Source organism: Streptomyces sp. UG1, from assembly GCF_049974585.1.
GTDB lineage: Bacteria > Actinomycetota > Actinomycetes > Streptomycetales > Streptomycetaceae > Streptomyces.
This window is the reverse complement of sequence record NZ_JBNGGG010000044.1, coordinates 57,672-114,008: the sequence shown is the minus strand read 5'-3', so window position 1 is coordinate 114,008 and position 56,337 is coordinate 57,672. Positions and strand designations below refer to the sequence as shown.

The window sequence follows — 56,337 nt, the reverse complement described above, 5'->3', positions numbered from 1 at the left end:
ACCACCGTCACCGGCCCCCAGGTACAGCCGCCGTCGAGGGACCGTCTGAGGACGACATCGATGTCACCGGAGTCGCCCGCGCCGTCGTGCCGGCCCTCGGCGAAGGCCAGCACCGTGCCACGCGGGGTCGTGATCGTCGCCGGGATGCGGTACGTGTCGTAGCCGCCCTCGCCCGAGACGTACGGGATGGAGGACATACAGGCGGCGGTGCCTGCCGAGGCGTCGCCCGCGGAAGCGATCGGTGTGGTGAGGAATGCTGCGGTGATGAGGAACGTATGGCTGAGTGTGCGGCTCAGGGTGGCCATCGGGCTCCCTTGACGGAGGGTCAGACGTTCACCTGTCCGTCACAGGTTCCCCGGTGTCACCATCCCCGACTCATACGCCACGATGACGAGCTGTGCCCGGTCCCGCGCCCCCAGCTTGCCCATGATGCGGCTGACGTGGGTCTTGGCCGTGAGCGGGCTGAGTCCCAACGACTCCGCCACTTCCGTGTTGTTGAGCCCGCGCGCGACCAGGGTCAGCACTTCGCGTTCACGTTCGGACAGGCATTCGGGCCCGCCGGCCATGGGCGCACAGGGACTGCGCAGGAACCGCTCGATCAGCCGTGCGGTCGGGCCCGGCGACAGCAGCGACTCGCCCGCGGCCACCGTGCGGATCGCGTCCAGCAGCTCGGCCGGGCGGGTGTCCTTGACCAGGAAGCCCGAGGCGCCGGCCCGCAGCGCGTCCACGATGTTCTCGTCGGTGTCGTAGGTGGTCAGGACCAGCACCCGCACCCCGGCCAGGTCCTCGTCCGCCGCGATCAGCCGGGTCGCCTCGATGCCGTCGAGGTCGGGCATGCGGATGTCCATCACGACGAGTTCGGCGCGGGCGCTGCGGGCCAGCTCCGCGGCTTCCCGGCCGGTGGCCGCCTGGCCGACGACCTCCATGTCGGGCGCCGACTCGACCAGCATGGCGAACGCCTCCCGGACGAGCGTCTGGTCGTCCGCGAGCAGCACGCGGATCATCGGTCCCCCTCCCGGTCCGTTCCGGTGGGCAGTACGGCCCGCACCTCGAAACCCCCCTCGCGTCGTGGCCCGGCGTCGAGTGTGCCACCCACGCTGCGGGCCCGCTCACGCATGCCGGCGAGGCCGTAGCCGGGGTTCGGCGAGACCTCGGCCCGGCAGGTGCCGTCGTTGGTCACCGACAGGTGCAGGGCGCCGCGCTCCTCGTGCAGCGCGACCCGTACGGCCGGTTCGGGGCCCGCGTGCCGTACGACGTTCGTCAGCGCCTCCTGCACGATCCGGTACGCGGCCGCGCCCACGGCGGGCGACGCCTGCCGCACCCGTACCGCCGACTCCACCCGCGCCCCGGCCAGTCGCGCCGCGGCCACCAGGTCCGGCACTCCGTCCAGCCCGGGCAGCGGGCCGCGCGCCTCGCCCACCGCGCCCTGTTCGCGCAGGACGTCCAGCGTCGTACGCAACTCGCCGCGCGCCGTACGGCAGGTCTCGGCGATGTCGTCGAGGGACTTGGCCATGGTCTCGCGATCCAGCCGCTCCGGGTCCGCGGCCAGTACGTGCGCGGCCACCGAGGTCTGCACGCCGATGAGGGTGATGCTGTGGGCGAGCAGGTCGTGCAGGTCGCGGGCGATGCGCAGGCGTTCCTCGGCGACCCGGCGGCGGGCCTCCTCCTCGCGGGTGCGTTCGGCGCGCTCGGCGCGTTCGACGATGGCGGCGACGTACTGGCGGTAGTAGCGGACGTCGATGCCGCAGAAGAGGACCGCGATGACCCAGCCGGAGATCCGCAGCACCTCGATGACCGTGTCGGGGTTGGTGAGGGCGTTGATGGTCAGCGTCACGCCGAGGACGGCGGCGCCGATGAGCAGCGTGCGGCGCACCGTGCCGGTCGCCGCGACCGTGTACAGGACCACCAGGGTGACCGGGATCGGCGCGACGTGGTTGTTGTCGAGGGCGTGGTACGGCGCGATACAGGCCAGCACGGCGAGCAGCACCAGCACGGGACGGCGGCGCCGCCAGCCGACGGGCACATGGGCGATGAGCAGCAGGGCCCAGCCGAGTGCGTCCGGCGGGAGGCCCTCGGTGTCGAGCAGCGCCATGGTGGTGGCGAGGGCGGCCAGCGCCACGGCCAGCAGCGCGTCGTTGCGGGTGCCGTGCGGGGCGGTGCGGGGGTCACGGTTGACCGCCGCCATCACCCGCTCGCCCACTCGGGGCCTGCCCGCCGCTCTCATCGTCTCCCGCACCGGCCCATCCTCCGCCACGCGGGCGCCCCTCCGGGAGGGGAGGGACGCCCTGACGGTGCGTGGGACGCTCACACCGGCTCCGGCTGGCGTTCCTGCGGTACCGGGGGCCGCGGCGCCCGGGACAGCCCGCCCGGCCACCACATCTTGCGCCCCAGCGCGACGCTCGCGCTGGTCACCAGGTAGGTGCGCACCAGGAAGGTGTCGAGCAGCACGCCCACCGCGATGACGAAGCCCAGCTCGACGAGGGGCACCAGCGGCATGCTGGTGAGCACCGCGAAGGTGGCGGCGAGGACCAGCCCGGCGGAGGCGATGACACCGCCGGTCGTGCGCAGCGCGGTGAGCGCGGCCGACTCCGGTTCTGCGCCGGCGAGGCACTCCTCGCGCATCCGGTGCATCAGGAAGATGCCGTAGTCGACGCCGAGGGCCACCAGGAACACGAAGGACAGCAGCCCGAGCCCGGGATCGGTGCCCTCGAAGCCGAAGAGCGACTCGAAGACGAGCCCGCCGATGCCGAGCGCCGCGCCCCACACCGCGACCACGGCCGCCACCAGGATCAGCGGCGCGACGATCGAGCGCAGCAGGGCGATCAGGATCAGCAGCACGGAGAGCAGCACGATCGGCACGACGACCATGCGGTCGCGGGCGTTGGTGTCCTTCAGGTCGATCTGCTGGGCGCTCGCCCCGCCGACGTAGGAGCCGTCGAGCTTGTCGCGCAGGGCCTCGATGGTGGCGGTCTCCCCGGCGGACTGGGGCGGTGCGGTGGCCAGGACGGAGATCTCGGTCCAGCCGTCCGCGGTACGGCCCTCCTGGGCGCTGTCGACGCCGCGGGTGGAGCGGATCGACGCGAGGGTCGCCTCGGCCCGCTCCTGCGGCGTGATGACGCTGATGGGCTGGGTGCCGCGCTCGGGGTAGGCCTCGGCGAGGGTCTCCATGGCGGCGACCGCGTCGGGCTTGCTGGTGAAGGAGTCCTCCTGCTTGAGGTTGCCGGGCAGGTTCAGGGCGCCGAGCGCGAGCGCGCCGAGCAGGACGGCGCCGCCCGCGAGGACGGTCAGGGGCCGGCGTCCGGCGGAGCTGCCCATCGCCGTGAACAGGGACCGGCGGGCCTTGGGCGTGCTGCCGTAGCGCGGCACCAGCGGCCAGAACACGCGCCGGCCGAGCAGCACGAGGATCGCCGGCAGCAGCGTCAGCATCGCGGCGAGCGCGCACAGCACGCCGACGGTGCCGAGCGGGCCCATGCCGCGGCTGGAGTTGAGGTCGGCGGCGAGCAGGCACAGCAGTCCGGCGGCGACGGTGCCCGAGGAGGCGAGCACGGCGGGCCCGCAGCCCCGGAGCGCGGCGACCATGGCGTCGTACGGCCGCTCGATGCGCCGCAGTTCCTCCCGGTACCGGGAGACGAGCAGCAGCGCGTAGTCGGTCCCCGCCCCGAACACCAGAATGGTCATGATCCCGGAGCTCTGGCCGGAGACGGACGTCCCGAACCCCTGGTTGAGCCCGTAGGCGACGCCCATCGACAGATAGTCGGCCATGCCCGCGACGGCGAGCGGCACCAGCCACAGGAACGGGCTGCGGTAGATGAGGATCAGCAGCAGCGCGACGACCGAGGCGGTGGTGTAGAGCAGCGGTCCGTCGAGGGAGTTGTAGACCTCGCTGGCATCGGTGGCGAGGGCGCCCGACCCGCCGACGTCGACGCTGAGCCCGTCGCCGCCGTGCGCGATGTCCCGCACGTCGTTGACGAGCGCGTCACGGGCCTTCTCGTCCTGCCCCGGCTCGGTGCTGGCGACCGGGTACATGAGGGTGGTCCCGTCCTGGGACGGGATGCCCTGCGGCCGGCCGGTGAGCCGGTGCGCGTCGGCGATCCGCTCGATCTGCTCGGCCGCCCTCGCCCTGTCCCCGGCGGTCAGCCCGCCGTCCCGGTGATAGACGACGACCATCTCGGTGGCCTCGCCGCCCGGCAGCCTGTCCTGGATCTTCGCGACCTGCGTGGAGTCGGCGCTGGCCGGCAGATAGTCGACGGCACGGTCGCGCTGGACGTCCCCGAGCTTCGCGGCGAACGGCGAGGCGAGCGCGAGCACGCCGATCCACAGCGCGAGCACCAGCCAGGGCACGGCCCGCCGTCGTCGCGTGCTTGTCCTTGCGGCCCCCATGAGACGGGCCTCCCTCCGCATCGGATGTCCGGGTCGGTTCCAGACTTCCGGCGCGCGGGGGCGGTTTCGTCGGACGGGAGGTCGAGTTGGCGACTACTGCCGGGGGCGGCGGAATGGCGCGATTACTCCCTGGGGAGTACTGAGGGGTAGCGGGGGCTGCGCGGAACGCCGATACGGCTGCCGCCCGGCGCCGGGACTACGACGGCGTCCGTGCCGCCGCGGCCAGCAGCCGTGTCACGTCCTCGGCGCAGATGGTGAGCGCGGCGCCGACCGTCGCCAGGGCGTCCCGTTCGGCGGGGGTGTAGGGGCCGTCGGCCAGGGCGATACGGGCTCCCTGGAGGAGGATCGACTCGCGGCCGGCGGGGGCCAGGTGCGGGGCGAGCGGGTCCAGGGCCTCGTGGAGCTCTATGGCCAGCCCGGCACCGCAGGGCTCGGAGAAGACCCGCCCGGTGTCGGCCGCCAGCGCCTCGACCAGGGCGCCGAGCTGTTCCTGAGTGCAGTCGTCGAAGCCGGCGGCGCGCACGGTGGCCGCGGCGGTCTCCAGGGACGTACGGGCACAGGTGCCGCCCGCCGCCAGCACCGCGAGGGCGACGGTGTGGACGGCGTCGCGGAGCATCGCGGAGAAGCGGGTGGTGGTCGGATGGTCGAGGACGTCGGTGCCGAAGTGACGCCGGCAGGCCGCGCACTCCACGACGGGCGCGCTCTCGCCGCGCGGCAGCACGGGCACGCCGAGCAGGGTGAAGCGGCGATGCCCGGTGAGCCGCTGGTAGTTGCGGTCGCCTCCGCAGCCGGGGCAGAAGAACTCCCCGTCACCCACGGCCGACCACGCGGTGCGGGTGCCCAGAATGCGCGCAAACCTGGCGGCACGGCCGTCTCGTCCCCGTCCTGGCAGCACGTCGCACCTCCGTAACGCCGCGGCAACATCGCCGCGCTTGCGTGATGTTAGCCACATCACGGACGCACAGTCAGCACCCCGGACGAGACCTTTCCGTGACCTGCACAGGTCGATGGCCGGAAATGGACGGCTCCGCCCGCCGCTGATACGGCAGACGGAGCCTCTGAACGCCGGGCGCGCGATCGCCCTAGAGGGGCGCGGGGAACTGCGCGAGCAACCACGATGGCGCCGCACCCACCCACTCCCCCGTGGACCCACGGCGAGAGCGAACCATCAACGAGCAGCCCTGTTGACGGCCGACACAACCGCCTTCAGCGACGCCCGCGTCGTGTTCGCGTCGATACCGATCCCCCACAGCACCTTGCCGTCGATCGCGCACTCGATGTACGACGCGGCCTGCGCGGACGCACCCTCGCTCATCGTGTGCTCCTGGTAGTCCAGCAGCCGCGCGTCCACGCCCACGGCGGCCAGCGCGTCGAAGAAGGCCGAGATCGGACCGTTGCCGGTACCGGCCAGCACGGTGTCGACGCCGTCGACGGTGGCCTCCACCTTGAGCGTGTCCACGCCGTCCGTGTCGGTCGTCGACTGGCCGTTCTTGACCTGGATCCGCCCCCACGGGTTCTCGGGGTTCGGCAGGTACTCGTCCTGGAAGACCGCCCAGATGTCGGAGCCGGTGACCTCGCCGCCCTCGGCGTCCGTCTTCGCCTGGATGATCTTCGAGAACTCGATCTGCATCCGGCGCGGCAGGTCCAGCTTGTGGTCGTTCTTCAGGACGTAGGCGATACCGCCCTTGCCGGACTGCGAGTTGACCCGGATGACCGCCTCGTAGGAGCGGCCGACGTCCTTGGGGTCGATCGGCAGGTACGGCACGGCCCATTCGATGTCGTCGACCGTGACCCCCTTCGCCGCCGCGTCGGTCTCCATCGCGTCGAAGCCCTTCTTGATGGCGTCCTGGTGGGAGCCGGAGAAGGACGTGTAGACCAGGTCGCCCACGTACGGGTGGCGCGGGTGGACCTCCATCTGGTTGCAGTACTCCCACACCCGGCGGATCTCGTCGATGTCGGAGAAGTCGATCTGCGGGTCGACGCCCTGGGAGAACAGGTTCATGCCCAGGGTGACCAGGTCGACGTTGCCGGTGCGCTCGCCCTGTCCGAACAGGCAGCCCTCGATGCGGTCGGCGCCGGCCATCAGCGCCAGCTCGGCCGCCGCGACGGCCGTACCGCGGTCGTTGTGCGGGTGGACCGACAGGCAGACGTGCTCGCGGCGGGACAGGTTGCGGCCCATCCACTCGAAGCGGTCCGCGTGCGTCGACGGCGTCGAACGCTCCACCGTGGCGGGCAGGTTGAGGATGATCTCGCGGCCGGGGCCCGGCTGCCAGACGTCCATGACCGCCTCGCAGACCTCCAGCGCGAAGTCCAGCTCGGTGTCGGTGAAGATCTCGGGGCTGTACTGGTAGCCGAACTCCGTCTCCGGGCCCAGCAGCTTCTCGGCGTACTCGACCACCAGGCGGGTGCCGTCCACGGCGATCTGCTTGATGTCGTCCTTGGAGCCGCGGAAGACCACGCGGCGGAAGACGGGCGCGGTGGCGTTGTACAGGTGGACGGTCGCCCGCTTGGCGCCCTTCAGGGACTCCACCGTGCGCTCGATCAGGTCCTCGCGGGCCTGGGTCAGTACGGAGATGGTGACGTCGTCGGGGATCGCGCCCGGCTCCTCGATGATGGAGCGCACGAAGTCGAAGTCCGTCTGGCCGGACGCCGGGAAGCCGACCTCGATCTCCTTGTAGCCCATCTTGACCAGCTGGTCGAACATCCGGCGCTTGCGCTCGGGCGACATGGGGTCGATCAGGGCCTGGTTGCCGTCGCGCAGGTCTGTGGAGAGCCAGCGGGGGGCGACGGTGACCCGGTTGTCCGGCCAGGTCCGGTCGGGGATGTCGACCTGCTCGTAGCGGCCGTACTTATGGATCGGCATGGTGCTGGGCTGCTGGCGGTTCGCCATGATTGCGGGGCTCCTCAAGGTGTCCGAAAGGACGGCCGACGACGCAACGCGAAGCTCCGCGGGGAGGGAGTCGACCTGGACTACAGGCCCTCGCCGCGGCAGCTAAGAAGAAGCAGCCCGAAACGCATGATGCGAAGCATGCTAGCCGAGGCTCTTCGGATGCGGGGCGCCGTATCAGTATGCGGGACCCGGAGGACGTATGGGGCAAAACGTGCGCCATACCACTTCGTCACGGAGCGTGCGGCTCGCTGTCCGCATATTTCACCAATCATGGTTGCGACTAGTGACAGCCATCTAACGCAGTGCGATGGTGCCGCACATGACGACAAACGGGGGCTTCGAGCCCGTCTTCTGCACCGTCGTTCCGCCACACGTCCTCGACAAACTGGCCCGCAACGACGACCCCGCACTCTCCGGCCCGGCTCGCCGGACCCTCATGCGCGACAGCGAGCTGCGCGGCAAACGCCGCGTGACCACCGAGTTCGCCCTCGCGGCCGCCCCGACGGCGAAGGCACCGTCGGACCAGCCGCTGCGCACCATCCACGACGCCGAGCACAAGACCGCCCTGCCCGGGAAGAAGGTCCGCGGCGAGGGCGACGAGCCCGGCCCGGACGCCACGGTCAACCGCGCCTACGCCGGCCTCGGCGCCACCTTCGAGCTGTTCCTCAAGGCCTACTCCCGCCACTCCATCGACGGCGACGGCCTGCCCCTGGACGCCACCGTCCACTACGACGAGAACTACAACAACGCCTTCTGGAACGGCGAGCAGATGGTGTTCGGCGACGGTGACGGCGAGATCTTCCTCGACTTCACCATCCCGATCGACGTCATCGGCCACGAGCTCACCCACGGCGTCACCCAGTACACGGCCAACCTCACCTACTACGGCCAGCCCGGCGCGCTGAACGAGTCCATGTCGGATGTCTTCGGCGCCCTCATCAAGCAGTACACGCTCGGCCAGACCGCCGCCGAGGCCGACTGGCTGATCGGGGCGGGACTCCTCGCCCCCAGCGTCTCGGGCAAGGCGCTGCGCTCGATGAAGGAGCCGGGCAGCGCGTACGACGACGACGTCCTCGGCAAGGACCCGCAGCCCGCGACGATGGACGAGTACGTCCGCACCGGCCGCGACAACGGCGGCGTCCACATCAACTCCGGCATCCCCAACCACGCCTTCTACCTCGCCGCGACCGCACTCGGCGGCCACGCCTGGGAGAAGGCCGGCCAGATCTGGTACGACGTCCTGACCGGCGGCGAGCTGTCGGACCGGGCGATGTTCACCGACTTCGCCAAGCTGACGGTCAAGTGCGCGCGCGAGCGCTTCGGGGACGGCGGCGAGGAGCTGCAGGCCGTGGAGAAGGCGTGGGAGCAAGTCGGGGTGCGGATCCCGTAAGTCCGTACTAGACAGGGACCCATGCGTATTTTGGTACGTCGCACGGGAGGATTCGCGGGCATCGAGCGGCACGCCGAGGTGGACACCTCGGGGCGGCCCGACGCCCAGGACTGGCACGCCCTGGCCGAGCGCGCGGTCGCGTCCGGCCGGGGCACGCCCCCGATCGGGGTTCCGGACGGCTTCAGCTACCAGATCACCGTGGACGAGAAGACGGTGTACTGCTCGGATCCCCGGCTCACCGACGAGCAGCGCAAGCTGATCTCCAGGGTGCTCAAGGAAGGAGCGTAACCGGTTCTTCACGCCCGGCCGTTGACTTCTGTTACCGCCGGTACGGATGATCCGGCGCATGGCGACTGATGCGCGCGGCGCGACGAACCCGATACCGCGGTTCCCGGACGGCTTCCTGTGGGGCGTCTCGACCTCGGCCCACCAGATCGAGGGAGCGGCTCACGAGCGTGAGCCGTCCGTGTGGGACACCTTCACGGCCGAGCCGGGAAGGGTGAAGGACGGCTCCACGGCGGCGGTGGCCTGCGACCACTACCACCGCTACCGCGAGGACGTCGCGCTCCTGGCCGACCTGGGCGTGGGCGCGTACCGCTTCTCGATCTCCTGGCCCCGGGTGAACGCGCCGAAGGGCCTGGACTTCTACGACCGGCTGGTGGACGAGCTGTGCGCGGCGGGCGTACGGCCGGTGCCGACCCTCTTCCACTGGGACCTGCCGGTCGCGCTGGACTGGCTGGACCGGGACACGGCGTCCCGTTTCGCCGAGTACGTCTCCGCGGTCGCCGAGCGCCTGGGCGACCGCGTGCAGAAGTGGATCACGATCAACGAGCCCGCCGAGCACACCCTGCTGGGCCACGCCCTCGGCACCCACGCGCCTGGCAAGCGCCTGCTGTTCGACGCCCTCCCCGTCGCCCACCACCAGCTCCTGGCCCACGGCCTGGCCGTACGGGCGCTGCGCGCGGCCGGCGCGACGGACATCGGCATCGCCAACTCGCACGGCCCGACCTGGCCGGCGTCGCGGGAGCAGGCGGATGTGGAGGCGGCGGACTTCTACGACCTCCTCCTCAACCGCCTGTTCGCCGACCCGCTGCTGCTCGGCCAGTACCCGGAGGGCATCGGCGAGTTGATGCCGGGGGATGTTCAGTCGGACCTCGAGGTCATGGCGGAACCCCTCGACTTCTACGGCGTCAACTACTACGCCCCGACCCGCGTGGGCGCCCCGCAGGGCACCGAGATCGAGTTCGGCGGGGTGCGCATGCCGGCCGAACTGCCCTTCTCGGTCAGGGAGATCGAGGGCGTGCCGACGACCGACTTCGGCTGGCCGGTGGTCCCCGAAGGCCTGACGGAACTCCTCACCGGCTTCCGGGAGCGCTACGGCGACCGGCTCCCGCCGATCGTCATCACCGAGAACGGCTGCTCGTACGAGGGCGTCGACGACCAGCGGCGGATCGCCTACCTGGACGGCCACCTGCGCGCGCTGCACCGGGCGGTTCAGGCGGGGGTGGACGTACGGGGCTACTTCGTCTGGTCGCTGCTGGACAACTTCGAGTGGGCGGAGGGGTACGCGCGCCGGTTCGGACTCGTCCACGTGGACTTCGAGGATTCGGCGGCGCTGACGCGGACGCCCAAGGCGTCCTACCGCTGGCTGCGGGACGTGCTGCGGACGCAGGGATGACGGCCAAGGCCCTCGCCGAGCCCACGGTCCGGGTCGGCGGGGGCTGGACCGCCACGCTGTCGCTGGCCAACGTGGCGATCTGGGTGGGCTGGTACGGCCCGCTGCAGATCCTGCTGGCCCAGCAGGCGGAGGACTTCACGCCCGGCACCGGGATGTCGAAGGAGACGCTGCTGGCCTGGGTGACGGGCGTGGGCGCGGCCGTGTCGCTGCTGGCCAACCCGTTCTTCGGCGCGCTGTCGGACCGCACCGCGGCCCGCTGGGGCCGGCGTACGCCCTGGATCGTGGCCGGGGCGGCGGGCGGTGCGCTGTCGCTGCTGCTGCTCGCCGGGGCCGACGGGCTGTGGGTGATGGCGGTCGGCTGGTGCCTGGTCCAGCTCACCCTGAACGCGGCGTTCGCGGCGGTGACGGCGGCGGTGCCGGACCGGGTGCCGCGGCTCCAGCGGGGCGCGGTGGGCGGCTGGCTGGGGGCGGCGCAGATACTCGGGGCGGTCGCCGGGACGGGGCTGGCGACGGCGGCGGGCGGGATCGCGGCGGGGTATGCGGCGTGCGCGGTGTTCGTGGTGGCGGGGGTGCTGCCGTATGTGCTCCGGTACCGGGATCTGCGGCTGGGGGCCGCGGACCGGCCGGCGTGGTCCTGGCAGTCCTTCGTCCGCGGCTTCTGGCTGAGCCCGCGCCGCTACCCGGACTTCGGCTGGGCCTGGCTGACCCGCTTCCTGATCAACCTCAGCAACGCGCTGGTGCTTCTCTACCTGCTCTACTACCTGCGCGACCGCCTGCACCACGACGACCCCGAGCAGGGCGTGCTGATCCTCACCGCGGTCGACAGCGTGGCGCTGCTGGCCACGGTCGTGGTGGGCGGCATCTGGTCGGACCGGGTGGGGCGCCGCAAGCCCTTCGTGAAGTGGTCCGGGGTGCTGATGGCGGCGGCCACCGCCCTGCTGGCCGCCTGGCAGACCTGGGCGGGTGCGCTCGTCGTGGCAGCGTTGCTGGGCGTGGCCCTCGGGGTGTTCATGTCGGTCGACTTCGCGCTGATGACCGACGTCCTGCCGAAGGCCATGGACCGGGGCAAGGACCTCGGGGTGATCAACGTCGCCAACGCCCTGCCCCAGGTGGCGGCGCCCGCCCTCGCCGCGCCGATCGTGACGCATCTGGGCGGCTACCGGATGCTGTACGCCGTGGCTGCCGTGATCGGGTTGGCGGGGGCGGTGCTGGTGGGGCGTATTCGAGGGGTGGACTAGGCCGAGAGGTGGGCTAGAGCGCCCCGGCGTCCCGGGCCGTGTAGACCGACGGGTACACCGGCCGGTACCCCAGCTCCCGGCGGATCCGCTCGGTGGACGTGATCTGGACCCACGGGTCGGGGTCGGTGCGGGTGTACAGCTCCTCGGGGATCTCGACCCCGTTGAGCTGGTGCAGCTCGACCGCCGTGACGGGGGCGTCGTCGGCGATGTTGTAGATCCGGCCCGCGATGCCCGGTGCGTGCAGGATGCGCAGCAGGCCCTGGGCGACGTCCACGTGGTGGCCCATGTGCAGGCGCTGGGTCGCCGCCCAGTCGCGGGCCCACATCAGGGACTGGGCGAGGTGCGGGTCGCCCTCGCCATAGACGAAGGGGAGCCGGGCCACGCGTACGTCCATGCCGTCCAGGGCGAGCAGTTCCCGCTCGGCCTGCGCCTTGGACTCGGGGTAGGCGCCCCACATCGCCCCGCCGGGCCGGCTCTCGTCGTCCTCGGTGAGCGGGCGGCCGCGTCCGGTGCCGTACACCAGCCCCGTGCTGACCTGCACGAACCTCCGCACACCGGCCGTCTGCGCGGCCCGGCCCAGCGCCACGGCCGCGTCCCGGTTGACGGCCCACGCCTCCTCGTCGGGCACCCCGCGGAAGGAGGCCGCGACGTTCACGACCGCGTCCACCCCGGCGACCGCCTTGCCGAGCACCTCGGCGTCCCGCAGATCGCCGACCACGACCTCGGCGCCCAGCTCCGCGAACGGCTCGCCCCGCGCCGAGTCCCGCACCAGCACCCGCACCCGCTCGTCCGCCCGGGCCTGCGCCAGCAGCCTCGGTGCGAAGCGCCGGCCGACCTGTCCCGTCGTACCCGTCACCAACGTCAGCATGATCTGCTCCTCTCGTCACCGACCAGCCTCGGACGGGGCCGCCGCGGACGGGAGAGACCCGTCGATCAGGGGATCGGCAGTCCCTGGATAAGCCGGGCGGGCTCCCGCAGTCTGGAGAGGTGAACCGAGCCGAACTCGCCGACTTCCTGCGCCGCGGCCGCGCCCGGCTGACCCCGTCGGACGTGGGCCTGACGCCCGGCTCCCGGCGCCGCACGCCGGGCCTGCGCCGCGAGGAGGTGGCGCAGCTCGCGGGCATGTCGGTGGACTACTACATCCGCCTCGAACAGTCCCGCGGCCCGCGCCCGTCCCGCCAGATGCTGACCGCGCTGGGCCGGGCGCTGCGCCTGAGCGCCGACGAGCGTGACCATCTGTTCCACCTGGTCGGCGAGGAGCCGCCGCGCCGCGAGACGGCGTCGAGGCATGTCCCGCCCGGCCTGATGCTGGTCCTGGACCGGCTGCACGACACACCGGCGCAGGTGGTGACGGACTGCGGCGAGGTGCTGGCGCAGAACGCGATGGCGAGGGCGCTGACCCACGATGTGCTGTCCCGCCCGCCGGGCGAGCGCAACCTCCTGCGCCTCTACTTCCTGGACCCCGAGGCGCGCGCCCTGTTCCCGGAGGAGGACCGGCAGGAGCACGCCCGCGCTCACGTCGCCAGTCTGCGCGCGGTGGCCACGGCCCGCCCCGACGACCCGGAACCGGCCGCCCTGGTGGCGGAACTCCGCTCATCGAGCGAGGAGTTCGCTCGTCTCTGGGACGAACACGAGGTGGCCCTGCGCCACCGGGCCACCAAACGCTTCCAGCACCCCCTGGTCGGCCTGCTCGACCTCGACTGCGAGGTCCTGCTCAGCCACGAACACCATCAGATGCTGGTCATCCACACCGCCCGCCCGGGCACTCAGACTCACGAACGCCTCCAACTCCTGCGCGTGGTGGGCCTGCAGGACATGTCGGCGAGCGGACTATGACGCTCCAGGTCCCGGATCGGCCGCACCGACCCAGCGGCGATAGGCGTCCATGTCGACGTTGCCGCCGCACACGATGGTGACCACGTGCCGGCCGGCGAAGCGGTCGCGGTCCTCGAGGATCGCGGCGATGCCGAGAGCGGCCGACGGTTCCACGACGAGGCCGGCGTGGTCGAGGAGCATCCGCATACCGGCGACGATCGACGCCTCCTGGACCAGGACGGCGTCGTCGGCGACCAGGAGGAGGTCGTCCAGGACGGCCGGGATGGGACGCCGGCCGGCGACACCGTCGGCGATGGTGTCGGTCGAGTCGGTGGTGACGACACGTCGCCTGCGCCACGAGTGTGTCATCGCCGGTGCGCCCAGCGGCTGGACGCAGATCACCTGGGCTGCGGGCGCCATGGTCTTCACCACATGCCCCACACCGGTGGCCAGCGCCCCACCGCCGAGCGCGATCAGGACGGCGTCGAACGACGGAGCCTTGTCCGCCAGTTCCAGGCCGATGGTCGCCGCGCCCTCGCAGGTCTCGATGTCCAGGCTGTCCTCGACCAGCCGGATGCCGTCGCGGCGCGCGATGGCCGCGGCCCGCTCGCGCGCCATCTCGTGGTCGCCGTCGACCAGTTCCAGCCTGGCGTCCAGTGCGCGGATGCGGTCGAGCTTGGCCGCGGTCGCGAAGCGGGACGCCACGACGGTGACGTCCAGCCCCCGGCCGCGGCCGGACCAGGCGAGGGCCTGGCCGAGGTTGCCCGCGCTGGCGCACACCACGGACCGCGGGCCATGGGCGGCGAGCCGGCTCGCGACGACCTCGGTGCCGCGGGCCTTGAAGCTGCGCACCGGGTTCGCCGTTTCGAGCTTGATGCTCACCGCGCACCCGAGAACGGGCTCCAGCGCCTCGCAGCGGTACAGCGGAGTGTCGAGAAAGACCGGGTCGATCACCCGGCGAGCGGCCCGGATCCGAGCGGTGTCGAGGCGCGTCTGCTGCATGACACCGCAGCGTAGAGCCCGGCCTGTGGAGCGGGTCGCCTGTGGGGCGGGTCGCTCAGAAACCCAGCCTCCGCAGCTGCTTCGGGTCGCGTTGCCAGTCCTTCGCGACCTTCACGTGCAGGTCCAGGAAGACCGGCGTCCCCAGCAGCGCCTCGATGTGCTTGCGGCTCTTGATACCGACCTCTTTCAGGCGCTTGCCCTTGGGGCCGATGATGATGCCCTTCTGGCTGGGGCGTTCGATGTAGACGTTGGCATGGATGTCCAGCAGGGGCTTGTCCGCGGGGCGGTCCTCGCGCGGGAGCATCTCCTCCACCACGACCGCGATGGAGTGGGGCAGCTCGTCCCGGACGCCCTCCAGCGCCGCCTCGCGGATCAGCTCGGCCACCATGACCTGCTCGGGCTCGTCCGTCAGGTCGCCCTCGGGGTAGAGGGCCGGGCCCTCGGGGAGGAGCGGGATCAGCAGGTCGGCCAGGAGCGCCACCTGCTTGTCGCCCACCGCCGACACCGGCACGATCTCGGCCCACTCGATGCCGAGCTCCTTGCCCAGCCGGTCGATCGCGATGAGCTGCTCGGCCAGTGCCTTGGAGTCCACCAGGTCGGTCTTGGTGACGATCGCGACCTTGGGGGTCTTGCGGATCCCCGCCAGCTCCTTGGCGATGAAGCGGTCTCCGGGGCCGATCTTCTGGTCCGCGGGCAGGCAGAAGCCGATCACGTCGACCTCGGCCCAGGTGGTCCGTACGACGTCGTTCAGCCGCTCACCCAGCAGCGTGCGCGGCTTGTGCAGCCCGGGGGTGTCGACCAGGATCAACTGGGCGTCCTCCCGGTGCACGATCCCGCGCACCGTGTGCCGCGTCGTCTGCGGCCGGTTCGAGGTGATCGCCACCTTCTGCCCGACCAGCGCGTTCGTCAGGGTGGACTTGCCCGCGTTGGGGCGGCCCACGAAGCAGGCGAAGCCGGCGCGGTGGACGGCCTCGGCCGACTGCTCGGATGACTGGGTGCGAACGCTCATGGCGCCCATTCTCCCTGATCGCCGAAGCCCCGCCGCACACGCGTAGGCCTGGACCTTACGGAGGGCGCCGAGAGCGCCTACGATCACGGGGTCCTGGGGCCCGGCGCCCCGGCCGGCTCGTCCCTCTCCCCCCGTCTCCTCCGTCCCCCCGCCCAGAAGGTCAAGAAGCAGGCATGAAGCTCATCACCGCGATCGTCAAGCCGTACCGGCTCGACGAGGTCAAGACCGCTCTCCAGGAGATCGGCGTGCACGGCCTGACCGTGACCGAGTCCGGCGGCTACGGCCGTCAGCGCGGCCACACCGAGGTGTACCGGGGCGCGGAGTACCAGGTCGACCTGGTGCCGAAGGTCCGCATCGAGGTCGTCGTCGAGGACGCGGCCGCCGACGAGGTCATGGACGCCGTGGTGAAGGCCGCCCGGACCGGCAAGATCGGCGACGGCAAGGTCTGGGCGCTGCCGGTCGAGACGGTCGTACGGGTGCGTACGGGCGAGCGCGGCCCCGACGCGCTGTAGCAGCGCCGGGTGCCGGGACCGCGCCCCGTCAGCGCGTCACGCGCCTCAGTCGAACACGAACGGGCCCGGCGACTGCGGCCCTGTCGCCGTGCAGGTGATGGTGATGCCGAAGACGGTCATCTCCAGCGAGCCGCCGAAGGCCTCCAGGCTGTCCCCGGAGGCGACGGTGCCGCTGAGCGGGCCGACCTGGACGGGGTCACCGGCGGCCATCGCCGGGTTCTCGGTGCCGGAGAAGGAGGCGGTGCCGCCACTCGCCTTCACCATGGTGAGCGTCGAGGAGATCGAGTCCTCCGAGAGCGCGATCGGCGCGGTGATCGCGGAGGAGTTGACGGTGATGGTGGCGGACGTGCCGTCCTGGGTGGCGGTGAGCGTGGCCTCGCCGCCACCGAAGCTGCCGCAGTCGGCGGTGATCGTCGCGGTGGCGGGGGTGACGGCGAGGGCGGCCGGCGCGAATGCCAGACCGGTGACCGCGAGGGCCCCGGCCATCAGGGCCGCACCTGCTCCGATGCGCGTACGTCTCATGGGGAATCGCTCCCTTTCGGGGTGGGGGAATTCGGTGTGTGTGGGGGGTGGCCCGGCAGGTGGGTGCGAACACGCTGCGCGGAGACCGAATCTGACGGTCCGTCGGAAACCGTCGGGTTCCATTGATGCGCGTGGGGCGAAGGTCGGCAAGGGTGATTTCCGGCCTCAACTACCGGCGAGTCAACTACCCGGCGCGACGCGGCGCAGCGTCACGTGATCGGCACTGGCCGTGAGCGGCCACGTCCACGCCGAACCGCGCCGTTGAAAAGCCCTACGGCGTTGTCAGTCCCCCGGCGTACCCTGGAAATCGCCAGGCCGCCCTTGAGGCGGGCGAGTCGTATCGAGGAGGACGAGCAAGGCCTACGAGCCGGCCCATGACTCAGACACCCACAGCTCACACACCCGCGCAGGGGCAGGCGAGAGCACAGTTCACCGTCCCCGCCCAGCACCCCATGGTGACCGTGCTGGGGTCCGGCGACTCCCTTCTGCGCGTGATCGAGACGGCCTTCCCGGCGACCGACATCCACGTCCGGGGCAATGAGATCAGCGCCGTGGGCGACCCAGCGGAAGTCGCCCTCATACAGCGCCTGTTCGACGAGATGATGCTGGTGCTCCGCACCGGGCAACCGATGACGGAGGACGCGGTGGAACGCTCGATCGCCATGCTCAGAGCGAGTGAGAACGGGGAGGGGCCGGAGGAGACCCCGGCCGAGGTGCTCACCCAGAACATCCTCTCCTCCCGCGGTCGCACGATCCGCCCCAAGACCCTCAACCAGAAGCGCTACGTCGACGCCATCGACAAGCACACGGTCGTCTTCGGCATCGGCCCCGCCGGTACCGGCAAGACCTACCTGGCCATGGCCAAGGCGGTGCAGGCCCTGCAGTCCAAGCAGGTCAACCGCATCATCCTGACCCGGCCGGCGGTGGAGGCGGGCGAGCGGCTGGGGTTCCTGCCGGGGACGCTGTACGAGAAGATCGACCCGTACCTGCGGCCGCTGTACGACGCGCTGCACGACATGCTGGACCCGGACTCGATTCCGCGATTGATGGCGGCAGGGACTATCGAGGTGGCCCCCCTAGCATATATGCGGGGTCGTGCGCAACCTGTGTTCACTAACGTCCTGACGCCCGACGGCTGGCGCCCCATCGGCGACCTCCAGGTCGGTGACCTGGTCATCGGCTCCAATGGTGAGCCGACCCCGGTCCTCGGTGTCTACCCGCAGGGCGAGAAGGACATCTACCGCGTCACCGCCCAGGATGGCTCCTGGACACTGTGCTGCGGCGAGCACTTGTGGATCGTCCGCACAGCCGCCGACAAACGTCGCAACAAGCCGTGGCGGGTCCTGGAGACGCAGGAGATGATCGGCAACCTGCGAGCGGCTCATGCTCGCCGGTACGAGCTGCCGCTGCTCACCGCGCCGGTGTGCCTCGCGGAGCGTGAGGTCCCGATGGATCCGTATGCACTGGGCCTGCTTCTGGGCGATGGTTGCCTCACAGGTTCGACCACTCCGTCCTTCGCCACAGAGGATCAAGAGCTGGCCGTGGCGTTGGAAGCCGCGCTGCCCAGCATCGAACTGCGGCACAAGGGCGGTCCCGACCACGTCCTCAACCGGATCAAGTCACCTGGCGACGTGGTCACCCTTGAGAACCCGGTAACGAGGGTTCTTCGAGAACTGGACCTGCTGCGCACACGCTCGCACACCAAGTTCATCCCGGACGACTACCTGTACAACTCCGCCGACGTACGGCTGGCAGTCCTGCAGGGCCTGCTCGACTCCGACGGAGGGCCGGTCACCCAGGCGGATCGCACCTGCCGGATTCAGTACACGACAACGTCGATCCTCCTTCGGGACAACGTGATGTCGTTGGTTCAGTCGCTGGGAGGCGTCGCCTACACCCGGCGTCGCATGGCCGAGGGGCGTAATCAGAGCACCGCAAGGGCAGCCCACCGACGCGACGCCCACGTCATCGACATCCGCCTCCCCGAGGGCATAGAGCCCTTCCGCCTTCCCCGCAAGCGAGACAAGTACCACGCGGCCGGAGGCGGCGGACGCCCGATGCGGTTCATCGACTCGATCGAACCCGCAGGCAGGGAGGAGACTGTCTGCATCCAGGTGGCCGCCGAGGACTCCCTCTACGTCACCCAGGACTACCTGCTGACGCACAACACGCTCAACGACGCCTTCATCATCCTGGACGAGGCCCAGAACACCAGCCCCGAACAGATGAAGATGTTCCTCACCCGCCTCGGCTTCGACTCGAAGATAGTCATCACCGGTGACGTGACCCAGGTCGACCTCCCGGACGGCACCAAGTCCGGTCTGCGGCAGGTGCGGGAGATCCTGGAGGGCGTGGACGACGTCCACTTCTCCCTGCTGTCCTCCCACGATGTCGTACGGCACAAGCTGGTCGGCCGTATCGTCGACGCCTACGAGAAGTACGACAGCAAGCACGGCACCCAGAACGGCACCCACAAGGGCCGGGGCGGCAAGGCCGGGCACAAGGGGAAGTAGAGAACCGGCACCACCATGTCGATCGACGTCAACAACGAGTCCGGCACCGATGTCGATGAGCAGGCGATCCTCGACATCGCCCGCTACGCGCTCGCGCGGATGCGCATCCACCCGCTCTCCGAGCTCTCGGTGATCGTCGTGGACGCCGACGCCATGGAGCAGCTTCACATCCAGTGGATGGACCTGCCGGGGCCGACCGATGTCATGTCCTTCCCGATGGACGAGCTGCGGCCGCCGTCGAAGGACGACGACGAGCCGCCGCAGGGGCTGCTCGGCGACATCGTGCTCTGCCCCGAGGTCGCCGCCAAGCAGGGGGCCGAGGCGCCCACGCAGCACACCATGGACGAGGAGCTCCAGCTCCTGACCGTCCACGGTGTGCTGCACCTTCTCGGGTACGACCACGAGGAGCCCGACGAGAAGGCCGAGATGTTCGGTCTGCAGGCCGCCATCGTGGACGGCTGGCGTGCGGAGAAGGGCCTGACGGGTCCGTCGCCGGCCCCGACCGTGTCATGAGCCTCCCCCTGGTCGCCGGCGCCATCGCCCTCGTGGTCGTGGCCTGGCTCGCGGCCTGCGCGGAGGCGGGCCTGGCGCGCGTCTCCAGCTTCCGCGCCGAGGAGGCCGTACGCGGCGGGCGGCGCGGCAGCCAGAAGCTCGCGCTGGTCGCCGCCGACCCGACGCGCTATCTGAACGTGGCGCTGCTGGTGCGCGTGGCCTGCGAGATGGCGGCGGCCTCGCTGGTCACCTACGCCTGCCTGCGGGAGTTCGACAGCACCACCGAGGCCCTGCTGGTCGCCATAGCGGTCATGGTGCTGGTGTCGTACGTCGCCGTCGGGGTCTCCCCGCGCACCATCGGCCGCCAGCATCCGCTGAACACGGCCACGGCGGCGGCGTACATCCTGCTGCCGCTCGCGCGGATCATGGGCCCGGTCCCGTATCTGCTGATCCTCATCGGCAACGCCCTCACGCCCGGCAAGGGCTTCCGCCGCGGCCCCTTCGCCTCCGAGGCGGAGCTGCGGGCGCTGGTCGACCTCGCCGAGAAGGAGCAACTGATCGAGGACGAGGAGCGCCGTATGGTGCACTCGGTCTTCGAGCTGGGCGACACGCTGGTGCGGGAGGTGATGGTGCCGAGGACCGACCTCGTCGTCATCGAGCGGTACAAGACCATCCGCCAGGCCCTCACCCTCGCCCTGCGCTCGGGTTTCTCGCGCATCCCGGTGGTCGGGGAGAGCGAGGACGACGTGGTGGGGATGGTGTATCTGAAGGACCTGGCCCGCAAGACGCACATTTCCCGGGACGCGGAGAGCGAGCTGGTGTCGACCGCGATGCGGCCCGCGGTGTTCGTGCCCGACACCAAGAACGCCGGTGATCTGCTGCGCGAGATGCAGAAGGAGCGCAACCACGTCGCCGTCGTGATCGACGAGTACGGCGGCACCGCCGGCATCGTCACCATCGAGGACATCCTCGAGGAGATCGTCGGCGAGATCACCGACGAGTACGACCGTGAGCTGCCGCCGGTGGAGGACCTGGGCGAGGACCGCTATCGCGTCACCGCCCGCCTGGACATCACCGACCTGGGCGAGCTGTACGGCCTCGACGAGTACGACGACGAGGACGTGGAGACCGTCGGCGGGCTGCTGGCGAAGGCGCTGGGCCGGGTCCCGATCGCCGGGGCGTCCTCGCGGGTCGAGCTGCCCGACGGCCGTGAACTGCGGCTGACGGCGGAGGCGGCGGCCGGCCGCCGGAACAAGATCGTGACCGTGCTCGTGGAGCCGATGGGCCCCGCCGTGCCCTCGGTGGGGGACAAGGAGTCCGCGTGACACCACAGGAACTGCGCACCTTCTGCCTCTCCTTCAACGAGGCCGTCGAGGACTTCCCCTTCAGTCCCGAGATCTCCGTCTTCAAGGTCCTCGGCAAGATGTTCGCGCTGAGCTGGCTGGACCAGCGCCCCCTGACGGTCAACCTCAAGTGCGACCCGGAGGACGCGGTACGGCTGCGCGCCGATCACCCCGGCCTGATCGTCCCCGGCTATCACATGAACAAGCGGCACTGGAACACGGTCACCGTGGACGGCGAGCTTCCGGACCGCCTCGTCCGGGAGCTCGTCGAGGACTCCTACGACCTGGTCGTGGCCGGTCTGCCGAGGGCCGAGCGGCTGCGGCTCGACCGGCCCTGAGGGGCGTGGGGCGCGTCATCGTGGTTCCAGGGCGCCCAGCTCGCGCAGGCGCGCGTGGACGGCGAGGACCGCTTCCGGTTCCAGCTCGGTCAGTGCCGGCAGGGCGTCGCTCCAGCAGGTGCCGGCGAGGGCCGTCCTGGCGCAGCGGCGGGCGAGCGGGCGCAGGGCGGGGTCACCGGGGCGTCTCGGGTCACCGAGAAGCGCCTCGGCCAGTTCGTCCATGAGCCAGGACAAGGAGTCGTCCTCAAGCATGTGCCGCGCCGCTTCGGCGGCCAGGGCGGGCGCGGTCACGGCCAGTACGGCGACCCGGTCGGGCGACTGGAACTCCTCGCGGTGCGCGGGCGGCACCGGGCCTCGGGGCTGTCGGCGTTGCAGCGCACCCGCAGCGCCGCCGCCGCGGCGATCACGTGGGCGGCGGTCAGCACGGTGCCGCCGGTGACCCGGTAGCCGGAGCCCCGGCGGCCGGGGCCTTCGGCGGACTCGACGATGATCTCCACCGCCCGGGTGGCGTCCGGCCCTTCGGCGGTTCTGGTCACCGGCCTGCCCGGGCGTCTCGGGGCGACGGGATGTGGACGCCGTCCTCGGTTCCCGGGCCGCCCGGGTCGGCTCGATCAGTCACACGGGGACTTTAGGGCTTCTCACGGCCGTCGACCCATGGGTCGGCCGGATCCGGCCGGGATGCGGCGGTTCGCCGTCCCGCCCGCAGCCCGATCCCCACCAGTACGGCGGCGGCCAGCACGATGGCGGCGTCGAGCGCCATCACCAGGCGGGTGCCGGACATCAGGTCGCCGGAGGTCGTGGCGAGGACGCCGAGCAGCGGAATGCCGATCGTGATGCCGACCTGCTGGGTGGAGGTGACCAGGCCGGTGGCCAGGCCCTGTTCCCCGTCGGGGACGCCGGAGGTGACCGTCAGGCCGTAGGAGATGATCGCGCCGAGGTGGAACATGCTCGACAGCGACACGGCGGCCGTGGCGAGCCAGACGGACCAGCCGTCGGTGCCGAGGAACAGCAGGGCCGCGATGAAGGCGCCCTGGCCCGTGAGCGAGACCACCAGGGTGCGGCGGGCGCCGAGGCGGCTGACGAACCTCGGGGTGAGCGAGCCCGCGATCACCGACAGCACGCCCTGGACGCCGAAGACCAGGCCCGTCTCCCAGGCCGACAGGCGCAGGACCTCCTGGAGGTACAGGGTGAGGACGAAGACCACCGTCGACATCATCGAGAAGGTGACCAGACCGCCCAGGTTGCCCCAGGCCACCGTGCGGCGGCGCAGCATCGGCAGGGAGACCAGGGGTGCCGCGGTGCGGGACTCGACGATCACGAAGGCCGTGAGCAGCGCGAGGCCGGCGATCAGGGTCGCGATGACGTCGGCGCGGGCGAAGCCGTGGTCGGCGGCCGTCGTCAGGGCGTAGATCAGGGACAGCAGGCCGCCGGTGACGGTGATCGCGCCGGGCACGTCCAGGTGGGGGCGGTCCGGGGTGCGGGACTCGGGCAGCAGGCCGGGGGCGAGCGGCAGTACGACCAGGGCGAAGACCGTGAGCAGGCCCATGGTGGAGCGCCAGCCGAACGCGTCGGTCAGGACGCCGCCCGCGACCATGCCGATGGTGAAGCCGAGGGACATCAGCGTCCCGGAGATGCCGAGGGCGCGGTCGCGGGCGGGCCCCTCGTGGAAGGTGGTCGTCAGCAGGGACATGCCCGTCGGGACGATGACCGCGGCGCCGAGGCCCTGCAGGGCGCGTCCGGCGAGGAAGGACGCCGGGTCCCAGGCGAACGTCGCGAGCGCCGAGGCCGCGGCGAACACGGCGAGGCCGGTCAGGAACAGCTTGCGGCGGCCGTACAGGTCGCCGATACGGCCGAACAGGAGCAGGAAGCCGCCGGACGGCAGCGCGAACGCCGTGACCGCCCACTGCAGCGCCGACTGGCTCATGCCGAGATCGGCGCCGAGGACGGGGAGCGCGACGTTCAGGACGGAGAAGTCGAGCGCGACCATGAACTGGGCGGCGCACAGGACGAACAGGACGAGCTTGTCGCGCGTCGACAGGCGGGGGGTGTCGAGCGGTGGGGACGAAGGGTGGGTGAGGTCGGTGTCGATCGCCATGGGCAAGAGACTGCTGGCGTCGGAATAGCCGTGGGGAGCGGGGAGTTGTGCTGGTGGTGGCACCACCAGGCAACGGAATGAGGGGGATCCGTACGTGTCCGAGGGCGCGCTGAAGAGCCATCGGCGGCGCGAGCTGCGCGAGTTCCTGATGAGCAGGCGGGCCCGGGTGACGCCGGGCGAGGCGGGGTTGCCGGACGGTGGGGCGCGGCGCCGTACGCCGGGGTTGCGGCGCGAGGAGGTCGCGGTGCTCGCCGGGGTGGGTGCCTCCTGGTACCAGTGGCTGGAGCAGGGGCGGGACATCTCCGTATCGCCCCAGGTGCTGGACTCCGTCGCCCGGGTGCTGCGGCTGAGCAACGCCGAGCGCCGGCATCTGTATCTGCTGGCCGGGCTGAATCCGCCGGTGGCCGAAGTGGCGCCCGAGAAGCAGCAGATGTGCGACGGGCTGCGGCGGCTGATCGACGCGTGGATGCCGTTTCCGGCGCACATCATGGACCGGTACTACAACGGCGTGATGCACAACGACGCCGCCGCGACGGTGCTGGGCATGCGGGCCGGCGAGCGGTGGAACTGCCTGATCGACTTCTTCACCGACCCGATGTACCGGTCGCGGTCGAGGAACTGGGAGGCGAACGCGGCCACGGTCGTGGCGCAGTTCCGGGCGCTGTGCTCGGCCTCGCCCGACGACGAGGGGTTCCAGGCGGTGCTGGCCGAGGCGAAGGCGTCGAGTGCGGAGTTCAACGAGCTGTGGGAGCGGCGGGACATCGAGGACGCCGGGCAGATCCGCAAGGAGCTGGAGCATCCGCTGGTCGGGGTGTTGTGCCTGGAGTCGAGCGTGATGCAGATGCCGGTGCGGCCCGATCTGTCGATCGTGCTGCACACTCCGCTGGACGAGGCGAACACGGCGGCGAAGCTTCAGTGGCTGGCGTCGCCGGAGGGGCGCCGCGGGGCGATGTACCCCGTGGCCGGGTAGGCCGCGCGGCGCTACGTATGCTCAGGTCATGACCGACAACAGCGCGCTTGACCCCGAGGACCGCAAGATCGTCACCCTGGCCCGTTCGGCCCGGGCCCGCAACGGGGTGCCCGAGGGGGCGGCCGTACGGGACGAGACGGGCCGTACGTATGTCGCCGGGACCGTCGCCCTGGACTCGCTGAAGCTGAGTGCGCTGCGGACGGCGGTGGCGATGGCGGTGGCGTCGGGGGCGACGTCGTTGGAGGCGGCGGCGGTGGTGACGGAGGCGGAGGGTGCCTCGGCGGAGGACCGGGCCGCGGTGCGGGATCTCGGCGGGCCGGGGACGCCGGTTCTGGTGGCGGGGCCGGACGGGGCGGTGCGGGCGACGGTCACGGCGGGCTGAGGCTCGGGGCGAGGCAGCCCACGGCGGTCCGACGGGCGATTGTCAGTGCCCGGTGTCAGGCTGAGGGGACAGCGGATCGGCGGAAGGGAATCCTCATGATCACCACTGACCAGGCTCCCGGCTCCCCCTGTTGGCTCGACCTCGGCGCTCCCGATGTGCGGGCCGCCGCGGCCTTCTACGGCGCGGTGCTCGGCTGGGAGTTCGAGTCCATGGGCGAGGCGGAGGACTTCGAAGGCGGGATGTTCAAGAAGGACGGCAAGACCGTCGCCGGGCTCGGCAAGCTCACCGAGGAGGGGGCGCGCTCGGCCTGGATGATCTACTTCGCCGTCACCGACGCGGACGCCACGACGCAGGCGGTGCGCGGCGCGGGCGGCACCGTGCGGGTCGAGCCGATGGACCTCGACGACTGGGGTCGGATGGCGCAGTTCAGCGACCCGCTGGGCGGCCAGTTCGCCGTCTGGCAGCCGGGGAAGCAGGCCGGCTTCGAGCAGGCGGACGAGCCGGGCTCGCTGTCGTGGACCGAGCTGTACACGAGCGACGCCGCGGGCGCGAAGGAGTTCTACGGCGGGGTCTTCGGCTGGCAGTACGGCGACATGGAACTGCCGGGCGGCGGGGGCACCTACACGCTCATCACGCCCGCCGGGCTGCCCGAGGAGCGCATGCAGGGCGGGCTGATGGAGCTGCCGGAGGAGAACCTCGCGCTGGCGAACGGGCGGCCGTACTGGCATCCGGTCTTCAACGTCGACGACTGTGACGCGGCGGTCGCCAAGGTCACCGAGAACGGCGGCAGTGTGCAGATGGGGCCGGAGGACGCGGAGGGCGTCGGGCGGCTGGCCGTGTGCCTCGACCCGGCGAACGCGGACTTCGTGGTGCTGAAGCCGGCGCCGCCGAGCTGAACCCCGCCGGCCGGCGCTGTCACGCGGACCGTCGGAATCCGATCGTCGGCACCGCCCGCCGCAGCGGCCAGGGGCTCGCCGCCTCCTTGGGCACCAGGTCCGCCAGGAACGCGTACCGGCGCAGCGCCTCGGGGTCCTGCCGGTCGAGGGACTGGACCTGGCGCCACCAGGCGCCGATCTCCGCCCAGCCGGGTGCGGACAGGGACCCCCCGAACTCCTGGACGGAGAGCGCGGCGGTCAGGCCCGCGAAGGCCAGCCGGTCGGCCAGCGGCCAGTCGGCCAGGGTGCCGGTGACGAAGCCGGCGACGAAGACGTCACCGGCACCGGTGGGGTCGAGGGCCTCGACGGCGATGGCGGGGACGACCGCCGTCTCCCCCGTTCTGCCGTCCACCGCGTACGCGCCTTCCGCGCCGAGGGTGACGACCGCCAGCGGGACGTACTCGGTCAGGGCGTGGGCCGCCTCGCGCGGGCACTCGGTGCCGGTGTACCGCATCGCCTCCTGCGCGTTCGGCAGGAAGGCCTCGCAGTGCTCCAGGTCCGCCAGCCCCGCCAGGTCCCACGCCCCGGTGTCGTCCCAGCCGACGTCGCCGAAGATCCGGGCGCCCTTGCTCGCGGCCTGCGCGATCCACGGCGCCCGGGTGCCCGGCACCAGGGAGGCCACGGCGGCACGCGCGCGCGGCGGGCAGTCCGGCGCGGGCTCCTCCGGGGGCGGCTCATGGCCGTGGGAGACCATCGTGCGCTCCCCCTCGTACGCCATGGAGACCGTCACCGGCGAGTGCCAGCCCGGCACCGTGCGCGACGGCGACAGGTCGATGCCCTCGCCCTTCTCCAGCGCGTCCCAGCAGTAGTCGCCGTAGTGGTCGTCGCCGAAGGCCGCCGCGAGGGAGGTCTTCAGGCCGAGGCGGGCCAGGGCGGTGGCCATGTTGGCGACGCCGCCGGGGCTGGAGCCCATCCCGCGCGCCCAGGACTCCGTGCCGCGCACCGGCGCCGAGTCGAGGCCGGTGAAGATGATGTCCAGGAACACCGTGCCCGTGAGGTACACGTCCCAGGGCGGGTCGGCGGGCCCGCGCAGGCCGGCGAGCGGGTCGACCTGGGTCCGGCGGTACGGCCCCGCCGCCATGGCCGACGGCCGCTGCGGCGGGGATCCCTTTCCGATGGGCCCGGTGGGCGCGGTGGGCGTGGTCACGGTGCGCTCCCTGACGTGGTGCTGATCTGGCCAGTGTGCACCACGCCACTGACAACGCCACCGCGATCTTCCTCGATCCCCCTGCGAGGGCTACCAGCGAGGCACCGAAGGCGTGACCCACGCCGGTTCGGCGACCCGCATCGCCGCCGCGTCGTCGCGGTCCCGCAGCGCGCCGTCGTCATCCAGCCACCGCTGGTGCAGCAGCCGTAGCCGATCGTGGTCGAGTGCCACGCCGAGGCCGGGCGCGTCCGGCACGGCGACCTTGCCGCCGTCGAAGGCGAGGCGCTCGGTGAGGACATCCTCGGACTGCCAGGGGTAGTGGGAGTCGCAGGCGTGGTGGAGGTCGGGCACGGTCGACGCCACGTGGGTCATCGCGGCCAGGGAGATGCCGAGGTGGGTGTTGGAGTGCATGGACACCCCGACGCCGAAGGTGCGGCAGATCGCGGCCAGTTGCCGGGTGTTGCGCAGCCCGCCCCAGTAGTGGTGGTCGGAGAGGACCACCTGGACGGCGTCCGACGTGAACGCCTCCTTGATCTCGGCGAACGTCGTCACGCACATGTTGGTCGCCAGCGGCACCCCGGCCCGCGCGGCGACCTGCGCCATGCCGGCCGTGCCGAGGGTCGGGTCCTCCAGGTACTCCAGGACGTCCCCGAGTTCCCGCGCCACCCTCAGCGAGGTCTGAACGGACCAGGCGCCGTTGGGGTCGAGTCGCAGCGGGTGCCCGGGGAAGGCCTCCGCGAGCGCCCGTACGGCCGCGATCTCCTCGTCCGGCGGAAAGACCCCGCCCTTGAGCTTGAAGGACGTGAACCCGTACCGCTCCTTGAACCGCCGCGCCTGCTCGACGACCCCGGCCGGGTCGACGGCGGCCCCCCACTCGTCCTTCTCCGCCCGCACGCCCTCCGGGTGGCCGGCCCACTTGTAGAACAGGTAGGCGCTGTACTCGACCGCGTCGCGCACCTTGCCGCCGAGCAGCGCGTGCACCGGCAGCCCGAGCGCCTTGCCGAGGGCGTCGAGGCAGGCGACCTCGAAGCCGGAGACGACGGACAGCCGCAGCTTGTCGGCGGTCTGGACGCCGCGCAGTCCGCCGACGTCGACCTGGCCGGAGACCTGGGCCTGGTCGACGGCCACGTCGTCGGCGAGGGCGAACAGCCCGTTCAGGTCGCCCACCTGACGCCCGACCAGTTTCCGCGCGAACGGCCGTGCCAGCTCCAGGTACTTGGTGTCGCCGTAGGTCTCACCGACGCCGACGATCCCGCCCGCCGTCTCGACCTCCACGATCAGCCGGGGTGTGTACGGCTGGTGGACGCCCTGGGTGTTCAGCAGGGGCGGGTCGGCGACCAGGATGGGGGTCAGGCGTACGTCCGTGATGGTGGGGTTCACCAGGAACCTCCCAGGGTGACCGGCCCTTCGGGGCGGGCGGGAATCGGATTTCTGCGGGACAGGACAGGGAACGGGATGCGGCCTTCGGGGCGAAAGGCCGCCTGACCATCTCCTGATGTAGACAGCATCCACGCATGAGAATGCAGATTAGATACCCGAATCAGGACCGTCAACGGCGCTGTCGGTCCCCATTTACGATCGGCCCATGTCGGAGACAGGCGGCGTCCGCGAGGTGAAGTCGGCGGCGCGCACGGTGGAGCTGCTGGAGCTGCTCGCCGCGCGCGGCGACCGTCCCGCACGCCTGCAGGAGCTGGCGGACGAGCTCGAGGTGCCGCGCAGCTCGATGTACGCGCTGCTGCAGACCCTGATCTCGCGCGGCTGGGTCCGCACCGATGTCACCGGCTCCCTCTACGGCATCGGCATCCACGCCCTGCTCACCGGCACCGGCTACCTCGACTCCGACCCGCGGGTGCGCCTGGTGCGCCCGTATCTCGACGAGGCCTCCGAGGCGCTGGGCGAGACGATCCACATGGCGCGGCTGGACGGCCGGGACGTGGCGTATCTGGCGACGCGCGAGTCGCACGAGTACCTGAGGACGATCAGCCGCGTCGGCCGGCGCCTGCCCGCGCACGTCGGCGCCCTGGGCAAGGCGCTGCTCGCCGAACGCACCGACGGCGAGCTTCCCGAGGGCCCGTACCAGGCCCTCACCCCCAACTCCCACACCACCCGCGCCGCCCTCGCCGCGGACCTCGCCGGGGTGCGGGCGCGCGGCTGGTCGGTCGACCGCGAGGAGGGCGTCCTCGGCATCGTCGGCTTCGGCTTCGCGCTGCGCTACGACTCCCCGGCCCAGGACGCGATCAGTTGCTCGGTGCCGGTGGCCCGGCTGTCGGCGGAGCACGAGAAGCGGATCGTCGCGGTGATGCGGGAGATCAGGTCGAAGATCGAGGCGACGGTTCCGGGCGGGGCCGGGGCGGTGCACTGGCGCAGGTGAAGACACCTGCGGGGGCCGACGCGGCGATCTCTGGTACCCCCCTTTCCTCATCCCAAACAGAACGTGCCTTAGATCACACCATCTCCACTTCTTCACGCCTCCCCTCACTTGATACAAATTGCCCGCGCGTTCCTGTCCATCGACGGCCTGCGCCCCACCCCCTTTTTCTGTGCCGCTCCTTTCGCATGCCCTGGGAACGCCCGTGTTCGCCCCCCGCACCACCCCCTGGCCCCTCGTCGCCCTTTTCACGGCCGGGTACCTCGCCCCGTATCTGCTGCCGACCGTCGTCGGCAGGCTCGATTCCGGACTTCCGCTCTCCCCCACCCAGGCCGGCGCCGTCGGCAGCACGCTGCTGCTCGGCTCGGCGGCCGCCGGCTTCCTGCTGGCATCGCGCGTCGAGCGCGTCGGCGCCCGCAGGCTGGCCCGCACCGGCCTCGCCCTGGCCCTCCTCGGCTACGGCGGCGCGGCCCTGACGCACGCCGTACCGGCCGTCGTCCTCGGCGTGCTGATCGGCGGCCTCGGATCCGGTACGGCCACCGCGGTCGCCGCCACCCGCATCGCCGCGCAGCCCGACCCGCACCGGGTCACCACGGTCGGCCTGCTCAGCGTCTCCGCCCTCGCGGGCACCGCCTACCTGACCGTGCCGCACCTCGGGGCGGGCCACGGCCAACCGCTGGCCGCGATCGCCCTCACCGCACTCGCCGTATGGCCGACGACGAGCCGGCTGCCGTCGGACGCCGCGCCGCATCCACAGACCACCCGCGCCGCCACCCCGCTCCCCCATCGCCGCGCCGGCCTGACCCTCGCCGCCTGCATGCTGTGCTGGTCCCTCGCCCAGAACTCCCTGTGGGGCGTCAGCGGCCGGATCGGCCTGACGCAGGCGCATCTGCCCGAGGCCACCGTCGGCGCGGTGTTCGCGGTGGGGCTCGGCGCCGGGCTGCTCGGCGTGACCGGGGCCGGTGCGCTCGGCCCGCGCCTGGGTCGCGCGCTGCCCATCGGCGGCGGGACGGTCCTGATAGCGGCCTGCATCGTGCTCAGCGCCTCCGCGACCGACCTGCCGACCTTCGCGACCGGCGAGATCGCCTGGAACACCCTCTACCCGGTCGTCCTGTTGTACGTCATCGGCCTGGCCGCCTCCCTCGACCCGCGCGGCCGCTGGGCGGTGCTGGTCGGCTCGGCGTCGGCGCTGGGCACGGCGGCGGGCCCGCTGGTCGGGAGCTTGCTGTCGGCGCGGGCGGGGTTCGAAGTCATGGGCGCGGTGCTGGCGGTCGGGCTGCTTCTGCTCGCCCTGCCGATGACGGCGGTGGCACGGGGCGGGCGGACGCGCAAGCCCGTGGAACCGGTCGAGATGGCCGAGGTCGTCGAGGTCGTCGAGATCCCCCTGGACACCGCGACCGCGACCGACCGCCTCGCCCCGGCTACCTGAACTCGTACGCCTCCACCTCGGCCAGATACCGCGCCCGCAGCTCCTCGTCGTCCTCCAGGAAGGAGGCGAGGAAGGAGTTGCGGGCGAGCTCCCGCAGCCGTTCCCGGTCAAGGCCCAGCGCCGAGCGCACCGCGTCGAAGTTGTCGCCGGCGTACCCGCCGAAGTAGGCCGGGTCGTCGGAGTTGACCGTGCACATCAGCCCGGCGTCGAGCATCGCGGGCAGGGGATGCCCGGCGAGGGTGTCGACGGTCCGCAGCCGCACGTTCGACAGCGGGCACAGCGTCAGCGGCACCCGCTCCCGCGCCAGCCGCGCCACCAGGTCGGCGTCCTCCATGCAGCGCAGCCCGTGGTCGACCCGCTCGACGCCCAGGACGTCCAGGGCCTCGGTGATGTAGGCGGCCGGCCCCTCCTCGCCGGCGTGCGCGACGCGCCGCAGCCCGAGCGCGGCGGCGGCCTCGTACACCTCGCGGAACTTCACCGGCGGGTGCCCGACCTCGGCCGAGTCGAGGCCGATGCCGGTGATCCGGTCGAGGTACGGCTCGGCGGCGCGCAGCGTCTCCATGGCCGACTCGGCGGAGTCGTCGCGCAGGAAGCACATGATGAGCCGGGTCGAGACCCCGTGCTCGGCCTCGCTCCGCTCCAGCGCCCGCCACAGCCCCTCGACGACCGTGCCCAGTTCGAGTCCCCGCTTGGTGTGCGCCTGCGGGTCGAAGAAGATCTCCGCGTGCCGCACGCCCTGGGCGGCGGCGCGGGCGAGATAGGCGTGCGCGAGATCCGCGAAGTCCCGCTCGGTGCGCAGGACGGCCATCAGCTCGTAGTACAGGTTCAGGAATGACTGCAGATCCTCGAACCGGTAGGCCTCGCGCAGCTCTTCGGTGTCGCCGTAAGGCAGTGTGACGCCGTTGCGGGCGGCCAGTTCGAAGGCCAGCTCGGGTTCCAGGGTGCCTTCGATATGGAGGTGCAGTTCTGCTTTCGGGAGGGGCATCAAAGAATCGTACGGCCGTATCACCGACGTTTCGGAACCGGTACCCGCAGCAGGTCGTGCGCCACCGTCAGCTCCCCCGCGAAGCCGGCGTCCCGCGCCTGCCGCTCGAACTCGTCGGGGTCGGTGTAGCGCTGGCTGAAGTGGGTGAGCACGAGATGCCGTACGCCGCAGTCGCGGGCGACGCGGGCGGCCTGACCGGCGGTCAGATGACCGTGCTCGGCGGCGAGTCCGGCGTCCTCGTCCAGGAAGGTGGACTCGATGACGAGCATGTCGCAGCCGTCGGCGAGGGTGTACACCCCGTCGCACAGCCGGGTGTCCATGACGAACGCGAACCGCTGGCCGCGCCGGACCTCGCTCACGTCGTCGAGCGAGACCCCGCCGAGCGTCCCCTCCCGCTGGAGCCGCCCCACGTCGGGCCCCTGGATGCCGTGCGCGGCGAGCCGTTCGGGCAGCATGCGGCGGCCGTCGGGCTCGACGAGGCGATAGCCGTAGGACTCGACGGGGTGCGAGAGCCGGGCGGCGTGGAGGGTGTAGCCACCGGTGTCGGCGATGACGCCGTCGATGTTGATCGGGTCCTGCGCGAGGTCGACGGTCTCGCGGTAGGCGGTGGCGTACCGCAGCCGGTCGAAGAAGCGCTGCCCGGAGCGCGGGTAGTGCGCGGTGACGGGGTGCGGGACCTTGTCGAGGTTGATCCGCTGGATCACCCCGGCGAGTCCGAGGGAGTGGTCGCCGTGGAAGTGGGTGACACAGATCCGGTTCAGGTCGTGGGCGGCGACCCCGGCCCGCAGCATCTGCCGCTGGGTGCCCTCGCCCGGGTCGAAGAGGATGCCCTCCCCGTCCCACCGCAGCAGGTACCCGTTGTGGTTCCGGTGCCGGGTGGGAACCTGGCTCGCCGTCCCCAGGACGACCAACTCACGTACGGACACGACGACTTCGGCCTAGCCGGGGGGCCACTGCATGCCACGGCCGCCGAGGATGTGGGCGTGCGCGTGGAAGACGGTCTGGCCGGCGCCGGGGCCGGTGTTGAAGACGATGCGGTAGCTCTCCAGCTTGTCCTCGTCGGCGACGCCTTGCGCCTCCCGCAGGACGTCCGCGGCGAGGGTGGGATCACCGGCGGCGAGGGCGGCGGCGTCCCGGTAGTGCGCCTTGGGGATCACCAGGACATGAGTGGGCGCCTGGGGGTTTATATCCCGGAACGCGACGGTCGTCTCCGTCTCCCGCACGATCGTCGCCGGCACGTGCCCTTCGACGATCTTGCAGAACAGGCAGTCGTCCTGCGGCTCCCCTGCCATGCGTGTGCCTCCTCACGCCGTGTGATCCCATTCCGAGGCATGCTATCCCCGCCCCCCACTTTCCTCGCCCCCGCCGCCCCTACCCATTCCCGTCCCCTGGGGGCTGCCGCCCCCAGACCCCCGCTTCGGCCCCGAAAGGGCCTCGTCCTCAAACGCCGGACGGGCTGGAAAATCCAGCCCCTCCGGCGTTTGAGGAGCGGGGGTCCAGGGGGCAGAGCCCCCTGGGATGGGACGGGTAGGGGCGGCGGGGGCGAAACAAACCGCTCAGTGATCCGGCAGGGTCGGTGGTGACTTCGCCGGGTGTTCCTCCAGACCCGCCAGTGCCAGCCGCACCGCCTCGTCCAGCTGTGCGTCCCGCCCCGCCGCCCAGTCCTGCGGGCGCTGGACCACCTCCACGTCCGGGTCGACGCCGTGGTTCTCGACGTCCCACCCGTACCCCTCCAGCCAGATCGCGTACTTCGGCTGGGTGATCAGCGTCCCGTCGACCAGCCGGTACCGGCTGTCGATCCCGATCACGCCGCCCCATGTCCGGGTGCCCACCACCGGCCCCAGCCCCAGCGCCTTGATCGCGGCGTTCACGATGTCCCCGTCCGAGCCGGAGAACTCGTCCGCCACCGCGACCACAGGGCCCCGCGGAGCGTCCTGCGGATAGCTGAACGGCCGCATCCCGCGCGGCAGTTCCCAGCCCACGATCCGCCGCGCCAGCTTCTCCACGACCAGTTGGGAGGTGTGCCCGCCGCCGTTCTCCCGCACGTCCACGACGAGCCCTTCCCGCGCCACCTCCACCCGCAGGTCGCGATGGATCTGGGCCCACCCCGGCGCCTGCATGTCCGGGACGTGCAGATAGCCGAGCCGCCCGCCGGACTTCTCGTGGACGTACGCCCGCCGGTCCGCGACCCACGCGTGGTAGCGCAGCGGCTGCTCGTCCGCGATGGGCACGACCACCGCGTGCCGTACGTCCCCGCCGCCGGCCGGCGAGATCGTCAGCTCCACCGCCTTGCCCGCCGTGCCGACGAGCAGCGGTCCGGGCCCGGCCACCGGGTCCACCGGCACCCCGGCCACCGCCACGATCGCGTCCCCGGCCCGCACCGCGACGCCGGGCGCGGCCAGCGGCGCCCGGGCCTCGGGGTCGGAGGTCTCCGACGGCAGGATGCGGTCGATGCGCCAGCTGCCGTCCGGGTGCCGGGAGATGTCGGCGCCGAGCAGACCCTGCCGGGCACCGCTGCCGTATCCGCCGCGCGGGGTGACGTAGGCGTGCGAGGTGCCCAGCTCGCCCTGGACCTCCCACAGCAGGTCGATCAGGTCGTCATGGGTGGCCACCCGCTCGAGCAGGGGACGGTAGCGGTCCAGTACGGCCGTCCAGTCCACGCCGCTCATGTCCGGCCGCCAGAAGTGGTCGCGCATGATGCGGCCTGCCTCGTCGAACATCTGCCGCCACTCGGCCGCGGGGTCGACGGTCTGCCGTACGCGCGTCAGATCGACGGTGATGTTCGAGTCGCCGTCCTCCTCGCCCGAGGCCCGCCGGTCGCTCGGCACCACCTTGAGCCGGCCGTCGGTCCACAGCAGCACCCGCTTGCCGTCGCCGCTGACCTCGAAGTCGTCGGCGTCGTCGGCGAGATGTTCCACGCGCCGCTGGGCGAGGTCGTAGCGCTCGAGCTCGTTCTTGGGCTCGGGGTCCTCGGGCGTGGCCCGGGAGGAGCCGAGGGCGCCGCGCACGGGGTGCCGCAGCCACAGCACGCCGTCCTTGGCGGCCCGCAGGTTGGTGTAGCGGGCGGCCTCGACCGGGAACGGCACGATCCGGTCGGCGAGCCCTTCGAGGTCGATACGGGTGGCCGGGGCGCCCTCGCTGTCGGGCGTCTCGTCCTTGTCGGGCGCGTCGAAGGGGCGGCCGTGGCGCTGCGGGCCGAAGGGGGACGGGGTGGTGGCGGCGAGGGTGATCAGGTGCGGGCGGGAGCCGACCACGAAGGCGAGGTCGAAGACGTGCTCGTCGTAGACCGGGTCGAAGGCCCGCGTCGAGAGGAACACCAGGTGCTTGCCGTCCTGGGTGAAGGCGGGCGCGTAGTCCTGGAAGCGCAGCGGGGTCGCCTCGGAGACGGACAGGTCGGTGGTGTTGGCGAGCTTGAGCTGGCTGAGCGGGCGCGGGCCGGGGTGCGACCAGGCGAGCCAGGCCGAGTCGGGCGAGAAGACCAGCCCGGAGACGTCCCCGTCCGCGCTGCGGTCGACCTCGCGCACCTCGCCGCTCTCCCGTTCGACGAGCAGCAGCCGCCCGTCGTGCGCGGCGACCGCGGCCCGGCTTCCGTCGGGCGCCATGGCGAGCTCCAGCACCCGCCCGAGCTGCCCGGCGGCCAGCCTGCGCGGGGTGGCCCCGGGCGCGAGGCCGGTCGCGGGGGCGAACTCCAGCGCGTCGTCGCCCTCGGCGTCCGTGACCCATACGACCCACTCCTCGCCCTCCGCCCGGAAGGTGCGCGGCAGCCGGGCCCGTACGCCGGGCTCGGCGGCGAGCGCGCGGGCGGGACCGGAGCGGTGGGTGACCCAGTGCACGGCGCCCCGGACGCAGACGGCGCTGCCGCGCGCGGTGTGGTCGGGCGCGGCCTCCCCGAAGGCGCGGGCGGCGTTCAGCGGGTACGGCTGCCGGTCGGTGCGCTGCCCGCCGAGCCGGATGTCGAGCCTGCGCGGCTCGGTGCCGTCGAGGTCGTCCAGGAGCCAGAGTTCACCGGCGCAGGCGTGGACGACGCGGGTGCCGTCGCTCGCGGCGTGCCGGGCGTAGAAGCCGTCGACGGGCGTGTGGCGCCGCAGGTCGGACCCGTCGGCGAGGGAGGAGTACACCGCCCCCACGCCCTCGTGGTCGGAGAGGAACGCCAGCCGCTCCCCCACCCACACGGGGTCCTCCAGGTTGCCGTCCAGCTCCGCATGCAGCCGTACGAACTCGCCGTCCCCCTCACGGTCGATCCACAACTTGCCCGCGGTACCGCCCCGGTACCGCTTCCACCGCGCGGCCTCAAGACCCATCGGCGCGGAGGCGAGGACCAGGTGCGGGCCGTGCACGACGTCGCCGACGGGGCCGTACGGCAGGGTGGTGGCGGGTCCGCCGTCGAGCGGGACCGTGTGGGCCCAGGTGCGGCGGTTGCCCGCCTGGCCCCGGGTGCTGATCGCCAGGACCTGGCCGTCCGGGGTCCAGCCGCGCACCCGGGTCTGCCAACTGCCCCAGTGTGTCAGGCGCTTGGAGGGTCCGCCCGCGACCGGGGCGATGTGCACCTCGGGGGCGCCGTCACGCGTGGAGGTCCACGCCACGGTCGTGCCGTCGGGCGAGATGCGCGGCCGGGAGACCGGCACGTTGTCGGCGCTGACCCGCCAGGCCCGGCCGCCGTCGAGGGGGGCGAGCCATACGTCGTCCTCGGCGGTGAAGGCGACCAGGTCGCCGTGGAGATGCGGATACCGGAGATACGAAGACGATCCGGGCGTCGCTGACTGAGTCACCCGATCACCATAGGCAGGGGCGGCGTCCGGGGACAGGCCTTTGGATCACTTGCCCGAACTCCCGCCGGAAAGCGCTCACTTGCCCTCCGGCCAGCAGTTCGGGTGCTCCTTGCAGTAGACGGTCTTGGTGACGGTCACCGTGACGGTGGGGCCGGGCTGCTGTCCGTTGCCGGGCGGGTTGACCGGCGAGGGCGTGGCGTTGCAGTTGCCCAGCCCGTTCACGTGGAACCACTCCTTGCCGTCGATCTTGGCGACGAGGTCCCCCCGCACACAGGCACCGCTGACCGCGCGGGTGATCCGGCCGGTGACGGTGATGTCCTTGCCGTCGGAGGTCTCGCCCTCGCAGTCGACCTTGACGACGGTGTTCTCAGTGGCCGTCGCCGAGCTGTTGCCGCCGCCGTTGCCGTTGCCGTCGTTGTCGTACGAGCCGGTGCAGTTGAGCCACTGCACGTCGGCCTTCTGCCGCTCCAGCTCGGCGGTCACGGTCTGGTCGGTCGTGAACGCCACGGTCGCGGTGTTCAGCCCACCGGGATCGCAGGCCGCCACCCCGCCGACGGCGAGCACCGCCACGCCCGCCGCACCGGCCACCCGCACCCCACGCGCGCGCCGCCCCGAGCGGCCCCAAACCCTCCTGAAAGCCCCCATGAGAGGGCAGCCTGCCACTGTCCCGGCCACCGCGGTAGAGCACATACGGCCACACCCGGCGCTCGCACGTCACAGGTGCCCCAGGACCCGGCCCCGGCTCAGGTGCGCAGCAGCAGCCACTCCTGCAGCTCCACCAGGTTGCCCTCCGGGTCCTTGAGGTGGGCGACGCGCATGCGGTCGGTCATGGGGGCGGGGCCGTGCAGGAGGGTGGCGCCGCGTTCGGTGATCTGCGCGCAGTAGGCGTCCAGGTCGTCCACCCGCAGCACGACCAGTGAGCGGTGGCCGCTGGCGTCGTCGCCGAGTTCGCCCAGCACCTCGGCCATCATCGCCCGGTCCTGCAGGGCGATGCCCGCCGAGCCGGTGGCGGGGCTGAACTTCTCGTACGGCCCTTCGGTCGCGCCGGACTGCGGCTTGAGGCCGAGGACGTCGGCGTAGAAGCGGTAACAGGCGGCGAAGTCACTGACCAGCAGTCTCACTTGGGCGAGTTCCACGGCGGACGTCCCTCCCCGGATCAGGACCAGCGGCCGGTGCGGCCGAGGAGCAGTGCCGTCGCCGCGGTTCCGGCGGTGGAGGTGCGCAGGACGGTACGGCCCAGACGGTACGCCTTCGCCCCCGCCTCCTCGAAGAGGGCCAGCTCCTCGGGGGACACCCCGCCCTCGGGGCCGACGACGAGTACGATCTCGCCCTCGGCGGGCAGCTCGGCCGTCGCCAGCGGCTCGCTGCCGTAGTCGCGTTCCTCGTGCAGTACGGCGGCGAAGTCGGCCCGCGCGAGCAGCGCCGCGACCTGCTTGGTCGTCGCCGCCTCCGCGACCTCGGGGAAGCGCACCCGGCGCGACTGCTTGCCGGCCTCGCGCGCGGTGGCCCGCCACTTGCCGAGGGCCTTGGCGCCCCGCTCGCCCTTCCACTGCGTGATGCACCGGGCGGCCGCCCACGGCACGATCGCGTCGACGCCGGTCTCGGTCATGGTCTCGACGGCGAGCTCGCCGCGGTCGCCCTTGGGAAGCGCTTGGACGACGGTGATACGGGGCCGCTCCTCCGGTTCCTCGGCCACGGCGCCGAGCTCCACCACGAGCCGGTCCTTGCCCTCGGCCGCCTTGACGACACCCTCGGCCCAGCGCCCGTGCCCGTCGGTCAGGACGACGTCCTCGCCGGGCCGCAGCCGCTTCACCGAGACGGCGTGCCGCCCCTCGGGCCCGTCGAGCACGTACTCGCCGCCGGCGGAACCGATGGTCCCGTCCAGCGACTCGACGACGAAGACCGGCGCGGTCATCGGCCGGCACCGCCTCGCGGGAACGCCGACAACGCTGTCAGGGCCGCGTCCAGTTCGGCGGCCAGCACCTCCACCAGTTGCCCGGCGGGCAGCTCGCGGGCCATGCGGTGCCCCTGCCCCGCCCACAGGGCCATGCCCTGCGGGTCGCCGGAGGCGGCGGCCTTCTTGCGCAGCGGCGAGGTGAGGTGGTGGATCTCGGGGTAGGCGGCGGGGGCGTACGGCCCGTGCTCGCGCATGAAGCGGTTGACGAGGCCGCGCGCGGGGCGACCGGAGAAGGCGCGGGTCAGCTCGGTCCGTACGAACAGGGGGTTGGTCAGCGCCTGCTTGTGCAGGGCGTTGGCGCCGGACTCCTGGGTGGCGAGGAAGGCGGTGCCGAGCTGGGCGGCGCTGGCACCGGCCGCGAGGGCGGCGGCGATCTGGCTGCCGCGCATGATGCCGCCGGCGGCGACGAGCGGCAGGCTCACGGTCTCGCGGACCTGGGCGACGAGGGAGAGCAGTCCGATGCCGGCGCCCTCGTTCTCGGGGTTGTCACGATGGGTGCCCTGGTGGCCGCCGGCCTCGACGCCCTGCACGATCACCGCGTCGGCGCCGGCCCGCTGCACGGCGAGGGCCTCGTCCGGGGTGGTGGCGGTGACGAGGGTGACGGTGCCGGCGCGGCGCAGGGACTCCAGGACGTCGCCGCTGGGCACGCCGAAGTGGAAGGAGACCACCGGCACCGGGTTGTCGAGCAGTACGGCGAGCTTGGCGTCGTAGCCGTCGTCGCGTCCGCTGTCGGGGTCCCCCAGCTCGACCTCGTACCAGGCGGCCTCACCGGCCAGTTGGTGTGAGTAGACATCGACGGCGGCGGCGTCGGCGTGCTCGGGCTGCGGCATGAACAGGTTGACGCCGAAGGGACGCTGGGTCAGCCCTCGCAACTGCTTGATCTCCTGGTACATCCCGTCGGCGGTCTTGTACCCGGCAGCGAGAAACCCCAGCCCACCGGAGTCGGACACCGCGGCGGCGAGCTGCGGCACGGAGACGCCGCCTGCCATGGGGGCCTGCACGATCGGATGGGGGAAGAGATCGGTCAGTGCGGAGGACATGACGGCATGTTGTCACGTCCTCCGAACAAGTCCGAATCGGGTGCACCGCTTGGTATGTGCCAGCAACAATCAGCCCGTCCGGCGTTTGAGGACGAGGCCCGTTCAGGGCCGAAGCGGGGGTCCGGGGGCGCAGCCCCCGGCTACGGCGAGCGACCCCCACCCACGGTCAGCGCCCGTTGAACGCGTCCTTCAGCCTGGAGAACAACCCTTGCTGCCCCGGCTGGAACTGCCCCTGCGGACGCTCCTCGCCGCGCAGCTTGGCCAGCTCGCGCAGCAGGCGCTCCTGCTCGGGGTCCAGCTTGGTCGGGGTCGTGACCTCGACGTGGACGACGAGATCGCCCCGGCCGCCGCCGCGCAGGTGGGTGACGCCCCGGCCGTGCAGCGGGATCGACTGGCCGGACTGGGTGCCCGGGCGGATGTCGACCTCCTCCAGGCCGTCCAGGGTCTCCAGCGGGACCTTCGTGCCGAGCGCCGCCGCCGTCATCGGGATCGTCACCGTGCAGTGCAGATCGTCGCCACGCCGCTGGAAGGTCGGGTGGGGCAGCTCATGGATCTCTACGTACAGGTCACCGGCGGGACCGCCACCGGGCCCGACCTCGCCCTCACCGGCGAGCTGGATCCGCGTGCCGTTGTCGACACCGGCCGGGATCTTGACGGTCAGGGTGCGACGGGAGCGTACCCGCCCGTCGCCGGCGCACTCGGGGCACGGCGTGGGCACCACGGTCCCGAAGCCCTGGCACTGCGGGCACGGCCGCGAGGTCATGACCTGGCCCAGGAAGGACCGCGTCACCTGCGACACCTCACCGCGACCGCGGCACATGTCACACGTCTGCGCGGAGGTGCCGGGCGCGGCCCCCTCACCGTTGCAGGTGTTGCAGACGACGGCCGTGTCGACCTGGATGTCCTTCGTCGTGCCGAAGGCCGCCTCGTCGAGTTCGACCTCCAGCCGGATCATCGCGTCCTGGCCGCGCCGGGTGCGCGAGCGCGGTCCGCGCTGGGACGCCGTACCGAAGAACGCGTCCATGATGTCCGAGAAGTTCCCGAACCCACCGGCCCCGAAGCCGCCCGCGCCGCCACCGGCGCCCTGCTGCGAGAGCGGGTCGCCGCCGAGGTCGTAGACCTGCTTCTTCTGCGGATCCGACAACACCTCGTAGGCGGCGTTGATCTCCTTGAACCGCTCCTGGGTCTTCGGATCCGGGTTGACGTCCGGGTGCAGCTCGCGCGCGAGCCGCCGGAAGGCCTTCTTGATCTCTTCCTGCGACGCGTCGCGACGCACGCCGAGCACGGCGTAGTAGTCCGTGGCCACTTACGACTCCGCCAGGATCTGTCCGACGTAACGTGCCACTGCGCGTACCGCTCCCATCGTTCCCGGGTAATCCATGCGGGTCGGTCCGACCACGCCGAGCTTGGCGACTGCCTCGCCGCCCGAACCGTAGCCCACCGACACGACGGACGTGGAGTTGAGTCCTTCGTAGGCGTTCTCGTGCCCGATGCGCACGGTCATGCCCGAATCCCCGGCCTCACCAAGCAACTTGAGGAGCACGACCTGCTCCTCCAGCGCCTCCAGGACAGGCCGGATGGTGAGGGGGAAGTCATGCCCGAAGCGGGTGAGATTGGCGGTGCCGCCGATCATCAGCCGCTCCTCGTTCTCCTCGACGAGCGTCTCCAGGAGGGTGGAGAGCACGGTCGAGACGGTGCCGCGGTCCTCGACGTCGAAGGCCTCGGCGAGGTCCTCGACGAGGCGCGGCACATCGGTGAAGCGCCGCCCCGCGACCTTGCTGTTGAGCCGTGCGCGCAGATCCGCGAGGGAGGCCTCGCCGAAGGGCGCCGGGCAGTCGACCATCCGCTGCTCGACCCGGCCGGTGTCCGTGATCAGTACGAGCATCACGCGCGCGGGCGCGAGCGAGAGCAGCTCGACATGGCGGACGGTGGACCGGGTCAGGGACGGGTACTGCACGACGGCGACCTGCCGGGTGAGCTGCGCGAGCAGCCGCACGGTCCGCGCCACCACGTCATCGAGGTCCACGGCGCCGTCGAGGAAGTTCTGGATGGCGCGCCGCTCGGGCGGGGTCATCGGCTTGACGGCGGCGAGCTTGTCGACGAACAGCCGGTAGCCCTTGTCGGTCGGGATGCGCCCGGCGCTGGTGTGCGGCTGGGCGATGAAGCCCTCGTCCTCCAGGGCCGCCATGTCGTTGCGCACGGTGGCCGGGGAGACACCGAGGTTGTGCCGCTCGGTCAGGGCCTTCGAGCCGACCGGCTCCTCGGTCCCGACGTAGTCCTGGACGATGGCGCGCAGTACCTGAAGCCTGCGTTCACTCAGCATCCCGCGCACACCTCCAGAACTCGTTCCCCTTGGCGCGTTTCCTGGCACTCTGTCCATCCGAGTGCCAGCCGTCCCCGGCCAGTGTACGGCGGTGGGGTACACCCCGGGCAAGGCCGGGCAGCACCGCCGTGCCCGACGGTGGTGTCCCAGCTAGCGTCGCCGTATGACGGTGACTTGGGAAGAGCTCGGGTGGGAGCGGCTGGCGGCCGGGGTGGGGCGGTGCCGGCTTCCGGGCTGGGACTGCACGGCGGGGCTGGTCGTCGGGGACGGCACCGCGCTGGTCGTGGACGCCGGGTCGAGCCTCGCGGAGGGCGCGAGGCTGCGTACACAGGCGCAGTGGCTCTCGGGTCGCCGTGTGACTCATCTCGCGCTGACGCATCCCCATTTCGATCACGTCTTCGGCGCGGCCGCCTTCGCGGGGGCGGAGGTGTACGGCCCGGTGGGCATGGACACGGTGCTGGAGGGCCGGCACGCGCGCGACGAGCTGCGCGGGGAGGCGGTGCGCGAGGGCCTGGACCCGACGGCGGCGGAGGAGGCGGTGGACGCCCTGGTCAGCCCCCACCACCAGGTCAGCGGCGAGTGGACCCTCGACCTGGGCGGCGGCCGGCAGGTCCTGCTGGCGAACGTGGGCCCGGCGCACACGGCTCACGACCTGGTCGTGCTGGTGCCGGGCGACCCCGAGGTCGTCTTCTGCGGGGACCTCGTGGAGGAGTCCGGCGAACCCCAGGCGGGCCCCGACGCCGTACCGTCGCACTGGCCGGCCGCCCTGGACCGCCTGCTGGACCTGGGCGGCGAGGACGCGCTGTACGTGCCCGGTCACGGAGCGGTGGTGGACGCGGCGTTCGTACGACGCCAGCGCGAGGAGCTGGCGTCCAGATTCGGCGTGTCGCAGTGACCGCGGGCGCGCTTCTCCTATCGTCGTCCGAATGCGCCAGTACTCCCCGGACCTGACCCCGCCCTGGAAGAAGCCCAAGCCCGTCCCCGAGGTACCGGCGGAGCCCGGCCTGGTCGTCGAGGAGCCCGGCACGGGGTTCTGCGGCGCGGTGATCCGCTGCGAGGCCGGCACGGTGACCCTGGAGGACCGCTTCGGCAAGCACCGGGTGTTCCCGCTGGAGCCGCGCGGGTTCCTGCTGGAGGGCAAGGCGGTGACCCTGGTCCGGCCGTCGGGCGCGGCTCCGGTACGTCCCACCCGTACGGCATCCGGTTCGGTGGCCGTCCCCGGCGCACGCGCGCGCGTGGCCCGCGCCGGCCGGATCTACGTGGAGGGCCGCCACGACGCCGAGCTGGTCGAGAAGGTGTGGGGCGACGACCTGCGCATCGAGGGCGTGGTGGTGGAGTACCTGGAGGGCGTCGACGACCTGCCGTCGATCGTGGCGGACTTCGCGCCGGGTCCCGATGCGCGGCTGGGGGTCCTGGTGGACCACTTGGTGCCGGGCACGAAGGAGTGGCGCATCGCCGAGTCGGTGACCAGCGAGCACGCCCTGGTGGTGGGCCACCCGTACATCGACATCTGGGAGGCGGTGAAGCCGTCGTCGCTGGGCATCGAGGCGTGGCCGCGGGTGCCGCGCGGGCAGGACTGGAAGACGGGGGTGTGCCGGGCGCTGGGGTGGCCGTCGGAGAACACCGGGGCGGTGTGGCAGGCGATTCTGGGGCGGGTGGGGTCTTACAGGGACCTTGAGCCGGAGTTGTTGGGGCGGGTGGAGGAGCTGATCGACTTCGTTACGGAAAGCGGTGGGGCCTGACGCCCTGGTAGGTACCGAACTCGCTGGTGTCCAGCTCGATTCCGAGGGGTTCCAAGGGCGTGAGATCTCCGAACTTGGTGATGCGCTGCCGTCGATAGTCCGCGTCCTCGCCGCTGCCCGTGGGCTCGGTCAGGAGAACAACCTGGGCCATGACGGGGTCGATGATCAGATAGGAGGGCACCTTTGCCGCCGCGTAGATCGAGCGCTTCACCCCGTAGTCGCGGTGAACACTGGTCTTGGAGACGACCTCCACCAACATGGTGATGACCTCGGACGGCATCAGCCTCCCGTGGTCCGGACCAGCGCCGCGCTCGATCACCACAAGGTCCGGCTGCGGCTCACTGGTCTCTTGGAGCATCGCGATGTCCTGAGTCTGAAGTCGGCTCCAGCGCCGCCGGGGAATCTGGTCCTGGACCGTCTCCACGATGTAGTTGTGGACCACGTCCGGCCCCGCCATCATCACGATTTCCCCCCGGAGGAGCTCCACTTTGAAGCCGTCGGGAACCTCAAGGTTCTCGAAGATCTTCACGATGCCGGTGGCCATCGGTCGGTCGTCCACAGCGGTCATCTCCGCAGTCCTCCGGTTTTCCGCCACCGTGTGCTTACGGCGGCAGCCTACGAACCAGGTTAGGGACCGAACCGTCGTTCCGCACCGATTCACTCGCCCGAGTGATCAATCCACCAAATCCCTGACCACCGCATCCGCCAGCAACCGCCCCCGAAGCGTCAGCACCGCGCGCCCCTCCTCGTACGGCCCGGCCTCCAGCAACCCCTCCCCCAGCGCCCGTCGAGAAGCCGCCAGCCCCTCCTCCCGCAGCAACTCCAGCCGCACCCCCTCCCGCAACCGCAGCTCCAGCAGGATCCGCTCGACCCTCCGGTCCTCCTCCGACAGCAGCTCCCGCCCCGCCCCCGGCGACCGCCCCGCCGCCAGCGCCGCCGCGTACGCGCCCGGATGCTTCACGTTCCACCAGCGCACCCCGCCCACGTGCGAGTGGGCTCCCGGACCCGCGCCCCACCAGTCGGCGCCCCGCCAGTACAGCTCGTTGTGCAGGCACCGCCCCGCCTGCGAGGTCGCCCAGTTGGAGACCTCGTACCAGTCGAAGCCCGCCTCGGCCAGCACCGACTCCGCGATCAGGTACCGGTCGGCGTGGACGTCGTCGTCGGTCATCGGGACCTCGCCCCGGCGGATGCGGCGGGCGAGCTGGGTGCCCTCCTCGACGATCAGGGCGTACGCGCTGATGTGGTCGGGACCGGCGCCGATCGCCGCCTGGAGCGAGGTCCGCCAGTCGTCGTCCGACTCGCCCGGGGTGCCGTAGATCAGGTCCAGGTTCACGTGCTCGAAGCCCGCCGCGCGGGCCTCCGCAACGCACGCCTGTGGACGTCCCGGTGTGTGGGTGCGGTCCAGGACCTTCAGCACATGCCGCTTGGCGCTCTGCATGCCGAAGGAGATCCGGTTGAAGCCACCGTCCCGCAGTGTGGAGAGATATTCCGGGTCCACCGACTCCGGGTTCGCCTCCGTCGTGATCTCCGCGTCCGGCGCCAGTGAGAACTCGTCACGGATCGCCCCCAGCATCCGTACGAGATCGTCGGCGGCCAGCAGCGTCGGCGTACCGCCGCCGACGAAGACCGTGCGGACCGGGCGCGGATCGTCGCCGAGGACCTTGCGCGCCAGGCGGATCTCGTCGATCAGCGTCTCGGCGTAGTTGTCGCGGGACGCCAGCACCCCGCCCGTGCCGCGCAGCTCGGTCGCCGTGTAGGTGTTGAAGTCGCAGTAGCCGCAGCGGGTCGCGCAGTACGGGACGTGCAGGTAGAAGCCGAGGGGGCGGTCGGCCGCGCCGGCGAGCGCGGTCGGCGGGAGCGCGCCGTCGGCCGGGACGGGCTCGCCGTCGGGGAGTGCGGAGGGCATGGGTTCTATTGTCCCGTACCTCATCCCGTACCTCGTCCCATACCTCGCGGGTCACTCGGCCTGCAGCACCAGCAGCGCCAGGTCGTCCTCGGGCGGACGCCCGCCGAACTCGTGCACCAGCCTGCGGATGCGTTCCGCGATGAGCTGGGCGTTCAGGCCCGCGCACCCGGCGAGCGCCGCCGCGAGGCCGTCGCCGTCGTCGAACTGGCGGGAGCCGCTGCGCCGCTCCGTCACCCCGTCCGTCACGCACAGCAGGGTGTCGCCGGAGCGCAGCTCGAAGGTCTCGCTGGTGTACGTCACGTCCTCGACGACCCCGAGGAGGGTCTGCGGCTGCGCGGCCGTGTGGACCTCGCCGTCCTCGCCGAGCAGCAGCGGCAGGGGGTGGCCGGCGGAGGCGAGGGTGCAGCGGATGCCGCCGTCGAAGGGGGTCAGTTCGCCGTAGAGCAGGGAGAGGAAGCGGGTCTGCGGGCCGTCGCCGGGGGCCGCCGGGCCGGCCAGGGCGCGGGCGGCGGCGTCGGCGGCCTCGGTGGCGTCGTCGAGGAGGAGCTGGTTGAGGCGGTCGAGGACGTCGGCGACGCGGTAGCCCTCGCGGGCGAGCAGCCGCAGCCAGGGCCGGGCGATGCCGATCACCACCGCGGCTTCCGGGCCCTTGCCCTGGACGTCCCCGATGGCGAAGCACCAGCGGCCGTCGCCGGCCGGGAACAGGTCGTAGAAGTCGCCGCTCGGGCCGCCCTTGTCGTACGGCTCGTAGACGAGGGCGCTGGCCACCCCGGGGATCTCCGCGACGGCGCCGGGCAGCAGTCCGCGTTGCAGGACCCGGCTGATGGTGGCCTGGCGGGCGTACTGGCGGGCCGCGCCGATGGCGAGGGCCACCCGGCGGCTGAGGTCCTCGACGAGTCCGGTGACCTCGTCGGGGAAGCGCACGAGGTCGGCCCGCCCGATGACGAGGGTGCCCAGCGGATGGCCGCCGGCGACCAGGCGGTAGGCGAGCGCGGTGCCGTGCGCCTGGCGGGCGCCGAGCGCCTCGCCGGGCCAGGGGTAGGGGACGGGCCCGGTGCGCTGGTTGTCGGGCGGCAGCGGCGGCTCCTTCTCCAGGGCGCGGCGCAGTTCCTCGATGAGGCTCTCCGAGCCGTGCCAGACGCGGGCGAGCCGGGGCCCGGTGCCCGCCGTGCCGTCCACGGCCCAGCCCGCCCCGCCCTGTGTGTCACCGGATCGGGGGTATCCCCAGCGCCCGGCGACCTCGTCCTCCAGCCACACCGCGCACCAGTCCGCCAGCCGCGGCACGATGAGCTGGCCGGCGAGCGCGGCGACAAGGTTCTCGTCGAGCTGCCCGGCGAGCAGGTCGGAGGCCTCGGCGAGGAAGGACAGGGCGCCCCGGTTGAGCCAGTCCCGGTCCCGCTCGGCGCGCTGGGGCTCCGGCGCGAGGATCTCGGCGACGCGCAGCCCGCGCTCCAGGGCGCGTTCCTCGGCGTAGGCCTCGATGTCGTCCTTGGCCGCCACCGGGTCCTCGGCGGGCAGCCGCGCCCACACGGTCTTGGCGCCGGTGCGGTAGGTGACGCCCCAGGACTCCGCGAGCCGGGACACCAGCCGCAGCCCGCGCCCGTACTCCGGTGTCTCGTACGGCGCCTCCAGCCCGCCGTCGCGCGGGGAGCGCGAGGGGTGGTGGTCCAGGACCTCGACGACCAGGGCGCCGTCGTCCTCCAGCCGGCAGGACAGCTCGACCTCGGTGCCGGCGTGCACGACGGCGTTGGTGACCAGTTCGCTGACGGCCACGACGGCGTCGTCGACGAGGCGGTCGGTGACGTGCTCGGTGCCGGGGAGTCCGGAGGCGGCCCAGTCGGCGAGGGCGGCGCGCACGAGGGTGCGGGCGGAGCCCGGGGAGAGCGGGCTGCCGGGCAGGGTGGTGCGGGCCTGCACGTGCCCGCCGTCCCGCGCAGGCGCATCACAGGCACGGGTGACGGTCTCCCGTTGCGCCGGAATGGCCCCCATGTACAGCTCCCCGAACGGTTCGGACGAATACGCCTCAGTCGACGCCGACAGAGTGACAGACTGGCCACGCCCATAAGCACCGAGTTACCGAAGTGGGCCGCCATGAGTGAGAACCGTGCTACGCGTGTGCTCGAAGAAGGACAGAAAGACGGTCAAATTCGAGCATCGGCGCTGCGCCCACTGCTGGCCGCGATGACGGCGGCCCGTGACGGCGACTTCCGCAGGCTCCCGGAGACGGGGGAGCCGGTCGTGGCCGAGCTGACCGCGGTCTTCAACCAGATCATGGACCGCAGCACCCACTTCAGCGGGGAAGTGCAACGCGTCAAAAGGGAGTTGATCCGGCACGGCAGGCTCGACGAGCGGCTTTCGGCGAGCCCGGGCCAGGGCATGTGGACGACCCGCGTCAACGACGTCAACCAGTTGCTCGACGCCCTGGCGGCCCCGGCGGCGAACGCGACGCGCGTGCTGGACGCGGTGGCCGGCGGCGACCTGACCCAGCGCGTCGATCTGCACGACGGCACCCGCCAGTTGCGCGGCGACCTGCGCCGCCTCGGCCGGGCCGTGAACAGGATGGTCGACCAGCTCTCCCTGTTCACCGGCGAGGTGACGAGGGTGGCCCGCGAGGTGGGCACCGAGGGCCGGCTCGGCGGCCGTGCCAAGGTGCGGGGGCTGTCGGGCAGTTGGCGGGACGTGACCGAGGCGGTCAACGCGATGGCGTCCCGGCTGACGGCCCAGGTGCGGGACATCGCGGCGGTGACGACGGCCGTGGCCCGCGGCGACCTCACCCGCACGGTCACCGTCGAGGCGACCGGCGAGCTGCTCGAACTGAAGCTGACCGTGAACACGATGGTCGACCAGCTCTCCGCCTTCGCCGACGAGGTGACGCGGGTCGCCCGCGAGGTCGGCACGGAAGGGCAACTGGGCGGGCGGGCCCAGGTGCGGGGCGTCAGCGGCGTATGGAAGGACCTGACCGACAACGTCAACTTCATGGCGTCGAACCTGACTTCGCAGGTCCGCAACATCGCCCAGGTCACCACCGCCGTCGCCAACGGCGACCTGAGCCAGAAGATCACCGTCGACGCCCGCGGCGAGATCCTCGAACTCAAGTCGACCGTCAACACGATGGTGGACCAGCTCTCCGCCTTCGCCGACGAGGTCACCAGGGTCGCCCGCGAGGTCGGCACCGAGGGAAACCTCGGCGGCCGGGCTCAGGTGCGAGGTGTGTCGGGGGTCTGGAAGGACCTCACCGACAACGTCAACTTCATGGCGGACAACCTCACCTCGCAGGTCCGCAACATCGCCCTCGTCTCCACCGCCGTCGCCCAGGGCGATCTCGGCAAGAAGATCACGGTCGAGGCGAAGGGCGAGATCCTGGAGCTGAAGTCGACCATCAACACCATGGTCGACCAGCTCTCGGCCTTCGCCGACGAGGTGACCAGGGTCGCCCGCGAGGTCGGCACCGACGGACGGCTCGGCGGCCAGGCCCAGGTGCGGGGCGTCTCGGGGGTCTGGAAGGACCTCACCGACAACGTCAACTACATGGCCGACAACCTCACCTCACAGGTCCGCAACATCGCCCAGGTCACCACCGCCGTCGCCAACGGCGACCTCTCCAAGAAGATCACGGTCGACGCCCGCGGCGAGATCCTCGAGCTGAAGGACACCGTCAACACGATGGTGCAGCAGCTGCGCGCCTTCGCCGACGAGGTGACGCGGGTCGCCCGCGAGGTCGGCACCGACGGCCGGCTGGGCGGCCGTGCGCAGGTGCGGGGCGTCTCGGGGGTCTGGAAGGACCTCACCGACAACGTCAACTACATGGCCGACAACCTCACCTCGCAGGTCCGCAACATCGCCCAGGTCACCACCGCCGTCGCCAACGGCGATCTCTCCAAGAAGATCGACGTGGACGCCCGCGGCGAGATCCTGGAGCTGAAGACCGCCATCAACACGATGGTCGACACCCTCTCCTCCTTCTCCTCCGAGGTCACCCGCGTGGCCCGCGAGGTCGGCAGCGAAGGCCAGCTCGGCGGCCAGGCGAGGGTCGAGGGCGTCTACGGCACCTGGAAGCGCCTGACGACCAACGTGAACGAACTCGCCCTCAATCTGACCACCCAGGTCCGCGCGATCGCCGAGGTCGCCTCCGCCGTGGCCCAGGGCGACATGTCCCGCTCGATCACGGTCGAGGCGCGCGGCGAGGTCGCCGAGCTGAAGGACAACATCAACCTGATGGTGGCCAACCTGCGCGAGACGACCCGCGCCAAGGACTGGCTGGAGTCCAACCTGACCCGCCTCGCCGCCCTGATGCAGGGCCACCGGGACCTGATGGAGGTCGCCGACCTGCTGCTGCGCGAGCTGACGCCGCTGGTGAACGCCCAGTACGGCGCGTTCTTCCTGGCCGACCCGGACGCCGAACACACCGCGGAGCCCTCGCTCCTGCCCGGCAAGGGGCTCGCGTTCATCGCCGGATACGGCTCGGCGGAGGCCTCCGTCGTCGAGGCGCCGGACAGCCCGGGGCACACCCTGATCCGCCAGGCCGCCCTGGAGAAGAAGCGGATCCTGGTGGAGGAGGTGCCGCCCGACTACGTCAAGATCGCCTCCGGGCTCGGGGCGGCGACGCCCGCGAGTGTCGTCATCATCCCGGTCCTCTTCGAGGACCGGCTCCTCGGCGTGATCGAGCTGGCGTCGTTCTCCGGCTTCTCCGACGTGCACCTGGCGTTCTTCGACCAGTTCGTGAACACCATCGCCGTCGCGATCAACACGATCATCGCCAACTCCCGTACGGAGTCCCTGCTCGGCGAGTCCCAGCGCCTGGCCAGGCAGCTCCAGGAGCGCTCGGACGAACTCCAGATGCAGCAGGCGGAGCTGCGGCGCTCCAACGCCGAGCTGGAGGAGAAGGCGGCGCTGCTGGCGACCAGCTCCCAGTACAAGTCGGAGTTCCTGGCGAACATGTCGCACGAGCTGCGCACGCCCCTGAACTCGTTGCTGATCCTGGCCCGTCTGCTCTCCGACAACCCGGACGGCCGCCTCTCCGACCAGGAGGTCCAGTTCGCGACGACGATCCACCGCTCGGGCTCGGACCTGCTGCAACTGATCAACGACATCCTGGACCTGTCGAAGATCGAGGCGGGCCGGATGGACGTACGCCCCAAGCGGCTGCCGCTGATCAAGCTCCTGGACTACGTCCACGCCACGTTCCGCCCGCTCACCCTGGACCGGGGGCTCGCCTTCGAGGTGTCGGTCGGCGAGGGCGTGCCGCGCGAGATGTACTCCGACGAGCAGCGCCTCCAGCAGATCCTGCGCAACCTCCTGTCCAACGCGATCAAGTTCACCGCGAAGGGCCGGGTCGAGCTGCGGGTGAGCCGGCTCCACGAGAGCGGCGAGGTGATCGCCTTCGCGGTGTCCGACACCGGCATCGGCATCGCCGCGGAGAAACTCCCCGTGATCTTCGAGGCGTTCCAGCAGGCCGACGGCACGACCAACCGCAAGTACGGCGGCACGGGCCTGGGCCTGTCCATCAGCCGGGAGATCGCGGGCCTGCTGGGCGGCCGTATCGTCGCCGAGAGCGAACTCGGCCAGGGCTCCACGTTCACGCTGTACGTCCCGGTCGTCAGCCCCGGTCACGCGGCGACCGGCCCGGCCTCCGAGAGCCGTCCGCTGCCGATGCCGCAGCAGCGGCCGGCCGAGCCGCCCCCGGCCGCCCAGGACGCGGAGGAGACCTGGCCGACGCCGACCAAGCTGGAGGCCTGGCAGACCGGCCGGGCCGGACGGGTGCTGCCGGGCCGGCGGGTGCTGATCGTGGACGACGACATCCGCAACGTCTTCGCGCTCACCCATGTGCTGGGCCGGGTCGGCATGCCGGTGCTGTACGCGGAGAACGGCCGCGAGGGCATCGAGATGCTGGAGCGCAACCCGGACGTGGAACTCGTCCTGATGGACATCATGATGCCGGAGATGGACGGCTACGAGACGATTTCCGTCATCCGCCGCACCCCGCGCTGGGCGCACCTGCCCATCGTCGCCCTGACCGCGAAGGCGATGCCCGCGGACCGGGAGAAGTCCATCGCGCGGGGCGCCAACGGCTACGTACCGAAGCCGGTGGACGTGGATCAACTGCTCACCGTCGTCCGCGACCTCCTGGACCCCGAGGGCGCGGACGGCACCCGAGAAGACGGGGCGACGGACGCCACCGAGGAGACGGCGCCGCGCCGAGGACTGAATGAGGCCGAATCACCATGATCGCTGAGGCAACGACCGACGAGCGTGCCGGCATCCTCCTGGTCGACGACATGGAGGACAACCTGATCGCGCTGGAGGCCGTCCTGGGGTCCCTCAACGAGCCGCTCGTCCGCGCGCGTTCGGGCGAGCAGGCCATGAAGGCGCTGCTGCGGCAACGCTTCGCCCTGGTCCTGCTCGACGTCCGGATGCCGGGCATGGACGGCTTCGAGACCGCCACGAACATCAAACGGCTCGACCAGACCAAGGACGTGCCGATCATCTTCCTGACCGGCGCGGACGACGACCCCGGCTACGCGTTCCGCGGTTACTCCACCGGGGCCGCCGACTATCTGACCAAGCCGTTCGATCCATGGGTGCTGCGCGCGAAGGTGACCGTGTTCCTGGACCTGTACCGCAAGAACAGGCAGCTCGAGCGCTTGCTGAGCCGCGAGCACAGCCACGGCAGGGAACTGAGCACCCGACTGGCGGCCCTGGAGGAACAGCTCTCCGAGGACACGCCCCCGAACCTGACGGACCTACGCGCGAGGGTGCACGAGATACGCCGTCTTGTCGGGTGAGGGTGCTCCTCCCGGCCCCACCCGGCCTACGCTTCGCGCGTACCCGCGTACATCTCCTCGATCAGATCCTTGTACTCCCGCTCCACCACGGGCCGCTTCAGCTTCAGGCTCGGCGTGATCTCACCGTGCTCGACATCGAGATCCCGGGGCAGCAGCCGGAACTTCTTGATGGTCTGCCACTTCTGCAGGCCCTCGTTGAGCTGCTTGACGTACCCCTCCACCATCGCCACGGTCGCCGGCGCGGCCACCACGTCGGCGTACGACTTGCCGCCGAGCCCGTTCTCCTCGGCCCATCCGAGGATCGCGGCCTCGTCCAGGGCGATGAGCGCGGTGCAGAAGTTCCGGTCGGCCCCGTGCACCAGGATGTTGGAGACGTACGGGCACACCGCCTTGAACTGGCCCTCGACCTCGGCGGGCGCGATGTACTTGCCGCCGGACGTCTTGATGAGGTCCTTCTTGCGGTCGGTGATGCGCAGGTAGCCGTCCGGGGACAGCTCGCCGATGTCACCGGTGTGGAACCAGCCGTCGGCCTCCAGCACCTCGGCGGTCTTGTCCGGCAGCCCGTGGTAGCCCTCCATGATGCCGGGACCCCGCAGCAGGATCTCCCCGTCATCGGCGATACGGACCTCCGTGCCGGGCAGCGGCTTGCCGACCGTGCCGGTGCGGTAGGCCTCGCCGGGGTTCACGAAGGAGGCGGCCGAGGACTCGGTCAGGCCGTAGCCCTCCAGGATGTGGATGCCGGCGCCGGCGAAGAAGTAGCCGATCTCCGGGGCGAGCGCGGCACTGCCGGACACGCACGCGCGCAGGTTGCCGCCGAAGGCCTCGCGGATCTTGGCGTACACCAGCGCGTCGGCGACCTTGTGCTTGGCGCCGAGGCCGAACGGCACGGAGTGGGTGCCGGTGCGCCGGAAGTTGTCCTGGGAGACCTTGGCGTACTCGCGGGCGACCCCGGCGGCCCACTGGAAGATCTTGTACTTGGCGCCGCCGCCCGCGCGGGCCTTGGCGGCGACCCCGTTGTAGACCTTCTCGAAGATGCGCGGGACGGCCGCCATGTACGTCGGCTGCACGACCGGCAGATTCTCGATGATCTTGTCGACACGGCCGTCGACGGCGGTGACGTGCCCGACCTCGATCTGGCCGGAGGTGAGCACCTTGCCGAAGACGTGCGCGAGCGGCAGCCACAGGTACTGCACGTCCTCGGCGCCGACCAGCCCGGTGGCGGCGATCGCCTTGGCCATGTACGCCCAGTTGTCGTGCGGCAGGCGCACGCCCTTGGGGCGGCCGGTGGTGCCGGAGGTGTAGATGAGGGTGGCGAGCTGGTCCTTGGTGATCGCGCCGACCCGCTCCTTGATCAGGTCGGCGTCCTTCTCCAGCCGGGCAGCGCCGCGCTTCTCCAGCTCGTCGAGGGTGAGGATCCAGTCGGCGGTCTCGACGCCGGCCGGGTCGATGACGACGACATGCGTGAGGTTCGGCAGCTCGGCGCGCTTCTCCCGCGCCTTGGCGAGCTGCGCCGCGTCCTCGGCGATCAGCACCCGGCTCTCGGAGTCGGAGAGGATGAACGCCGACTCCTCGGCGTTGGTCTGCGGATAGACGGTGGTCGTCGCGGCGCCGGCGCACATGATGCCCAGGTCGGCGAGGATCCACTCGATCCGGGTCGAGGAGGCGAGGGCGACGCGCTGCTCGGGCTGCACGCCCAGCTCGATGAGTCCGGCCGCGATGGCATGGACCCGCTCGGCGGCCTGCGCCCAGCTCAGCGACTTCCAGTCGTCCGGACCCGCACCGGAGGCCGCGGGCACCGGATAGCGGTAGGCCTCGGCGTCCGGCGTGGCGGTCACGCGGTCCAGGAAGAGGGTCGCCACGCTCGGCGGACGGTTCTCGATCAGTGTCTGTGTCTCGCTCACGACATCCTCCGGGGGCCCGCGACAGTGCGGCTGGCTCAATTGCGGCTGGCTTCACGCAGTAGCGTTTGTTTAACTCACGAGTAACTATCGAGCAGGGATCAGGGTAGAGCCCGACCGGCCGCCGCGTAAGGGGCTGCGGCCTGTTACTTCCTACAGAGAGCGACGCTACGCACGCGTAGGGGCCCACCGCACTTTGTACGGCGGGCCCCTGGTTGCGGCGATTTGCCGGGCAACGCTCCGTTACCGGCGGTTACTTCTTGCCCTTGCCCGACCCCGCGCTGTCATCACTGCTCAGTACGGCGATGAAGGCCTCCTGCGGAACCTCCACGGAACCCACCATCTTCATCCGCTTCTTGCCTTCCTTCTGCTTCTCCAGCAGCTTGCGCTTACGGGAGATGTCACCGCCGTAGCACTTGGCGAGGACGTCCTTGCGGATGGCGCGGATGGTCTCGCGGGCGATCACCCGGGAGCCGATGGCGGCCTGCACCGGCACCTCGAAGTTCTGCCTCGGGATCAGCTCCTTCAGCTTGGCGACGAGCCGCACGCCGTACGCGTACGCCTGCTCCTTGTGGGTGATCGCCGAGAAGGCGTCGACCTTGTCGCCGTGCAGCAGGATGTCGACCTTGACGAGGGAGCTGGACTGCTCGCCCGTGGGCTCGTAGTCCAGGGAGGCGTAGCCGCGCGTCTTGGACTTGAGCTGGTCGAAGAAGTCGAAGACGATCTCGGCGAGGGGGAGCGTGTAGCGGATCTCCACGCGGTCCTCGGAGAGGTAGTCCATGCCGAGCAGGGTGCCGCGGCGGGTCTGGCACAGCTCCATGATCGCGCCGATGAACTCGGTGGGCGCGAGGATCGTGGCCCGCACGACCGGCTCGTACACCTCTGCGATCTTCCCCTCGGGGAACTCGCTCGGGTTGGTGACGGTGACCTCCTCGCCGTCCTCCATGATCACGCGATAGACCACGTTGGGGGCGGTGGCGATCAGGTCGAGCCCGAACTCGCGCTCCAGGCGCTCGCGGATCACGTCGAGGTGGAGCAGGCCGAGGAAGCCGACACGGAAGCCGAAGCCGAGGGCGGCGGAGGTCTCCGGCTCGTAGACCAGCGCGGCGTCGTTGAGCTGGAGCTTGTCGAGGGCCTCGCGCAGCTCCGGGTAGTCGGAGCCGTCCAGCGGATACAGGCCGGAGAAGACCATCGGCTTGGGGTCCTTGTAGCCGCCGAGCGGCTCCGTGGCGCCCTTGTGCTGGCTGGTGACGGTGTCACCGACCTTGGACTGGCGGACGTCCTTCACACCGGTGATCAGATAGCCCACCTCGCCGACGCCGAGGCCGTCGGCCGGCAGCATCTCCGGCGAGTTCGTCCCGATCTCCAGCAGCTCGTGGGTGGCGCCTGTCGACATCATCCTGATGCGCTCGCGCTTGTTGAGCTGTCCGTCGATGACACGCACGTACGTCACGACACCGCGGTAGGAGTCGTAGACGGAGTCGAAGATCATCGCGCGGGCGGGGGCGTCCTTGACGCCGACCGGGGCCGGGATCTCGGCGACGACTTTGTCGAGCAGCGCCTCGACACCGAGTCCGGTCTTGGCGGAGACCTTGAGCACGTCGTCGGGGTCGCAGCCGACGAGGTTGGCGAGCTCCTCGGCGAACTTCTCGGGCTGCGCGGCCGGCAGGTCGATCTTGTTCAGTACGGGGATGATCGTGAGGTCGTTCTCCATCGCCAGGTAGAGGTTGGCGAGGGTCTGGGCCTCGATGCCCTGGGCGGCGTCGACGAGGAGGATGGTGCCCTCGCAGGCGGCGAGCGACCGTGAGACCTCGTAGGTGAAGTCGACGTGCCCCGGGGTGTCGATCATGTTGAGGATGTGCGTGGTGCCGGGGTCGTGGGTCGGAGCCCACGGCAGACGCACCGCCTGGGACTTGATCGTGATGCCGCGCTCACGCTCGATGTCCATCCGGTCGAGGTACTGAGCACGCATCTGCCGCTGCTCGACCACACCGGTGAGCTGGAGCATCCGGTCGGCGAGCGTGGACTTGCCGTGGTCGATGTGCGCGATGATGCAGAAATTGCGGATCCGAGCCGGGTCGGTACGGCTCGGCTCGGGCACATTGTTAGGGGTCGCGGGCACGCAGGGTCCTGTCTCTTGAGGCGCCTTATGCCTCGGGTCGGATCGATACGTAGCTTCCATGGTCCCATGGGCGGCGACCGGGGACCGTTTTGGGCCGTCGGCCGGGCCGCTGGTAGTCTGGGTGGCTGTGCCTCATGCCCTCTCAGGCGAGGCGCACCCCGAAGAAATCACCCGGTACAGGTCCCGTGCGGCTCCCGTGCGGCCCGGTGCCAGAACCTGAAAAGGCTCAATCAGTGGCGAACATCAAGTCCCAGATCAAGCGGATCAAGACCAACGAGAAGGCCCGGCTGCGCAACAAGGCCGTCAAGTCCTCCCTGAAGACCGCGATCCGCAAGGCCCGTGAGGCCGCTGCCGCGGGTGACGTC

At 71.4% G+C, this 56,337-nt stretch carries 49 protein-coding genes and 1 pseudogene (1 of these 50 cut by a window edge); 20 read left to right on the top strand and 30 right to left on the bottom strand.

Annotated features, from left to right (window positions below; genetic code table 11):
• From ACP4J3_RS39375 to leuA, 6 genes and pseudogenes are all read right to left on the bottom strand, one after another.
• Positions 1–305 (bottom strand): annotated as a pseudogene (locus tag ACP4J3_RS39375) (sialidase family protein); the annotation flags it as partial.
• A 39-nt stretch (positions 306–344) separates the two neighbouring features.
• Entirely contained in the window at positions 345–1,004 is a 660-nt protein-coding gene (locus ACP4J3_RS39370; RefSeq protein ID WP_426541141.1) for a response regulator, read from the bottom strand.
• Positions 1,001–2,224 (bottom strand): sensor histidine kinase, encoded by a 1,224-nt coding sequence (locus tag ACP4J3_RS39365; RefSeq protein ID WP_426541147.1) that lies wholly within the window; start codon positions 2,222–2,224, stop codon positions 1,001–1,003. The genes ACP4J3_RS39370 and ACP4J3_RS39365 overlap by 4 nt, the downstream gene beginning before the upstream one ends.
• An 80-nt stretch (positions 2,225–2,304) precedes the next feature.
• The gene (locus ACP4J3_RS39360) at positions 2,305–4,380 is read right to left on the bottom strand and encodes an MMPL family transporter (protein WP_426541140.1); all 2,076 of its coding nucleotides are present in this window, start codon (positions 4,378–4,380) and stop codon (positions 2,305–2,307) included.
• Positions 4,381–4,576: 196 nt separating this feature from the next.
• A complete protein-coding gene (locus ACP4J3_RS39355; protein ID WP_426541139.1) occupies positions 4,577–5,275 on the bottom strand; it encodes a TerB family tellurite resistance protein in 699 nt (232 codons plus the stop codon).
• 273 nt (positions 5,276–5,548) lie between these two features.
• The gene (gene leuA, locus ACP4J3_RS39350; RefSeq protein ID WP_426541138.1) at positions 5,549–7,270 is read right to left on the bottom strand and encodes a 2-isopropylmalate synthase; all 1,722 of its coding nucleotides are present in this window, start codon (positions 7,268–7,270) and stop codon (positions 5,549–5,551) included.
• A 319-nt stretch (positions 7,271–7,589) separates the two neighbouring features.
• Between leuA and ACP4J3_RS39345 the strand changes: the two genes are divergently transcribed.
• From ACP4J3_RS39345 to ACP4J3_RS39330, 4 genes are read left to right on the top strand one after another with little or no spacing between them, the layout of a single operon-like run.
• A complete protein-coding gene (locus ACP4J3_RS39345; protein ID WP_426541137.1) occupies positions 7,590–8,660 on the top strand; it encodes a M4 family metallopeptidase in 1,071 nt (356 codons plus the stop codon).
• A 21-nt stretch (positions 8,661–8,681) separates the two neighbouring features.
• Positions 8,682–8,948 (top strand): protealysin inhibitor emfourin, encoded by a 267-nt coding sequence (locus tag ACP4J3_RS39340; RefSeq protein WP_426541136.1) that lies wholly within the window; start codon positions 8,682–8,684, stop codon positions 8,946–8,948.
• Between the two features lie 46 nt (positions 8,949–8,994).
• Positions 8,995–10,338, top strand: coding sequence for a GH1 family beta-glucosidase (locus ACP4J3_RS39335; protein WP_426541135.1), 1,344 nt, complete (start codon positions 8,995–8,997; stop codon positions 10,336–10,338).
• Entirely contained in the window at positions 10,335–11,576 is a 1,242-nt protein-coding gene (locus ACP4J3_RS39330; RefSeq protein ID WP_426541134.1) for an MFS transporter, read from the top strand. Before ACP4J3_RS39335 ends, ACP4J3_RS39330 begins: the two co-directional genes overlap by 4 nt.
• A 13-nt stretch (positions 11,577–11,589) precedes the next feature.
• Here ACP4J3_RS39330 and ACP4J3_RS39325 read toward each other — a convergent pair whose 3' ends face one another.
• Positions 11,590–12,444 carry an NAD-dependent epimerase/dehydratase family protein gene (locus ACP4J3_RS39325; protein WP_426541133.1) on the bottom strand — a complete coding sequence of 285 codons (855 nt, stop codon included), beginning with the start codon at positions 12,442–12,444 and terminating at the stop codon, positions 11,590–11,592.
• A 119-nt stretch (positions 12,445–12,563) separates the two neighbouring features.
• Here ACP4J3_RS39325 and ACP4J3_RS39320 point away from each other — a divergent pair, with 119 nt between their 5' ends.
• Positions 12,564–13,412, top strand: a complete 849-nt coding sequence (locus ACP4J3_RS39320) for a helix-turn-helix transcriptional regulator (RefSeq protein ID WP_426541132.1) — start codon at positions 12,564–12,566, stop codon at positions 13,410–13,412.
• Here the strand turns inward: ACP4J3_RS39320 and ACP4J3_RS39315 are convergent.
• Positions 13,407–14,393, bottom strand: a complete 987-nt coding sequence (locus tag ACP4J3_RS39315) for a threonine ammonia-lyase (RefSeq protein ID WP_426541131.1) — start codon at positions 14,391–14,393, stop codon at positions 13,407–13,409. The genes ACP4J3_RS39320 and ACP4J3_RS39315 overlap by 6 nt on opposite strands.
• A gap of 55 nt (positions 14,394–14,448) precedes the next feature.
• Positions 14,449–15,402, bottom strand: coding sequence for a GTPase Era (gene era, locus ACP4J3_RS39310; RefSeq protein WP_426541130.1), 954 nt, complete (start codon positions 15,400–15,402; stop codon positions 14,449–14,451).
• 173 nt (positions 15,403–15,575) lie between these two features.
• On the opposite strand from era, the gene ACP4J3_RS39305 reads away from it, so the two are divergent.
• Positions 15,576–15,914: a P-II family nitrogen regulator gene (locus ACP4J3_RS39305; RefSeq protein ID WP_426541129.1), complete on the top strand. Its 339-nt coding sequence runs from the start codon at positions 15,576–15,578 to the stop codon at positions 15,912–15,914.
• A 45-nt stretch (positions 15,915–15,959) separates the two neighbouring features.
• Here ACP4J3_RS39305 and ACP4J3_RS39300 read toward each other — a convergent pair whose 3' ends face one another.
• Positions 15,960–16,436 carry a hypothetical protein gene (locus ACP4J3_RS39300; RefSeq protein WP_426541128.1) on the bottom strand — a complete coding sequence of 159 codons (477 nt, stop codon included), beginning with the start codon at positions 16,434–16,436 and terminating at the stop codon, positions 15,960–15,962.
• Positions 16,437–16,810: 374 nt separating this feature from the next.
• On the opposite strand from ACP4J3_RS39300, the gene ACP4J3_RS39295 reads away from it, so the two are divergent.
• Genes ACP4J3_RS39295 through ACP4J3_RS39280 form a run of 4 tightly spaced genes read left to right on the top strand, consistent with a single transcriptional unit; the run spans position 16,811 to position 21,122 of the window.
• Positions 16,811–18,949, top strand: a complete 2,139-nt coding sequence (locus ACP4J3_RS39295) for a PhoH family protein (protein WP_426541127.1) — start codon at positions 16,811–16,813, stop codon at positions 18,947–18,949.
• Between the two features lie 15 nt (positions 18,950–18,964).
• A complete protein-coding gene (gene ybeY / locus ACP4J3_RS39290; protein ID WP_426541126.1) occupies positions 18,965–19,462 on the top strand; it encodes an rRNA maturation RNase YbeY in 498 nt (165 codons plus the stop codon).
• Positions 19,459–20,766, top strand: a complete 1,308-nt coding sequence (locus tag ACP4J3_RS39285) for a hemolysin family protein (protein WP_426541125.1) — start codon at positions 19,459–19,461, stop codon at positions 20,764–20,766. Before ybeY ends, ACP4J3_RS39285 begins: the two co-directional genes overlap by 4 nt.
• Positions 20,763–21,122 (top strand): MmcQ/YjbR family DNA-binding protein, encoded by a 360-nt coding sequence (locus tag ACP4J3_RS39280; protein WP_426541124.1) that lies wholly within the window; start codon positions 20,763–20,765, stop codon positions 21,120–21,122. Before ACP4J3_RS39285 ends, ACP4J3_RS39280 begins: the two co-directional genes overlap by 4 nt.
• A 15-nt stretch (positions 21,123–21,137) precedes the next feature.
• Here ACP4J3_RS39280 and ACP4J3_RS39275 read toward each other — a convergent pair whose 3' ends face one another.
• From ACP4J3_RS39275 to ACP4J3_RS39265, 3 genes are all read right to left on the bottom strand, one after another.
• Positions 21,138–21,413, bottom strand: a complete 276-nt coding sequence (locus ACP4J3_RS39275) for a hypothetical protein (RefSeq protein WP_426541123.1) — start codon at positions 21,411–21,413, stop codon at positions 21,138–21,140.
• A complete protein-coding gene (locus ACP4J3_RS39270; RefSeq protein ID WP_426541122.1) occupies positions 21,410–21,658 on the bottom strand; it encodes a hypothetical protein in 249 nt (82 codons plus the stop codon). The genes ACP4J3_RS39275 and ACP4J3_RS39270 overlap by 4 nt, the downstream gene beginning before the upstream one ends.
• 92 nt (positions 21,659–21,750) lie before the next feature.
• Positions 21,751–23,217 carry an MFS transporter gene (locus ACP4J3_RS39265; protein WP_426541121.1) on the bottom strand — a complete coding sequence of 489 codons (1,467 nt, stop codon included), beginning with the start codon at positions 23,215–23,217 and terminating at the stop codon, positions 21,751–21,753.
• Positions 23,218–23,365: 148 nt separating this feature from the next.
• Between ACP4J3_RS39265 and ACP4J3_RS39260 the strand changes: the two genes are divergently transcribed.
• The 3 genes from ACP4J3_RS39260 to ACP4J3_RS39250 all read left to right on the top strand — a co-directional run bounded on the left by ACP4J3_RS39260 (position 23,366) and on the right by ACP4J3_RS39250 (position 25,465).
• A complete protein-coding gene (locus ACP4J3_RS39260; protein WP_426541146.1) occupies positions 23,366–24,187 on the top strand; it encodes a helix-turn-helix transcriptional regulator in 822 nt (273 codons plus the stop codon).
• 28 nt (positions 24,188–24,215) lie between these two features.
• Positions 24,216–24,569: a cytidine deaminase gene (locus ACP4J3_RS39255; RefSeq protein ID WP_426541120.1), complete on the top strand. Its 354-nt coding sequence runs from the start codon at positions 24,216–24,218 to the stop codon at positions 24,567–24,569.
• Positions 24,570–24,664: 95 nt separating this feature from the next.
• Entirely contained in the window at positions 24,665–25,465 is an 801-nt protein-coding gene (locus tag ACP4J3_RS39250) for a VOC family protein (protein WP_426541119.1), read from the top strand.
• 19 nt (positions 25,466–25,484) lie between these two features.
• On the opposite strand, the gene ACP4J3_RS39245 is transcribed toward ACP4J3_RS39250, so the two are convergent.
• Together ACP4J3_RS39245 and ACP4J3_RS39240 are read right to left on the bottom strand one after the other, a co-directional pair.
• Positions 25,485–26,585: a carbohydrate kinase family protein gene (locus ACP4J3_RS39245; RefSeq protein ID WP_426541145.1), complete on the bottom strand. Its 1,101-nt coding sequence runs from the start codon at positions 26,583–26,585 to the stop codon at positions 25,485–25,487.
• A gap of 156 nt (positions 26,586–26,741) precedes the next feature.
• Positions 26,742–28,031: a glucarate dehydratase family protein gene (locus tag ACP4J3_RS39240; protein WP_426541118.1), complete on the bottom strand. Its 1,290-nt coding sequence runs from the start codon at positions 28,029–28,031 to the stop codon at positions 26,742–26,744.
• A gap of 205 nt (positions 28,032–28,236) precedes the next feature.
• Between ACP4J3_RS39240 and ACP4J3_RS39235 the strand changes: the two genes are divergently transcribed.
• Positions 28,237–29,022 (top strand): IclR family transcriptional regulator, encoded by a 786-nt coding sequence (locus ACP4J3_RS39235; protein ID WP_426541117.1) that lies wholly within the window; start codon positions 28,237–28,239, stop codon positions 29,020–29,022.
• A 202-nt stretch (positions 29,023–29,224) separates the two neighbouring features.
• Positions 29,225–30,448: an MFS transporter gene (locus ACP4J3_RS39230; RefSeq protein WP_426541116.1), complete on the top strand. Its 1,224-nt coding sequence runs from the start codon at positions 29,225–29,227 to the stop codon at positions 30,446–30,448.
• Here the strand turns inward: ACP4J3_RS39230 and ACP4J3_RS39225 are convergent.
• The 10 genes from ACP4J3_RS39225 to hrcA all read right to left on the bottom strand — a co-directional run bounded on the left by ACP4J3_RS39225 (position 30,441) and on the right by hrcA (position 41,522).
• The gene (locus tag ACP4J3_RS39225) at positions 30,441–31,433 is read right to left on the bottom strand and encodes an adenosine deaminase (RefSeq protein ID WP_426541115.1); all 993 of its coding nucleotides are present in this window, start codon (positions 31,431–31,433) and stop codon (positions 30,441–30,443) included. The two genes, ACP4J3_RS39230 and ACP4J3_RS39225, sit on opposite strands and share 8 nt — an antisense overlap.
• Positions 31,434–31,453: 20 nt before the next feature.
• On the bottom strand, positions 31,454–32,359 hold the full coding sequence (locus ACP4J3_RS39220) for a ribonuclease Z (protein ID WP_426541114.1): 906 nt from the start codon (positions 32,357–32,359) through the stop codon (positions 31,454–31,456).
• Between the two features lie 12 nt (positions 32,360–32,371).
• Positions 32,372–32,725 (bottom strand): histidine triad nucleotide-binding protein, encoded by a 354-nt coding sequence (locus tag ACP4J3_RS39215; protein ID WP_426541113.1) that lies wholly within the window; start codon positions 32,723–32,725, stop codon positions 32,372–32,374.
• Between the two features lie 264 nt (positions 32,726–32,989).
• Positions 32,990–36,202, bottom strand: coding sequence for a S41 family peptidase (locus tag ACP4J3_RS39210; RefSeq protein WP_426541112.1), 3,213 nt, complete (start codon positions 36,200–36,202; stop codon positions 32,990–32,992).
• Between the two features lie 75 nt (positions 36,203–36,277).
• Complete coding sequence (locus ACP4J3_RS39205) at positions 36,278–36,847, bottom strand: hypothetical protein (protein ID WP_426541111.1); 570 nt, start codon at positions 36,845–36,847, stop codon at positions 36,278–36,280.
• A 98-nt stretch (positions 36,848–36,945) separates the two neighbouring features.
• Positions 36,946–37,338 carry a VOC family protein gene (locus ACP4J3_RS39200; protein WP_426541110.1) on the bottom strand — a complete coding sequence of 131 codons (393 nt, stop codon included), beginning with the start codon at positions 37,336–37,338 and terminating at the stop codon, positions 36,946–36,948.
• Between the two features lie 20 nt (positions 37,339–37,358).
• Positions 37,359–38,117, bottom strand: coding sequence for a 16S rRNA (uracil(1498)-N(3))-methyltransferase (locus tag ACP4J3_RS39195; RefSeq protein WP_426541109.1), 759 nt, complete (start codon positions 38,115–38,117; stop codon positions 37,359–37,361).
• Complete coding sequence (locus tag ACP4J3_RS39190; RefSeq protein WP_426541108.1) at positions 38,114–39,199, bottom strand: nitronate monooxygenase; 1,086 nt, start codon at positions 39,197–39,199, stop codon at positions 38,114–38,116. Before ACP4J3_RS39190 ends, ACP4J3_RS39195 begins: the two co-directional genes overlap by 4 nt.
• A 166-nt stretch (positions 39,200–39,365) precedes the next feature.
• Positions 39,366–40,505 carry a molecular chaperone DnaJ gene (gene dnaJ, locus ACP4J3_RS39185; RefSeq protein ID WP_426541107.1) on the bottom strand — a complete coding sequence of 380 codons (1,140 nt, stop codon included), beginning with the start codon at positions 40,503–40,505 and terminating at the stop codon, positions 39,366–39,368.
• Complete coding sequence (gene hrcA / locus ACP4J3_RS39180; protein WP_426541106.1) at positions 40,506–41,522, bottom strand: heat-inducible transcriptional repressor HrcA; 1,017 nt, start codon at positions 41,520–41,522, stop codon at positions 40,506–40,508. It abuts the gene before it with no gap.
• Between the two features lie 163 nt (positions 41,523–41,685).
• On the opposite strand from hrcA, the gene ACP4J3_RS39175 reads away from it, so the two are divergent.
• Positions 41,686–42,417 carry an MBL fold metallo-hydrolase gene (locus ACP4J3_RS39175; protein ID WP_426541105.1) on the top strand — a complete coding sequence of 244 codons (732 nt, stop codon included), beginning with the start codon at positions 41,686–41,688 and terminating at the stop codon, positions 42,415–42,417.
• 31 nt (positions 42,418–42,448) lie between these two features.
• Positions 42,449–43,264 (top strand): DUF3097 domain-containing protein, encoded by an 816-nt coding sequence (locus ACP4J3_RS39170; protein ID WP_426541104.1) that lies wholly within the window; start codon positions 42,449–42,451, stop codon positions 43,262–43,264.
• Here ACP4J3_RS39170 and ACP4J3_RS39165 read toward each other — a convergent pair.
• The 3 genes from ACP4J3_RS39165 to ACP4J3_RS39155 all read right to left on the bottom strand — a co-directional run bounded on the left by ACP4J3_RS39165 (position 43,242) and on the right by ACP4J3_RS39155 (position 47,159).
• Positions 43,242–43,832, bottom strand: a complete 591-nt coding sequence (locus ACP4J3_RS39165) for a Uma2 family endonuclease (RefSeq protein ID WP_426541103.1) — start codon at positions 43,830–43,832, stop codon at positions 43,242–43,244. The genes ACP4J3_RS39170 and ACP4J3_RS39165 overlap by 23 nt on opposite strands.
• A gap of 105 nt (positions 43,833–43,937) precedes the next feature.
• The gene (hemW, locus tag ACP4J3_RS39160) at positions 43,938–45,170 is read right to left on the bottom strand and encodes a radical SAM family heme chaperone HemW (RefSeq protein WP_426541102.1); all 1,233 of its coding nucleotides are present in this window, start codon (positions 45,168–45,170) and stop codon (positions 43,938–43,940) included.
• Between the two features lie 51 nt (positions 45,171–45,221).
• Positions 45,222–47,159 carry a SpoIIE family protein phosphatase gene (locus tag ACP4J3_RS39155; protein WP_426541101.1) on the bottom strand — a complete coding sequence of 646 codons (1,938 nt, stop codon included), beginning with the start codon at positions 47,157–47,159 and terminating at the stop codon, positions 45,222–45,224.
• A 192-nt stretch (positions 47,160–47,351) separates the two neighbouring features.
• On the opposite strand from ACP4J3_RS39155, the gene ACP4J3_RS39150 reads away from it, so the two are divergent.
• Together ACP4J3_RS39150 and ACP4J3_RS39145 are read left to right on the top strand one after the other, a co-directional pair.
• Positions 47,352–51,395, top strand: coding sequence for a HAMP domain-containing protein (locus ACP4J3_RS39150; protein WP_426541100.1), 4,044 nt, complete (start codon positions 47,352–47,354; stop codon positions 51,393–51,395).
• Complete coding sequence (locus tag ACP4J3_RS39145; protein WP_426541099.1) at positions 51,392–51,952, top strand: response regulator; 561 nt, start codon at positions 51,392–51,394, stop codon at positions 51,950–51,952. The genes ACP4J3_RS39150 and ACP4J3_RS39145 overlap by 4 nt, the downstream gene beginning before the upstream one ends.
• Positions 51,953–51,978: 26 nt before the next feature.
• Here ACP4J3_RS39145 and ACP4J3_RS39140 read toward each other — a convergent pair whose 3' ends face one another.
• Positions 51,979–53,853 carry an AMP-dependent synthetase/ligase gene (locus ACP4J3_RS39140; RefSeq protein ID WP_426541098.1) on the bottom strand — a complete coding sequence of 625 codons (1,875 nt, stop codon included), beginning with the start codon at positions 53,851–53,853 and terminating at the stop codon, positions 51,979–51,981.
• A 250-nt stretch (positions 53,854–54,103) separates the two neighbouring features.
• Positions 54,104–55,972, bottom strand: a complete 1,869-nt coding sequence (gene lepA, locus ACP4J3_RS39135; protein WP_426541097.1) for a translation elongation factor 4 — start codon at positions 55,970–55,972, stop codon at positions 54,104–54,106.
• A gap of 233 nt (positions 55,973–56,205) precedes the next feature.
• Between lepA and rpsT the strand changes: the two genes are divergently transcribed.
• Positions 56,206–56,337, top strand: partial view of a 30S ribosomal protein S20 gene (rpsT, locus tag ACP4J3_RS39130; protein WP_015660447.1) — the 5' portion only. 135 nt of this gene lie beyond the right edge of the window; only the first 132 of its 267 coding nucleotides appear in the window; it begins with the start codon at positions 56,206–56,208; its stop codon lies beyond the right edge, outside the window.

Excerpts from the sequence above, each read along its gene's own strand:
- ACP4J3_RS39370 (WP_426541141.1), bottom strand. The coding sequence starts at position 1,004 with ATGATCCGCGTGCTGCTCGCGGACGACCAGACGCTCGTCCGGGAGGCG.
- ACP4J3_RS39365 (WP_426541147.1), bottom strand. The coding sequence starts at position 2,224 with ATGAGAGCGGCGGGCAGGCCCCGAGTGGGCGAGCGGGTGATGGCGGCG.
- ACP4J3_RS39360 (WP_426541140.1), bottom strand. The coding sequence starts at position 4,380 with ATGGGGGCCGCAAGGACAAGCACGCGACGACGGCGGGCCGTGCCCTGG.
- leuA (WP_426541138.1), bottom strand. The coding sequence starts at position 7,270 with ATGGCGAACCGCCAGCAGCCCAGCACCATGCCGATCCATAAGTACGGC.
- ACP4J3_RS39345 (WP_426541137.1), top strand. The coding sequence starts at position 7,590 with ATGACGACAAACGGGGGCTTCGAGCCCGTCTTCTGCACCGTCGTTCCG.
- ACP4J3_RS39340 (WP_426541136.1), top strand. The coding sequence starts at position 8,682 with ATGCGTATTTTGGTACGTCGCACGGGAGGATTCGCGGGCATCGAGCGG.
- ACP4J3_RS39335 (WP_426541135.1), top strand. The coding sequence starts at position 8,995 with ATGATCCGGCGCATGGCGACTGATGCGCGCGGCGCGACGAACCCGATA.
- ACP4J3_RS39330 (WP_426541134.1), top strand. The coding sequence starts at position 10,335 with ATGACGGCCAAGGCCCTCGCCGAGCCCACGGTCCGGGTCGGCGGGGGC.
- ACP4J3_RS39325 (WP_426541133.1), bottom strand. The coding sequence starts at position 12,444 with ATGCTGACGTTGGTGACGGGTACGACGGGACAGGTCGGCCGGCGCTTC.
- ACP4J3_RS39315 (WP_426541131.1), bottom strand. The coding sequence starts at position 14,393 with ATGCAGCAGACGCGCCTCGACACCGCTCGGATCCGGGCCGCTCGCCGG.
- era (WP_426541130.1), bottom strand. The coding sequence starts at position 15,402 with ATGAGCGTTCGCACCCAGTCATCCGAGCAGTCGGCCGAGGCCGTCCAC.
- ACP4J3_RS39305 (WP_426541129.1), top strand. The coding sequence starts at position 15,576 with ATGAAGCTCATCACCGCGATCGTCAAGCCGTACCGGCTCGACGAGGTC.
- ACP4J3_RS39300 (WP_426541128.1), bottom strand. The coding sequence starts at position 16,436 with ATGAGACGTACGCGCATCGGAGCAGGTGCGGCCCTGATGGCCGGGGCC.
- ACP4J3_RS39295 (WP_426541127.1), top strand. The coding sequence starts at position 16,811 with ATGACTCAGACACCCACAGCTCACACACCCGCGCAGGGGCAGGCGAGA.
- ybeY (WP_426541126.1), top strand. The coding sequence starts at position 18,965 with ATGTCGATCGACGTCAACAACGAGTCCGGCACCGATGTCGATGAGCAG.
- ACP4J3_RS39285 (WP_426541125.1), top strand. The coding sequence starts at position 19,459 with ATGAGCCTCCCCCTGGTCGCCGGCGCCATCGCCCTCGTGGTCGTGGCC.
- ACP4J3_RS39265 (WP_426541121.1), bottom strand. The coding sequence starts at position 23,217 with ATGGCGATCGACACCGACCTCACCCACCCTTCGTCCCCACCGCTCGAC.
- ACP4J3_RS39260 (WP_426541146.1), top strand. The coding sequence starts at position 23,366 with ATGAGCAGGCGGGCCCGGGTGACGCCGGGCGAGGCGGGGTTGCCGGAC.
- ACP4J3_RS39255 (WP_426541120.1), top strand. The coding sequence starts at position 24,216 with ATGACCGACAACAGCGCGCTTGACCCCGAGGACCGCAAGATCGTCACC.
- ACP4J3_RS39250 (WP_426541119.1), top strand. The coding sequence starts at position 24,665 with ATGATCACCACTGACCAGGCTCCCGGCTCCCCCTGTTGGCTCGACCTC.
- ACP4J3_RS39245 (WP_426541145.1), bottom strand. The coding sequence starts at position 26,585 with ATGGCGGCGGGGCCGTACCGCCGGACCCAGGTCGACCCGCTCGCCGGC.
- ACP4J3_RS39235 (WP_426541117.1), top strand. The coding sequence starts at position 28,237 with ATGTCGGAGACAGGCGGCGTCCGCGAGGTGAAGTCGGCGGCGCGCACG.
- ACP4J3_RS39225 (WP_426541115.1), bottom strand. The coding sequence starts at position 31,433 with ATGCCCCTCCCGAAAGCAGAACTGCACCTCCATATCGAAGGCACCCTG.
- ACP4J3_RS39215 (WP_426541113.1), bottom strand. The coding sequence starts at position 32,725 with ATGGCAGGGGAGCCGCAGGACGACTGCCTGTTCTGCAAGATCGTCGAA.
- ACP4J3_RS39205 (WP_426541111.1), bottom strand. The coding sequence starts at position 36,847 with ATGGGGGCTTTCAGGAGGGTTTGGGGCCGCTCGGGGCGGCGCGCGCGT.
- ACP4J3_RS39195 (WP_426541109.1), bottom strand. The coding sequence starts at position 38,117 with ATGACCGCGCCGGTCTTCGTCGTCGAGTCGCTGGACGGGACCATCGGT.
- ACP4J3_RS39190 (WP_426541108.1), bottom strand. The coding sequence starts at position 39,199 with ATGTCCTCCGCACTGACCGATCTCTTCCCCCATCCGATCGTGCAGGCC.
- hrcA (WP_426541106.1), bottom strand. The coding sequence starts at position 41,522 with ATGCTGAGTGAACGCAGGCTTCAGGTACTGCGCGCCATCGTCCAGGAC.
- ACP4J3_RS39175 (WP_426541105.1), top strand. The coding sequence starts at position 41,686 with ATGACGGTGACTTGGGAAGAGCTCGGGTGGGAGCGGCTGGCGGCCGGG.
- ACP4J3_RS39170 (WP_426541104.1), top strand. The coding sequence starts at position 42,449 with ATGCGCCAGTACTCCCCGGACCTGACCCCGCCCTGGAAGAAGCCCAAG.
- ACP4J3_RS39165 (WP_426541103.1), bottom strand. The coding sequence starts at position 43,832 with ATGACCGCTGTGGACGACCGACCGATGGCCACCGGCATCGTGAAGATC.
- hemW (WP_426541102.1), bottom strand. The coding sequence starts at position 45,170 with ATGCCCTCCGCACTCCCCGACGGCGAGCCCGTCCCGGCCGACGGCGCG.
- ACP4J3_RS39155 (WP_426541101.1), bottom strand. The coding sequence starts at position 47,159 with ATGGGGGCCATTCCGGCGCAACGGGAGACCGTCACCCGTGCCTGTGAT.
- ACP4J3_RS39150 (WP_426541100.1), top strand. The coding sequence starts at position 47,352 with ATGACGGCGGCCCGTGACGGCGACTTCCGCAGGCTCCCGGAGACGGGG.
- ACP4J3_RS39145 (WP_426541099.1), top strand. The coding sequence starts at position 51,392 with ATGATCGCTGAGGCAACGACCGACGAGCGTGCCGGCATCCTCCTGGTC.